A 47,784-nucleotide genomic window follows, 5' to 3' on the forward strand; every position below is an offset into this window, starting at 1 on the left:
TACTGCTTTATGGGCACCTCTTCGCATTTGTTGCACTTAGATTGTCAATTCAAGCGATAAAAAACAGGCTGCTGTTTGGACGCAGGAAGGTGGCGTTTGGATAAAGTTCCTTAAGTGAAAACGGCTGCTGCGGTGTACAATACGCCTTTTCTTTTTATTGCGCCGGCAGGCCGGGTTTTAGCAAACGAGGATTTTATGAACGACAATTTAAAACAGCGGCCTATCGGCGTATTTGATTCCGGGGTGGGTGGTTTAACCGTAGTGCGTGCGCTGATGGAACGATTGCCGATGGAAAACATCGTTTATTTCGGCGACACCGCCCGCGTACCTTACGGGGTGAAATCGCGCCCGACCATCGAAACCTTCACCGCCCAGATTGTCGAGTTTCTGCTGCAAAACGAAGTGAAGGCATTGGTGATTGCTTGCAATACGATTGCGGCGGTGGCCGGTCAGCGGGTACGCCAGCTGGCCGGCAATATGCCGGTAATGGATGTGATCAGCGCCGGTGCGGCGGCGGCTTTGTCGGCCACGCGCAATAACCATATCGGCGTGATCGCTACCAATACCACGGTTAACAGCAATGCTTATGCCCGCGCCATTCACTTGCAAAACCCGGAAACCCGCGTACAGTCACAGGCCTGCCCGCTGTTTGTGCCTTTGGTGGAAGAGGGTTGGCTCGATCACGAAGTTACCCGCCTCACCGCGCGCGAATACCTCAAACCGCTGTTGGCCGAAGATGTGGATACGCTGGTGTTGGGTTGTACCCATTACCCGCTGTTGAAACCTTTGCTGCAACGCGAAGCGCCGGGTTTGCTGCTGGTCGATTCGGCGATTACCACTGCGGAGGCCGCTGCGAAAGCGTTATCGGAACAAGGCTTGTTGAACAACAGCGGCGCGGCGGCGGATTACCGCTTTTATGTGAGCGATATTCCTTTGCGTTTCCAGACCATAGGCGAACGTTTTCTCGGCCGCAGTTTGGAGCAATTGGAGATGGTGGTATTGGGTTGAATCGCTGATATAGCGGATTAACTTAACTTTTGCTACGGCGTTGCTGCGCCTTACCGTACTATTTGTACTGTCTGCGGCTTGTTGCCTTGTATCGAAAATGTGTGAATCCGCTATAACAAGGTTTTCAGACAGGCATGTGATGATTCTTTAAGATACTGTTAAAAATTCAAATGAAATAAAAAATGGGAACTTTTTAAAAAAAAGGGCTTCTTACTTCCCAAGCAGCATGAAAAAGATTGTGTTGTTTACTTTCTATATTCTATTTGAATCAAACAGAGAAAAAGGATTTTTAAGCATGAAAAAATTTGTAGCTATCGCCGCCGCCGCTTTGGTATCTGCCGTTGTAGTAGCCGCTCCGTCTACTAAAGTTGAAACTTCTGCCGCTACCGCTTCTGCTCCGGCTACTGCCAGCAGCGTGTTGGCTCCTGCTACTGCTAGCGCAGCTTCTAACTAATCATCGGATTAGTTTCAATAAAACCGCCTGTTTTCAGGCGGTTTTATTTTGGTATTTAATCGTCCGCCCAATCTTCTTCGGCGGTTGCCGATGCCGCTTCATCATAAGCAGCCTCTTGGGCATGGATTTCGATTTCGGCATAGTTTTCCGGCTGCACAATCCGTACCAAGCCCTCTTTGGCCAATTCCAGCAGCGCAATAAAATTCACCACCACGTAAGCCACACCTTGTTCGGGGTGAAACAGCGAAGAAAAACGGCAGCTGCCTTCTTGCAAGCGGCGCAGAATACTGCTCATTTGCGCGCGCACGGAAATCGCTTCGCGCATCACTTCGTGGCTTTTATTGTGTTTGGCGCGCGATAGAATGGCGAGCCAGGCTTGGGTGAGGTCGCTGATTTGTACTTCCGGTAACTTGGCTTCGGCGGCGATTTCCAGAGGCAGATAAGCCCAGGCGAAATCGCGTCCGGCGCGCGGCAGCGCATCGAGGCCGGCGGCGGCGAGTTTCATTTGTTCGTAGGCCAGCAGGCGGCGGACCAGTTCGGCGCGCGGGTCGGCGGCTTCCTCTTCTTCCACCGGTGCAGGTTGCGGCAGCAGCAGGCGCGATTTGATTTCGATCAGCACCGCCGCCATCAGTAAATATTCCGCCGCCAAATCAAACTGATGGGCTTCCATCTGCGCGATGTAGTGCAGGTATTGCTCGGTGATTTTAATCATCGGAATATCCAGCACATCGATGTTTTGTTTGCGGATCAGATACAGCAGCAAATCCAGCGGGCCTTGGAAACTGTGCAACACCACTTTCAGGGCATCCGGCGGGATAAACAAATCCTGCGGCATGTCGGTAACCGGCTGGCCGAATACCCAGGCAACCGTAGGGTCGGAAGGGTGGGCGGCGTCGGTTTGGCTGGCAAGCATGGGTTGGGTTTCCTATTCGGTAGGCCGGCGGGCGTTTGATCGGGCCGGATATTTTTCAGACAGGCTTTTTCGCCAGATAATCAATCGCTGCTTGTGCGCAATAAAGGCCGAACGATGCGGTAACCAGCATGCTGGCGCCGTAGCCCGCGCAAGATAATCCTTGCGGCGCCGCATCGGTTTCGCAGGCTTCGCCTGTTTGCGGCAGGGTGATGTTTTCGGTGGAAAATACGCAGGGTACGTTCATTTTTTGCCGGGTATCGCGTGAAAAACCATAGCGCTTGCGCAAGGTGTAGCGCAGGTTGGCCAGCAGCGGGTCGTGGGTTACCCGGCTTAAGTCTGCGGTTTGGATAAGCGCGGGATTTTTCTGGCCGCCGGCGCCTCCACTGAGGATAAAGGGTTGGCCGCGGGAAACGAAATAGGCGGCCATCGCGGCTTTTACACGGATTTGGTCGATGGCGTCGATTACGAAATCATAGGATTGGCCGAACAGTTCGGCCAAGTTGTCTTCGGTAACAAAGTCTTCGATTTCGCGAACCCGGCAGGCCGGATTGATTTGCAGGATGCGCTCGTGCAATGAGGTCACTTTGGCTTTGCCGAATTCGGAAGTGAGCGCGGGCAGTTGGCGGTTGACATTCGATTCGGCGACATTGTCCAAATCAATCAGGGTTAAACGGCCGATGCCGGTGCGTGAGAGCGCTTCCACCGCCCACGATCCGACGCCGCCTACGCCGACCACGCAAATGTGTGCTTGCGAAAAACGCTGTAAAGCGGCTGTGCCGTAAAGGCGGGCGATGCCGCCGAAGCGGCGGTCAGAGGGGGAATCCGGGGGAGAAGAAACTGGGTTCATTTTGTAGTAAGTCAAAAACAATTGGAAAAAATGCCGACAAACGGCATGGCCTGCATTATACTGCAAGCAGGGAAGCGGTGCGTGCCGGTTGAGCATTCATACCGTATTCGCCGGTTATTCTGCCGCAGAGTCGGACCGTGTTATCGGGATGATTCCATTTTTGGTTGGAACAAGGAGAACAAAGATGTACAAACATTTGGTAGTCGCCGTAGACGGCAGTGCAACTTCTTTGAATGCTTTGCAGCACGCTTGCAGCCTCGCGGAGATGAGCAACGCGAAAATAACTTTGGTTCATGTGGCCAACCCTTCGGAATATATGGCCATGGCGCCCGAGTTTATGCATCACGCAAGTTATGAAGAGGCTGCGGTAGCGCAAGGTAACGAGGTTTTGGATTTTGCCGAAAAAGCGGTGCAAGAAGCCGGTTTGAGCGATGTGGTCAAACACCTTTTGGTGGCCAATAAGGGTGCGCGCGATATGGCGCAGGAATTGGTAGATTATGCCGATGCACAGGGTGCGGAATTGTTGGTGTTGGGTACGCACGGTCGTAGCGGTTTGATGCATCTCTTAATGGGCAGCTTCGCGGAAACCGTGATGCGGCAAAGCCATCTGCCTTTATTGGTTATCCGCAGCCAGAAGGATGAAGACGAGTAAACAGCGGATGTGTAACTTAAATAAATGCCTGTCTGAAAAATGTTTTCAGACAGGCATATCTTATCGGTTTTGAGATTTTGACGAGTGGTGAGAAAACGATATGTTGAATTTGTATTATCTGCCGGGCGCCTGTTCTTTGGTACCGCATGTGGCGCTGGAATGGACGGGGGCGGATTATCAGGCGGTAGAGGTGCCGCGCGACAGTTTGAAATCGCCGGAATTTCTGGCATTGAACCCGCAAGGCTCGGTGCCAGTGTTGCAGGACGGTGATTGGGCGTTAACCCAGAACGCGGCGATATTGGGTTACCTTGACGAATGTTATCCCGAAGCAAATCTGTTTGGCAGCGGCGATGCCCGTTCGCGCGCCGGTGCCCGCCAGTGGTTGGCTTATGTCAACAGCGATTTGCATAAAGCGTTCGCGCCGCTGTTTGCCCCGCAGCGTTTTATCGATGACGAGAGCGAGCAGGCCAAGCTGCGTGCGGTGGCGGCGGGGAGGGTAACGGCTTTGTACGAATGGCCGGCCAAGGTGTTGGCACAACAGCCGTTTTTAAACGGCCATGAACTGACGATTGCCGATGTTTATTTATACGTAACCCTGCGTTGGGCGTTTGCGCTCGGCTTGGACTTGTCGTTTTATCCGATGCTGGACGGTTTTATGAATCGGGTGGAGGAAAACGAGGGTGTACAGGCGGCGCTGCGGCAACAAGGTTTGCTGTAAAACGATCGCTGATCCTAACTTTCGCTAGACGTTGCTGCGCCTTCGCTCAGAACGGTTTTGTAAGCCGCTGAAGCGGCAACAGAATCGGTTCCGTATGTGTATACTGTCTTCGGCTCACCGCCTTGTATAATGCAGATTTAATTAATTTTCGATACAAGGCAGCAAGCCGCAGACAGTACAAGTAGTACGGCAAGGCGCAGCAACGCCGTAGCGAAAGTTAAGTTAATCTGCTATAGAGGTAATTTCATTCGTTCCGTCATGCTCAGGCCAAGCACGAGCATGACGCAGATGGTTAAGTGATGAAATGACTCGTATAAGGCTTCATTATAGAGAATAGAAAAAAATGCCTGTCTGAAAACATTTTCAGACAGGCATTTTTATCAATAAACCGTTAAACAAACAAACCGCGTAAAGCTTCCAAACCGTTAAAGCGTATGGCCACATCGGCGTGCTGTTCGGTTTTCGGTTTGGCGTGATAAGCCACGCCGATGCCTGCTTCCTGCAACATCGGAATATCATTGGCGCCGTCGCCCACTGCCAGCACCTGATTGGCGCTCAAGCCGAGTTCTTCGCGGTGTCGGCGCAACAAATCGGCCTTGGCCTGTGCATCGATCATGCGGCCTTTGAGTTTGCCGGTGAGCTTGCCATCGGCCGTTTCCAATACATTGGCGTAGGCGTAATCGAGGCCGAGCTGTTGTTGCAGGCGCTCGGTGAAAAAGGTAAATCCGCCGGAAACCAGCAGAAACTTCACGCCGTGGCGTTTGCATTCGGCAATCAGATATTCCGCACCGGGAGAAAGTTTGAGTACATTGTCGTATACGGATTGCAATACGTTTTCGTCCAAGCCTTCCAAGAGCGCCACACGCTCGGTTAAAGATTGTGCAAAATCCATTTCGCCACGCATCGAGCGCTCGGTAATTTCCGCCACTTTTTCTTTCAGGCCGACGCCGGCGGCGATTTCGTCGATACATTCGATGGTGATCAGGGTGGAATCCATATCGCTGACAATCAAGCCTAATCCGCCAAACGGTTTATCTGGTAAGACGGCATAGTCAATCTGTTGCACCGCCAGCGCCGCCGCCGTTTGTTCAGAGAGGGTAAAACCCTCGTCTACCGGAATACGTGCCACCGTGGCCGACGGGAAATGGGCGGCGGGCAGGCCGGAGAGGTCGCAGTTGGCAATATCGGGGTGCTGGAGAACCAGAACGGTGGCGGTCATAACGGGATTCCTGAAGGCTGAAGGGTAGAAAGTTGCAGAAGGCTGAGGACGAAACGGCAAAAGAAATCAAAAATAAAGCCGGGTAGAACCGGCGGATAAATGGAGGGTGGCACGCCCACGGGGATTCGAACCCCGGTTGCCGCCGTGAAAGGGCAGTGTCCTAGGCCTCTAGACGATGGGCGCGTAACCGAATTGCGAACTATACCGAGCGTTGTTTGTGCTGTCAAATCTGCGTTTCAGACAGGCATAGCGGCTTGTGATATGATGCGCGCTGTTGCTTAAAGACTTTGCGAGCGAGTGGTTTATGAGCCCTTTGAAAAACGATACTTTTTTACGTGCTTTGTTAAAACAGCCGGTGGATTACACGCCGGTGTGGATGATGCGCCAGGCCGGCCGTTATTTGCCGGAGTACCGCGCTACCCGTGCTAAAGCCGGCAGTTTTCTCGATTTATGTAAAAACACTGAATTGGCCACCGAAGTAACGATCCAGCCTTTGGAGCGTTTCGATTTGGATGCGGCGATTTTGTTCTCCGATATTTTAACGGTGCCCGATGCGATGGGCTTGGGCTTGTATTTTGCCGAGGGCGAAGGGCCGAAATTCGAACGCCCTTTGCAACATGAAGATGATATACGCCGCTTGCAGCTGCCCGATATGGCTGCGCTTAGTTATGTGTTTGATGCGGTTTCTTCGATTCGGCGCGCGCTTGACGGCAGAGTGCCTTTAATCGGCTTTTCCGGCAGCCCGTTTACCTTGGCCTGCTATATGGTGGAAGGCGGTGGCAGTAAGGAATTCCGTATCATTAAATCGATGATGTATTCCCGCCCCGAATTGTTGCACCGGATTTTGGAAACCAACGCGCAGGCGGTAACGGCTTATTTGAACGAGCAAATTAAAGCAGGCGCGCAGGCCGTACAGATTTTCGATACCTGGGGCGGCGTATTGAGCGGCGAGGCGTTCGAAACCTTCAGTCTTCATTATATGCGTCAAATCGTCGCCGGCTTGATCCGCGAATACGAAGGCCGCACCATTCCGGTGATTCTGTTTACCAAAGGCGGCGGCCAGTGGCTGGAAAAAATGGCGGCAAGCGGCGCCGATGCGTTGGGTTTGGATTGGACTTGCGATATCGGCCAGGCGCGCAGCAGGGTGGGCAGCCAAGTGGCATTGCAGGGGAATTTCGATCCTTTTGCGCTGTTCGGTACGCCCGAGCGCATCGAAGAAGAAGTGGCGCGCATTCTGGCCGGTTTCGGTACCGGCAGCGGCCATGTATTCAACCTCGGCCACGGCATTAATCAGCATACGCCGCCGGAACACGCCAAGGTGTTGGTGGATGCGGTACATCGTTTGTCGCGCCAATATCATCATGGTTGATAGGGCTTGAGTTTTCAGACAGGCATTGCGAAGAAAACATACCCACATACAGCGCACCGGCAGTTTGGTGCGCTGTATTTTTTATGGTGCCGATAAGCGTTACATATTCGGTCTGATGCATATGACGGATTGATTTTTAGCAGGGATTTGAAACGGTTCATGCTTTTTTTGTTGCAGGAGGCGGCAACTAAGGTTAATAATGGTGAAGTATTGTATAAACGATTTGTCTTGCTAGGCTTTGTAAAATTGTAGATAATTCGTCGTCGCTCAGATGAATTTGAAGACAGCCGGTATAAATTTCTACAAGCGGAAATAGCTGATGGCAGAATCTAAATTGTTTTGAGTCAATGCGTTATATAGATGTTTCGGTGAGAGCCGCTGTTTCCTAAGCTGAACATACGGATGTGGAAAAACGTTGGTTGCCTGCCGACCCAATCACGAGTTTAAATAATATAGGAGTAACTGAATATGAATCTGAATACTTTGAAACCATTAGGTTTTGCCTGCTTGATGGCCTTGGGTTTGGCCGCTTGCGGCGGAGGAGATAAAGGCGCATCAGGCCAAGCCGGCGGCGCGGCCAGCGGTGCGGCTCCGGCGACTAAAACCGGAAATACACTGGATAAAATAAAATCTTCCGGCACCATTGTATTGGGCTATCGCGATGCTTCTATTCCGTTCTCTTATATTGCCGACAACCCCAACCAGCCTATCGGTTATGCGCACGATTTGCAGCTGAAAGTGGTTGAAGCGGTGAAAAAACAGCTGAACATGCCGGAATTGAAAGTGCGCTATAACCTGGTAACTTCGCAAAACCGCATTCCGTTGGTGGTAAACGGCACCGTAGATTTCGAATGCGGATCCACCACCAACAATGTTGAACGCCAGAAACAGGTTCAGTTCTCCAACAACTTCTTCGTTGTCGGTACCCGTCTGTTGGTGGATAAAGCCTCGGGTATCAAGGATTTTGCCGATTTGAAAGGCAAACCTGTGGTGACCACTTCCGGTACCACTTCAGAGCGTTTGCTGAAAGAGTACAACGACAAAAATAAAGCCGGCATGAACATCATTTCGGCCAAAGATCATGGCGAAGCCTTCCTGATGCTGCAAAACGGCCGTGCGCAAGCATTTATGATGGACGATGTGTTGTTGGCCGGTGCCCGCGCCAAATCAGCCGACCCTGCCAAATGGGAAATCGTCGGTACACCGATGTCTTATGAGAACTACGGCTGCATGATGCGCAAAGATGATCCGGAATTCCAAAAAGTGGTCAACGATGCCATGAACGCGGTATTCAAGTCAGACGAAATCAACACCATGTATGCACAATGGTTTGAAAAACCGATTCCGCCGAAAAACGTGAACATGGAATTCCCGATGTCCGACAAGATGAAGGAAATCATTGCCAATCCGAACGATAAAGCGGCCGATCAGTAATCGGAGTCTGTCTATACGGCGGTTCCCATGATGTTGGAACCGTCGCTGCATTAATCCGGCTGCCTGAGCCGTAGGGAAGCCATGATGGAAAAGCTGCTTTTTGCTACGTCTCTACCGTTTGCCGGTAAGGATGCAAAAAGCAAGGAGTAAAGAGGCGATTCTATCGGGCTTTTCCGGCAGGCAGTTTTTATTTTCCGGCTGCTGTTTTAGGAAATACATATGAATTATGTTTGGAACTGGGGCGTGTTGTGGGACAAAACAGGCATCGGTAACGAAATTTATTTAAACTGGATTGTCACCGGCTTGGGCTGGTTGTTCGCAATCGGCGGCATTGCTTGGTTGATTGCGATGGTTTTGGGTACCGTGCTGGGTATTATGCGCACGCTGCCGAGCAACACCGCCAACCGCATTGCTTCTGCTTATGTTACGTTGTTCCGTAACGTCCCTTTATTGGTACAGCTGTTTGTGTGGTATTACGTTGTGCCCGATTTCATGCCCGAGGGGCTGAGAAACTGGTGGTTTAACGATTTGGCACCGAATACCTCCGCCATGATTTCCGCCAGTATCGGTTTGGGGTTGTTTACCGCCGCCCGTATCTGCGAACAAGTGCGTACCGGTATTCAGGCCTTGCCCAAAGGGCAGGCGAATGCAGCTTATGCGCTGGGTTTTAATACCCGGCAAGTATATCGTGAAGTATTGTTGCCGCAGGCTTTCCGTATGATTCTGCCGCCTTTGGGCTCGGAATTGACCAATTGCTTTAAAAATGCTTCCGTAGCCTCATTGGTTGGTGTGATCGAATTGATTTCCCAAGTGAAAACCATTGCCGAATATACTCAGAGCAATTTGGAAATTTATACCTATGCCACTTTGATTTATATGGCGATTAATATCAGCCTGTTGATGTTTATGGGCGTTTTGGAGCGCCGCTTCCGGATACCCGGTTTGATGTCGGAGGGTAAATCATGAACGGATTCAATTGGGCGGAACTCTCCACTGCTATGCCCGGCTTGGTACAGGGTTTGGGTGTAACTTTGCGTCTCTTGGCGTTAGGTGTCGCCGGCGGTATTATCATCGGCACCCTCCTTGCTTTGGCACGCTTGTCGTCAATCAAAATTTTATCGACGGCGGCTAAATTATATGTGAACTATTTCCGTTCGGTGCCGCTGCTGTTGGTGCTGATATGGTTCTATTACGCCGTGCCGATGATGTTTACACTGATTACCGGTGATTATCTGACCATCGATGTGGCTTTCACTTCCTGCGCGGTTGCTTTTATGCTGTTTGAAGCGGCTTACTTCTCGGAAGTGGTGCGTGCCGGTATCCAGTCGATTTCCAAAGGACAATTTAATGCTGCCTATGCTTTGGGAATGACTTATCCGCAGGCGATGCGTTTGGTGATTCTGCCGCAGGCCTTCCGCAAAATGCTGCCGCTGATTTTGCAGCAGAGTATTATTTTGTTTCAAGATACCACGCTGGTGGCGGCCATCGGTTTGGTGGATTTTTTCCGTGCAAGCTATGTGCGCGGTGACTTGATGAATTTGCTGACGCCTTACATTATCTTTGCAGGTGCCATGTATTTCGTGGTGAGCTCGTTGGCGATGTATGGTGTGAAACAGTTGCAAAAAAGGTTAAGAGTATGAGCGATAAACCGATGATTGAAATCAAAGCGGTCAATAAATGGTACGGCCAATTCCAAGTGCTGACCGATTGTTCCACCAGTATCAACAAAGGTGATGTGGTGGTAGTGTGCGGGCCTTCAGGTTCGGGCAAATCAACCCTGATTAAATGTGTAAATGGTTTGGAGCCATTTCAAAAAGGCGATATCGTGGTCGACAACGTGTCGCTGGCTGACCCGAAAACCGATATGCCGAAACTACGCAGTCGTGTCGGTATGGTGTTTCAACATTTTGAATTGTTTCCGCATTTGTCGATTAAAGAAAATCTCACGATTGCGCAAATGAAGGTGTTGGGGCGCAGTAAAGCGGATGCTGAGAAAAAAGGTTTGGCTTATCTCGACCGTGTCGGCCTGAGCGCGCATGCGCATAAATATCCTGCCGAATTATCCGGCGGACAGCAGCAACGGGTGGCGATTGCCCGTGCGTTGTCTATGGATCCGGTGGTGATGCTGTTTGACGAGCCGACTTCCGCGCTTGACCCGGAAATGGTACAGGAAGTGCTCGACGTGATGGTGGGCTTGGCCAAAGAAGGCATGACCATGATGTGTGTGACCCACGAAATGGGTTTTGCCCGCCAAGTGGCCAGCCGGGTGATTTTTATGGATCAGGGCAAAATCGAAGAGGATACGACTTCGGAAGAGTTCTTCACCACGCCGCGCGGCGAACGTGCCCAGTTGTTCTTGTCCAAGATTCTGAATCACTGATGATGGGCAAAACCGGAAGGAAACAGAGGCTGCGGCCTCTGTTTTGTTTTTCTGTTATGATTCGGCCGGTATGGTTGCTGTGTATAATCAGATGAATAATGGGCATATCGCAATGCCTGTCTGAAAGGATAAAAAATGAAAGTCGCGATAGTCGATTACGGCATGGGAAATCTGCATTCGGTATTGAAGTCGGTGCAGGCGGCGCGGCAGCTGGCGGATGTGCCGGCTGATATTGTGTTGACCGACCGACCCGAAGAAGTCATGGCGGCCGATAAAATCGTGTTTCCAGGGCAAGGTGCCATGCCGGACTGCATGGCGGCACTGCAACGGAGCGGATTGGGCGAGGCCGTGGCCGACGGTTTGAAAAACAAACCGTTTTTCGGTATCTGTGTAGGCGCACAATTGCTGTTTGACCACAGCGAAGAAGGCAATACCGCAGGTTTGGGTTGGTTTGCCGGAAACGTAAAACGTTTTGCATCCAACCGGCATGATGCGGCGGGTAATAAACTGAAGGTTCCCCACATGGGGTGGAATACCGTGCGCCAAGTGAAGCCTCATCCTTTGTTTCAAGATTTGGCCGACAACACCCGTTTTTATTTCGTCCACAGCTATTATTTTGATCCGCAAGACCAAGATATCGTGTTGGGCAGTAGTGACTATCCTGACGATTTTGCCTGTATCGTTGGTCGCGACAATGTGTTTGCCACCCAGTTTCACACCGAAAAAAGTCACGACGGCGGTTTGTTGTTGTTGCGTAATTTCTTGAATTGGCAGGTCTGAGGCGCTTTATTACATTTTTCCGCTTGTTTTGTCGAAGCATTTGAAAGCAAATGGGATAGGTAAAAAATAACTATGGTGAATATGCGAGAAAACAAAAAATTATGTTAGAATGTGTGAAAATCAGATTCGGCGGCAAGAGGTTTTTGTCCGGTAGCGGAATCGGTATTTAATTTTCTTTCAGACAGGCATATGCCTGTCTGAAACTCAGATAAGGCGAGCGGATAATCATGTTACTGATACCTGCAATTGATTTGAAAAACGGTCAATGCGTACGTTTGAAGCAAGGATTAATGGATGAGGCAACCGTATTTTCCGACCGCCCGGCCGAAATGGCGCAACATTGGTTTAAACAAGGTGCAAGACGTTTGCATCTGGTGGACTTGGACGGCGCTTTTGCCGGCGAACCGAAAAATTTTCCTGCAATAGAGGAAATTCTGGCGGCGGTGTCGGCGCATATTCCGGTGCAATTGGGCGGCGGTATCCGCGATTTGGCAACCGTGGAAAAATATCTGGCATTGGGATTGAACGATGTGATCATCGGCACGGCGGCAGTGAAGAATCCGGCATTTGTACGCGAAGCCTGCCGTGAGTTTCCCGGCCACATTATCGTCGGCCTTGATGCTAAAGACGGTATGGTGGCCATCGACGGCTGGGCAACGGTTACCGAACATCATGTGGTAGACCTCAGCAAGCAGTTCGAAGATGACGGGGTCAACAGTATTATTTATACCGATATCGGCCGTGATGGGATGATGAGCGGTGTCAATATCGAAGCCACTCAGAAACTGGCGGAGGCCATATCGATTCCGGTCATTGCTTCGGGCGGTCTTACTAATCTGGACGATATCCGTGCTTTGTGTGCTGTTGCAGACAGCGGTATCGCCGGTGCGATTACCGGTCGCGCCATTTATGAAGGTAGCATCGATTTTGCCGAGGCGCAGCGCTTGGCAGATGAATTGTTGGCGTAACAGATATACGCTTGATTAAATAACAAGAACAAACATTACATTAAGGGAATTCAAATATGCTTGAGGCATTTGTTTTGGCATTCTGGATGATCTGGTCATCCGAGCGGGACATGAGTATTTTGACGGAAAGTCTGGTGTTCATGTTTCTGGTGATGGTCATGCGCGGCTTAATCAGCTTTCAGGCACCGGAAATCAACAGCTTATGGTTTGCATCCATGAGTTTGCAATGGGCCTACGTCGGCTTGGTATTTTGGCTGGTTAACCGCTTTTCTACCAACTTTTCCACTACCTTGTTGTATGCGGCGGCAGGTGCCGGCGGCTATTATTGGTTGGCGATGAATGCCACCAAATGGGTACAACCTTATGTTTCATAAAATACCGCCGGTTTGAGGCGGTATGTGGTCAGATTTGACAGGCCGGCCGGTTTCTCGGTCGGCCTTGCTTGATTGGAGGATGGTATGGCATTGGCAAAACGCATTATTCCCTGTTTGGATGTAGATAACGGCCGGGTGGTTAAAGGCGTGAATTTTGTCGGTCTGCGCGACGCGGGCAATCCGGTGGATGTGGCCAAGCGCTACAACGATGAAGGGGCTGATGAATTAACTTTTCTCGACATTACTGCCAGCAGCGACAACCGCGATACCATTTTGCATGTGATTGAAGAAGTGGCTTCGCAGGTGTTTATTCCGCTTACCGTCGGCGGCGGAGTGCGTAGCGTGGCCGATGTGCGCCGTCTGCTCAATGCAGGAGCCGATAAGGCCAGTATCAACACCGCCGCCGTTACCAATCCCGATTTGGTGAACGAAGCAGCCGGTTTTTTTGGTTCGCAGGCGATTGTGGTGGCGATAGATGCTAAAGCCGTCAACCCCGAAAACACCCGTTGGGAAGTGTTTACCCACGGCGGCCGCAAGCCTACCGGTATCGATGCGGTGGAATGGGCGAGAAATATGCAGGCGCGCGGTGCGGGTGAAATTTTGCTTACCAGTATGGATAGGGACGGCACCAAAGCCGGTTTTAACCTGCCGCTCACCCGGGCCGTAAGTGAAGCCGTGGATATTCCGGTGATTGCTTCCGGCGGCGTGGGCAATGTACAGCATCTGATTGAAGGCGTGAAAGAGGGCAAAGCCGATGCGGTGCTGGCAGCCAGTATTTTCCACTTCGGTGAGGTCAGCATAGGCGAAGCCAAAGCGGCGATGAAGGCGGCGGGAATTGAAGTGCGCTGAATGGTGGATTAGTCTTAATAGATCCAAGGGTTAAGAGTGATTTGTCAGTAAATATTTGTAGAAATGGTACTCTTGAAGAGAAAAGACGAATATATGCCTGTCTGAAAGCTTTGAACGTCTTTCAGACAGGCATGTGTGTTCTTAGAGCTGAATCTATAGCGGATTCAATTTTCGGTACCATACTTTAAGTGCTTTAGTTTGAAAATGGCACGCCACAAATTTCATATATTTTCACTACGACAAGTATGATGGCTGATCTTAATCTCTGGCATTATTTGGCTATTGCTGCACTTGGCATTGTTGCCAGTATTGTCAATATTCTAGCGGGCGGCGGCTCGAACCTGATTTTGCCTTTGCTGATGATATTCGGTGTGCCGCCGGACATTGCAAACGGCAGCAACCGCGTCGGCATTTTTTTTCAATCGATAGCCGGTATCCGTGGCTTTAAGCAGGCCGACAAGCTGCCGACTGCTGATTTGCGCGGCATTCTGGTGCCGATGATGCTGGGCGGTTTGGTAGGTTCTCTGCTGGCTTCGATATTGCCCAACAGCGTGCTCAAGCCGGCTTTGTTGCTGACCATGTTGGGCGTGGCGGCGATCACCTTCTTTAAACCCGGCTTGTTGTTGACGCCTGAAAATGCCGAAGTTCGCAAGGTGGCGGATACTCCTTGGGCTTGGCCTTTGTTGTTTGCAGCGGGAATTTACGGTGGGTTTGTGCAGGCCGGCGCGGGTTTTTTGATGCTGCCTTTGTTTGCCGGGCTGTTGTGCTATGATTTGGTACGCGCCAATGCGCTGAAACTGGTGTGTACGTTGGCGTTTACCGCCGTTTCGCTGGCCGTGTTCATATGGTATGGCAAAATCTGGTGGCTGGTGGGCGGCGTGTTGGCAGTGGGCAATATCATCGGCGCGGTAATCGGAGTGCGGCTGGCCTTGAAATTGTCGCCCAATACCATGCGCTGGATATTGTTTGTGATGACTTTGGTGGCGGTGGCCGGCGCGTTGTGGAAGTAGATAGAGAGATTGTACCAAGCGGTTTCGGGTATGCATCATGCTGAGCAAAAAGGAGAAGCTATGAGCCAAGCATTATTGGAAGGCGTAAAATTCGATGAAAAAGGGTTGGTATGCGCCATTGCCCAAGACGCCAAAACATTGCGAGTATTGATGGTGGCGTGGATGAATGCCGAAGCTTTACGGAAAACCGCCGAAACCGGGTTTGCCCATTATTACAGCCGTTCACGTCAAAAACAGTGGATGAAAGGCGAAGAATCGGGGCATACACAAAAAGTTCACGAACTTCGGTTAGACTGCGACGGTGATGCGGTAGTGATGTTAATCGAACAGGCCGGCGGAATCGCTTGCCATACCGGTCGCGAAAGTTGTTTCTATCGAGTATGGCGCGAGGGGGCTTGGCAGGTTGTCGATGCAGTATTGAAAGATGAAACGGCGATATACGGGAAAACTCAGGCTTAATGCCTGTCTGAAAACATACAGCGTCCCGCTTTTTATCATCCCCTTGGTTGACGGAATGGCTAAACCGTAGGCTTGCCGTTCTACAAAATACGGAAAAAGTTGAAACATGAATGACCAGGTATTGATTGCAATCCAAAATGTGATTGATTCGCGCAAAGGCCAGGATCCGGAAGCTTCTTATGTGGCGCAGCTTTTGCACAAAGGTGAAGACAAGATTCTGAAAAAAGTAATCGAAGAGGCGGGAGAAGTACTGATGGCCTCGAAAGACGGCGGCGGCGAGCACTTGGTATATGAAGTGGCCGATTTATGGTTCCATACCCAAGTCTTGCTCGCTTATCACGGTTTGCGGGTGGAGGATGTGGTTAACGAGTTGGCGCGCCGCCAAGGTTTGTCCGGCTTGGCGGAGAAAGCGGCTCGGCAGGGAAGTTGATTTTGTATTACAATCCTCTGCTGGGGTAGTCGGTGCCAATTATCGGAAGGAACGAAATGAAGCTGGCCGAAATGGTTTATTATCCGGTTAAGTCGATGCGCGGTATTGCATTGGAGACGGCATATGCCGGGCCGATGGGGTTGCCGCACGATAGGGTGTGGCTGTTGACCGATCAGGCCGGCAAATTCATTACTGCGCGCCGTTATCCGCAGTTGTTGCTGTGGCAGGCCCGGCCGGTGGACGCAGGCGTGCTGTTGACCGCTCCCGACGGCGATAGTTATATAGTAGAGGCCGGCCGTATGCGGCAAAGCACCGAAGTAACGGTTTGGGGCGATACTTTTCCGGCGGATTCGGGCTGCGCAGCGGCTAACCGTTGGCTGAGCGAAAAGCTGGGGCTGCCCGTAACCATTCATTATTTGGGCGATAACAGCCGCAGAACGCTTGCTTATTCGCAAACTCCTTTGTCGTTTGCCGACGGTGCACCGTATTTGCTGACCGGCATGGCTTCGCTGGAAGCGTTGAACCGGACGCTGGCGCAGGCAGTGGACATGCGCTGTTTCCGGCCGAATCTGGTGTTTGGCGGCGGAACGGCCTATGCGGAAGAAGACTGGAAGCGTATCCGCATCGGCGAAGTGGTATTCGAGTTGTTTAAGCCCTGTACCCGCTGCGTGATGACGACGGTGGACTTGGCTACTGGAGAAAAATCGCCGGTGCAGGAACCGTTGAAAACTTTGGCGAAAACACGCAAAGCGGTTTTCGGTATGAACATGATTGCGCTCAACAGCGGTATGCTGCGCGTTGGCGATGCGGTAACGGTGTTGGCATAAGGCCAATCTTGCAGGTAAGAGACCGGTTGTTGTTCGCAATGCTTGCCGCAACAGGCCTGTCTGAAAACGTGCATACGTTTTTTATTTCGAGTAGGAGCATCTGAATGACAGATTGTATTTTTTGCAAAATCGCATCCAAACAAATTCCTGCCGGCGTGGTCTATGAAGATGATGAAATGCTATGTTTCAAAGACATCAATCCGGCCGCGCCTGTTCACCTTTTGCTGATTCCGAAAGTGCATTTCGATTCGTTGGCGCATGCCGGGCCAGAGCATGAGGCGCTGTTGGGCAAAATGATGATGAAGGTACCGCAAATTGCGGCGCAAGCAGGGTTGGACAACGGCTTTAAAACCCAAATCAATACCGGAAAAGGCGGCGGGCAGGAAGTGTTCCATCTGCACATTCATATTATGGGCCGCCCGGTGTAAACCGCATGATGCGGGTAGGTTTGAGGCCTGTCTGAAAATAGCGGCAGGTTTGCCTGTTGAAAGAAAAAAGATTAAGCAAGTTTGAAAATTAAGGAAGTAAATTATGGGTAGTTTTTCTATTTGGCACTGGCTGGTGGTGCTGGTGATTGTGGTGTTGGTGTTCGGTACCAAAAAATTGCGCAATGTCGGCAAAGATTTGGGCGGTGCGGTACACGATTTCAAGCAGGGTTTGAACGAAGGTTCTGAGGCTGAAAATGCCAAAAAGAAAGATGATGTTATCGAGCATCAGTCTGATAAAGACAAACAGGCCTAAGTAAATGTTTGAATTCGGCTTCAGCGAATTATTGCTGATAGGCGCCGTAGCCTTAGTGGTTTTGGGGCCGGAACGTTTGCCGCAAGTAGCGCGTGCGGCAGGTTTTTGGCTGGGTAAAATCCGCTCTTATGTCGATTCGGTAAAAAGCGAATTGAACCGCCAGGTGGAGGCAGCCGAATTGCGCGAAGTGAAAGAAAGTGTAGAATCGGCGGCCCAATCACTGCGGGAAAGCGTGCAGGATATAAACCGTTCGGCTACCAGCGAAGTGAATGCGCTTGCGGATGGTTTGGATGTGCGCCCGGCGTGGGAGCGTTTGCCTGCGCAGAAGACACCGGCCGATTTCGGTGTGGATGAACAGGGTAGGCCGCTGGAGAATGGTGAAAATGGCGGGCAGGACACAGATTCTCACGAAGGCGAAGATTTATATGCCTTTGACTTTCCCGATTTTTCCGATCCCGAACCCACGATCCGGCATATGGTATCGTTGCGCCGTCAGGCAATGATGAGGCAGCGGGATATGCGGCCGAAATATCGGGCGAGGCCTAAACTGAGGGTGCGCAGCGGGCGCTGATTTTCTGAGAAATGCCTGTCTGAAAACGAATCTTAATGGTTTCAGACAGGCATTTTGGAGAGAGCGGTATCCGAATATACGGTATTGACTGCTGCCGATTTTCCTGATGGATATAAAGAAGTGTCTGAACAAACTCTGGTCGAACATTTGATTGAACTGCGCCGCCGGCTGGTCTGGACGGTAGCAGTGCTGCTGTTGAGCTTTCTGGCCTTGATGCCGTTTTCGCAACAGCTGTATACCTTTGTGGCGCAGCCCTTGATGGCAAGCTTGCCGCAGAGCACCAGCATGATCGCCACCGATGTGATTGCGCCGTTTTTTGTGCCGGTAAAGGTAACTTTGATGACGGCATTTTTATTGTCGTTGCCGCATACGCTTTACCAAATTTGGGCTTTTGTCGCTCCCGGGCTGTACCGGCATGAGAAGCGGTTGATTTTCCCGCTGGTGTTTTCCAGTATTTTTTTGTTTGCCTGCGGTATGGCGTTTGCTTACTTTCTGGTGTTTCCGGTGATTTTTCAGTTTCTGGCCAAGGTAACGCCGGTGGGGGTGAGTATGGCTACCGATATCGATAAGTATTTGTCGTTTGTTTTGGGTATGTTTGTGGCATTCGGCGCAACTTTTGAGGTACCCATCGTGGTGATTTTGTTGCACCGCATGGGTGTGGCTTCATTGGAACAGCTGAAGAAAGCGCGGCCTTATGTGATTGTCGGGGCGTTTGTGGTGGCGGCCGTTATTACGCCGCCGGATGTGCTGTCGCAAACCCTGATGGCGATACCGCTGATTGTGTTGTATGAGGCGGGTTTATTGTTTGCGCCTTTGTTTAAACCTGTGCAAATGCCGGAACAGAGTGAATAAAATATCATCTGAATAATCAGGAGGCTGGCAAAAGCTTCCTGATTATTTGTTTTTGTGATGGATATTTGCAAAAGCCTTGGCCTGTCTGAAAAGAGAATAATGCTTAAACGGACTCTAAAGTAGATTGCTTCTATAGCGGATTAACTTAACTTTCGCTACGGCGTTGCTACGCCTTGCCGTACTACTTGTACTGTCTGCGGCTTGCTGCCTTGTATCGGAAATGTGTGAATCCGCTATATATAACGGATTTAATTAATTTTCCCCACAGGCTTGCTATTCAATCCGCTATAAGTGAAACGGCCCATAATGGGGCAGGGAGACGAAGCCAAAAGTGATATCGATAGCATAAACCGATTTGGTTGCTTGGGTGGCCGGCAATGTTCTTTCATGGTTTAAGCAGACAACAAGGCATGACTTTATGGTGCTTTACGATAAAAGTTGTGCGGATTGAGCGGGTAAACCCGAATGGTTTTTTATTTTGGTATAAAATAACGGATTTTTAAAGCGCAAGGCGTTGGCAAACATATGGCTGTTTTTGAAAAACATTGGTCGCATCCGGTGGCGGTAATCAGTTTGTGCAGCTTGATTGCGCTGAGCCTTGCTTGGGAATTATGGCTCTCGCCGCTGCGGCCGGGTGGCTCTTGGTTGGCTTTGAAAGCTTTGCCGCTGTGTTTGCCGTTGGCCGGTATTTTGAAAGGTAAGCTTTATACTTTTCAATGGTCGAGCTTATTGATTTTGTTTTATGTTGCCGAAGCAGTCATGCGCTTGTTTGATGCGGCTTGGGCCAGCCGGCTGTGTGCGCTGGCTGCTTTGTGTTTGAGTACGGTATTTTTTATTTCGTGTTTGGCCTTTGCCAAACAACACAAGAAAGGTGCTGCGTGAGCAGAATAACAACCTACGACCGCAATTCCGACGTTTCTTTGTTAACCTTCGGCTTTGCGCTGATTTGTATTACCCCGTTTATGTCGATTTGGCGGCAGGGGCCTTTATCGAGTTTTTACTTGGAAAGCGGCTCATTGCTGTTTGCACTGATCTTGGTGTTGACAAGTGCGTTGGCCGGAAAAATGAATGTGCGCTTACCGGCCAATAGTGTGTATTTTTTGTTGTTGGCAGCCTTCTGGTGGGCGCAGGCACGGATAATGGCGCTACCGTTTCCAGGTGTAAGCGATATGGCTGTGTGGTCGTTTGCGGTGATTGCGCTGCTGGCTTGGGCTTGCCGTGGTTGGGTAGTTTCGGTCGGGCAAGATAAGGTCGGCGCCGTATTGGCTTGGGCTTTGGTTGTCGGATCGCTGTTGCAGTCAGTGGTGTGTATTTTGCAATTTGGCGGTTGGTCGGATCATTTTAGCGGATATATTTTAACCAGCAGCGCCAATAATGTGATGGGACAGTTGGCACAACGCAACCACCTCGGCCATTATCTGATGTGGGGAGTGATTTCGGCTGCTTATCTGTGGGCGCAGAAGCGTGTGCCGGACTGGCTCGGTGCGGTGCTGGTCGTGTATTTGGCGGCTACGCTCGGTATGGTCAATTCGCGCACCCTGTTTATTTATATTTTCATGCTGGCTCTGCTGGTATTGTTTTGGCGCTGGCGTGCGGGTAAAGAAGCGGCGCGTATGATGTGGGTGATGTTGTTTGCGCTGGCAATAGTGGTGTTGGTACAACTTTCCTTTGATAAATTGATGGCGCTGTTGCAGATTGATTACGTCAGCGCAATTGATAGGGTGGCCAATAAGGAGATTGTTGCTTCACCGAGAGCGGTAGAACGCAGCCGGGCGTGGACGGTATTTTTGACTGCCCCATTGTGGGGCCATGGTTGGCAGTCTTATTCCGAGCAGGGTTTTTTGGTGAATGCGTTTGCTACCGGTTGGCGCTATGATTCGGCCAGTGTGCTGTTTACTCATAGCCATAATATCGTTTTGCAATTACTTACCGAAATGGGGGCCATCGGTACATTGTTGGTATTCGGTGGGTTGGCTTGGGTGTTGTCGGGGTATTTTAAACGGCCGTTGTCGCAAACATCATTGCTGCCGCTTGCTTTACTAACGGTGACGCTTTGTCATTCGATGCTGGAGTATCCGCTGTGGTATGTGTATTTTTTGGTGCCGTTCGGCATTATGCTGAGCCTTCAGCCGGTTGGTGAAGAAAAAGCGGTTGCGAACCGAATTATAGATGGGCGCCCGGCAATGGTCGTGCGCTGGGGAACCGCTTTGGTGTCGGTGTTCTTGATTACCGGGATAGTGAGGTTGGCTTTTGTATACAGTGAATTGGTGAAATTTGATACGGTGTTGAAAACCGATACGCCGCAGCAGGTAGCTGAGAAAATCGATGGATTGTTGCGCATCGAGCGTAGCGAGCCGATGCTGCGCTACTATGCTCAATTATCGCTTAACCGCCGTGCTTCACCGGCTGATCCTGTCATCCAACCGTGGGCAGTAAGGGCGGCAGAGCAGGCCATGGTGTTCAGGCCGTATGCAAACGCCCATACGGTGGGACTTTATCTTTACCGTAATGGCGATAAGGAGGCAGGCAGCCGCTGGATGAGGCGTATGTATGAGTATTATCCGAGCCAGATGCCTTATTATGCATCGGTAATCGATGCCAATCAGAATTTTAAAGGTTTGCGTCCGCAGTTGGATGAGGCGTGTGCACAATATGCCAAGGTCAATCCCGAGCAGAAATGTCCGGCGCCGGCTGCTAACAGCCAAATAAAATAAAACAGTAATGAGAATAAGCGTGATGCCTGTCTGAAAGGAAAAATGGCCGCGTTATAGGGAAAATGTCATGGATTTATTAGACTCTTCAAACAAACCATTGTTATCCGGATGGAAAGCACTACCGTTGTGGTTGATGTTTTCAGTATTGGCGGTGATCAGCTTTTCCTTCCCTTGGGGGGAGGATCATCTTTACTACTTTTATGTACAGCAGTTGCCGCTGGTAGCTTCATTGCTGTTGTTTGTCGGTACGGCCTTCAGCGGCGGCCTGAAAATCAAAGTGCCCTTGGGTTTTTATTATTTTGCCGTGGCCGCCGTATTTGTCTGGTGGCAGGCGAGGGTGCTGCATCTTCCCTTAACAGGGCCGAATGACTCCGCCGCTGCCGCGTTGCTGATCTGCGGGTTTCTCTATTGGGCGGTAAAAGGCTTATCGGCTAAATACGGCCAGCAGCAGGTTTTGACTATAATCGCTTGGTTGCTGTTAATCGGTTCTTTACTGCAAAGCATGGTGGCGATTTTGCAGTTAACCGAATGGATGGCGCCTTGGGGCGGCTATATTTTCTATTCCGGCGGCGAGTCTTCAGGCCAGATAGGCCAACGTAACCATTTGGGCCATTACATGATGTGGGGCATTTTGTCGACTGCTTATTTGTGGTCGGCTAGGAAAATGTCATCTGTTTTGGCGGTTATTTGCTTGCTGGCATTGGCATTGGTGTTGGGCTTCGTCCGCTCGCGCACGATTTTTGTTTACTTGATGGCGATTTTGCCGTTGGTGCCGCTATTGTGGTTTAAGGTTTCGCGTAAAGCAGCGGGGATTTTGCTGTTTGCTTTGGCCTTGGTAGGCCTGATGCAAGTGGTGTCGCCCATGCTGGTTACCTCTTTTGTGCGCAGTGATTTTGAATCGGCGTTGCAACGTGCCGGTGGTTCCGGTTTTGCGCATTCCGGCCGTTATTACGAATGGCTGAAAGCTTGGGAGGCGTTTAAAAGCGCACCGTGGCTCGGACACGGTTGGGATGGCTTTGCTTATCAAAGCTTTTTGATTAACAATTCACCCGAAGGTTACCGCCCGTATGATACTTCGGTATTGTTTACTCACTGTCATAATCTGATCCTGCAATTGCTGGCCACCGTTGGGGGCGTCGGTACCTTGATTCTGGCAGGTGGTTTTGTAGTGGTAGCCGTGATCAGCTTGAAAAAGGGATTCACACAAGCAAGCGGCTTTGTGTTGGCCATGTTATTGGTAAGCCTTTGCCACAGTATGCTGGAATATCCGTTGTGGTACCTTTATTTTCTGGTGATGTTTACTATTTTGTTTGCTTTGTTGGGCGAGGATGCACAAGTGGTGTCGTCTGTTGCAGAGGATGCAAGCAAGCAAATGATTACCAAAGCAGGTTTCGCCGGTTTTGTTGCGGTGATGGTGGTTTTGGTTGGCATGTTCCGCTTGGAATATACCTATTACCGCATGGCCATTCAGCCGGAAGCAGCGAATCTGAGCCGTGAAGATGCATGGGCGAAAGAAACCGGTAAGATGATGTATCTTTACAATAACGAATCGTTATTGAAACTGAATACTCTGATGCGCCTGGCAATGAAAACAGGTGATCTGGCCTACATGAAAGAGGTGCCGGATTGGGCAATACGGGTGCACAGCGAATTAGCCGTTCAGCGACCGTACAGCCTGGCTTTTTATCATGGGCTTTATCTCGAACGGCAGGGCAAACATCAGGAGGCTTTGGCATGGCTGGACAAAGTTTACCGCTATTATCCCGAGCTGATGAGCAAATATGCTAATGCATTGCAGCAAGATGCGCGGTTTGCCCAGCTTTATCCTCAGGCCAAGCAGGCATGCGCGGATATAGCGAGGATATTGCCGGATATGCAGCGTTGCGAATGGCAACAAGCTGCTTCCGATAAATGATACTTGGATTGTAAAGGCGGTTGCCTTCATTGAAAAAAAGCGCAAAAGCCTTGGGAAATATGCTACCTAACCCAATGTAAGCCATGTTAAGATTAAGCGCGTTCCGACTTAAGGGAGGCCTGCCTGAAAGGGCTTATAGCCGGCAGGTACGACTTTGGAACAATATTGAATAAAGAACAAAAAAGGATAGCACAATGAGCCGTGTTTTATTGGTAGATGATGACGCGTTATTGACCGAATTGCTGACAGAATATTTAACCGCAGAAGGCTTGAATGTACACAGCGTGCCCGACGGCGAGGCAGGCGTACAGGAAATTTTGTCCGGCCAATACGATGTGGTCGTGTTGGATTCCATGATGCCGAAGATGAATGGCTTGGACGTGCTGAAAAATGTCCGCAGCCAGAGCACCATTCCAATTATCATGTTGACCGCTAAGGGCGACGATATCGATCGCATCATCGGCTTGGAAATGGGTGCCGACGATTATGTGCCTAAGCCGTGTACTCCCCGTGAATTGTTGGCACGAATCAACGCTATTTTGCGCCGTGCGCAAAATTCCGCCAATGATCAAGGCGGTGCACCCAATAGTATTTCGGTAAGCGATGTGACACTCTATCCTGCCAAGCGCCAGGCTACCATTAAAGAAGCGCCACTGGAATTGACCAGTACCGAATTTAATTTGTTGGAAGTGCTGATGCGTCATGCCGGCCAAGTAGTCAGCAAAGAGACTTTGTCTATTGAAGCTTTGGATCGCAAGCTGGCTAAGTTCGACCGTAGTATTGATGTACATATTTCCAGTATCCGTCATAAACTCGGTGATGCCTCTTTGATTCAAACAGTTCGCGGTTTGGGTTATTTATTTGTTAAAAACTGATTGAGAACAGCCATTTAAATGAAACTGTTTCAACGCATATTCGCCACGTTTTGCGCTGTGATTATCTGCGCGATATTCGTGGCGAGTTTTTCTTTTTGGGTGGTACAGAACACCTTTGCCGAAAACCATTATCGGCAGCAACGCATCATTGAAACCACGCTGCTCAATAGTATGGTGTCGGCGTTTAAGGCGCGCGGTGAGCAGGGTGCCAAAGATATTTTGCAGGAATGGCGGGATCATCCGATTTCCCGCAATGTCTTTATGATTGCCGGTGATGATGATCGCGATATTCTTGGTCGTCGATTGGATCCACGCCTGATTGAGGTGGCGCGCCAGAATGCACTCAACAATCCCAGCTCGGATATGATGCATATAGAATATGATCGTTTGGGGCAGGAATATTTGTTTTTCATTAAAGGAACGGATGATCAGAGCGATAAGCCGGTCAGCCCGTTGTTTATTCCGGGTTTGCCATTGGCCCCGGTTTGGCATGAAATTATTATCCTAAGTTTTATTTTCCTGGTCGGTTTACTACTTGCCTATATTCTCGCCAACAACATTACCAAGCCCATCCGCATTTTGGGACGGGGCATGAACCGATTGGCAGCCGGTGAATTGGAAACCCGTATTGCGCAGCAGATAGACGATAGGGACGATGAGTTATCGCAACTTGCCGGCCAGTTCGATAAAATGGCACAGCAATTGCAAAAGTTGGTAGAGAAAGAGCGTCATTTACTGCATCACGTTTCTCATGAGATGCGTTCTCCTTTGGCGCGAATGCAGGCCATTGTCGGTTTGATTCAGGCGCAACCGCAAAAGCAGGAGCAGTATCTTCAGCGCTTGGAGAACGAACTGGTAAGAATGGATACATTGGTAGGCGAATTGCTGACGCTTTCACGTTTGGAAACCGCCAATATTCCGATGGAAAAAGAAAATCTGAAATTGGTACCGTTTATCCGCCAACTGGTGGAAGATAGTCAGGCCGTAGCATTGAAAAACCGGCAAGAAGTCGTATTGAAGCTGGAAAAAGTACCTGAGGATGCTACTTTGCAGGCTAACGAGAGTTATCTTTACCGTGCTTTGGATAATGTTATCCGTAATGCGATGGCCTATAGCCCTGAGGGCAGTGTCATTAATGTGAAACTTCATCAGGATACACGTAATTGGATGATTGAGGTAATTGATAACGGCCATGGGGTGGCGGAAAACCAATTGCCGCATATTTTTACTGCCTTTTATCGTGCGGATAGTAGTGCCAATAAGCCCGGTACCGGTTTGGGGTTGGCTCTGACCAAGCATATCGTCGGTCAGCACGGTGGTAAGATTTTTGCCGAGAATATAAAACCGAACGGCTTGAAAATGTGTTTTATTTTGCCGAAAAAGGTAAAAGAGTCGAAGGTGTAAATGCCTGTCTGAAAAAAACACCGTTACTGTTTAGGTTACGGTGTTTTTTTTCAGACAGGCATTGCCTTTATGGTAAGTATAGCGGATTTAATTACTTCGATATAAGACAGCAAGCCGCAGACAGTAAAAGTAGTACGGAACTGATTCTGTACGGCTTACAAAATCGTTCTCCTCGAGCTAAGGTGCAGCAAAGCCTTCAAGAAAGTTAAGTTAATCGGCTATAGTGATCAATATATTAAATCCTTTTTCAGATAGGCATATGCCTGTCTGAAAAAGGATTTTGATAGTATGAAAAAATTTATGGGTCGAATTAAAAGAAATCCACTATGTTAACCGTCACAAAGTGATAAAAAATTGTGTATCGCTAGGGTCTGTCGACAATTAACCGGCGAAGCGGTTTTTTGAGGCAAAAACCGCGTATGCCAGGCAAAAAGCACAGCAAGGTTGAACACCTTGCGAGCATTTTAGCTTCGCAAGTCCGCTACGCTACCTAACGCCGCAGACGGGGATTTTTGACCAAAAACACCGCCGTTGCGTTAATTGTCGGCAGACCCTAGTGGTTTTTTCAATCTCGCTTATGTGGCCTTAGCAGTAGTTATTTATCCAGTTTGCCGTTCACATCACGTAGTGCGGTGCGAAGACCTTCTTCGATTACCGGGTGATAGAAGGGCATATCCAGCATTTGCGGTACAGTCATACCGGCTTGATGAGACCAAGCCAAGAGGTGGGCAAGATGTTCGGCGGCGGGGCCGACGATTTCGGCGCCGAGCAGGCGGCCGCTTTTTTTGTCGGCGTAAACACGTAATTTGCCTTTGTTAACCAGCATCACACGGCTGCGGCCTTGATTGCGGAACGATACTTCGCCTATGGCGACTTTCTTTTCGAACTCATCACCATATTGCTTGCTTAAATCGCCATAGCGATTACCGATGGCTGCGATTTGCGGGTCGCTGAATATAACGCTAATCAAACTGCGGCGCAGGCCTGGGGCAATTTCCGGATAACGGCCGGCATTGTCGCCGGCGATTTTTCCTTGGTCGCTGGCTTCGTGCAGTAACGGAATTTGGTTGGAAGCGTCACCGGCAATGAAAATATGCGGAATACTGGTTTGCATGGTCAGCGGATCGGCAACCGGAACGCCGCGGTCATCCAGCTTAATATCGAGATTTTCCAAGCCGATGTTGTCTACATTCGGTCGGCGACTGACAGCGGCCAACAGGTAGTCGGCGGTAAAAGTACCGCTTTGTTCTTTGGTTATCCAGTTGACTTCCACCTTGCCGTCATCATTCAATTTGACTTCGGTTTTATCGCGGTCGATATCTAAGTATAAGTTTATTTCTTCACTGAAAATCGCTTTGGCTTCGGCCAATACTTCAGGGTCGGAAATACCGCCGAAAGTACTGCCGCCGAAAATCTCGACTTTTACGCCCAGACGGTGCAATGCCTGGCCAAGCTCCAAGCCAATGACGCCCAAGCCGAATACCGCCACGCTTTCGGGAAGGGTATCCCATGCAAAAACATCGTCGTTGATGACCAGTTTGTCGCCCAAGGATTTCCATTTCGGCGGAACAACGGGGCTGGAACCGGTGGCAATCACAATACGCTCGGCTTCAATTTGGGTATGGTCGTCGATTTGGAGGGTGTGCTCGTTAATGAATTTGGCTCGGCCTAAAATGCGGCGTTCTGCGGGCCAAGCTTCTACGTCTTCTAAGACGAAACCTACAAAGCGGTCGCGCTCGGATTTGATCCGGTTCATCACTTCTTCGCCGTTTACCTGCACGCTGTTTTTGTCCAAATGAATGCCGAACGGATCGGTATGCAGGGCATGATGGCGTGCATCGGCCGCGGCAATCATCAGTTTGGAGGGCATACAGCCGACACGCGCGCAGGTGGTGCCGAAGTTGTGATCTTCAATGAGATAGACATTGTCGGTGTGTTGGCGGGCGTTGCGAAAAGCTCCCATGCCGGCGGTTCCGCCGCCGATTACGGCAACATCAGCTTTGATTTTTTTCATGTTTTTCCTTTCGGCACTATACGGTTGTGCAATGCCTGTCTGAAAAGTATTTTCGGTAACAGATAGTGTGAAGATTGTTAATATGGCCGCCCCGCACTTTTTGAGAAAAATACAAAAATGCGGTTTAAATACATTTGGCTCGGGCTAATGCGATTAGTCGAAACCTTTGCAAAATTTCCATTTGCGGTACATTTCTGTGTGGTGCGCTATTACGCTTTGAACGGCATACCGTATCTGGAGATTTTGCGAAGGTGCCGGGCCGCCGGTAAATTTCCATGTGACCTGTTCATTTTAAAGAAGGGCTGCCGAGAAGCAAGCCCTTGTCTTTAAATACTACTGATTTGAGGTCGGTTATTTAGCGAAGTGAGCTTCCAGCTCTTCGCTGCCACCGATATATTGGCCGCCGATGAATACTTGCGGTACGGAGGTTTTGCCGGTGATGGCGCGTACAGAAGTAGTGGTGGCATCTTTGCCCAATACGATTTCTTCGTAAGCCAAGCCGCGGTCTTGCAGCAATTGTTTGGCTTTGGCGCAGAACGGGCAACCCGGTTTGCTGAATACGGTGATGGACTGTTGGGCCTTCCAAGAAGGATCGATGTATTTCAACATGGTATCGGCATCGGAAACTTCAAACGGATCACCGTCTTTTACCGGTTCGATAAACATTTTCTCGATTTTGCCGTCTTTTACCAGCATGGAGTAACGCCAAGAGCGGTCGCCGAAACCCAGTTGGTCTTTAGAAACCAACATGCCCATGCCACGGGTGAATTCGCCGTTGCCGTCCGGTACCACAATGATGTTTTCTGCTTCTTGGTCGGCCAACCAAGCGTTCATCACGAAAGTATCGTTTACGGATACGCACAGGATGCTGTCTACGCCGTGGGCATAGAACTCTTTGGCCAATTCGTTGTAACGCGGCAGGTGGGTGGAGGAGCAAGTGGGGGTGAAGGCACCGGGCAGTGAGAATACGGCTACGGTTTTGCCTTTGAACAAATCGTCGGTGGAAACGTCGACCCAAGCATCGCCTTTGCGGGTGTGAAATACCACGTTCGGTACGTTTTGGCCGATTAGCTCTTGTTCGGTTTTGATGATAACTGACATATTGAATTCCTGAAATAAAAAATGAGAAACAAATTAATAAAAATAGTGAATCATGGTTTGGCTGTAAAAGGTGTTGCCATTATATTAAAAGCGAATACATTCGTATAATTTATTGTAAAAATAAAATTAATAAGAAATATTTATTAAACAACAGGCCTGTCTGAAACGGTGTTTATTTCAGTATCGGCAGGATAAGGTAAAGGGCTGTCGGCATAGACTTTTTCGCAAATGGCCTGTTCGGCCAAGTCTTTTAATAAAAAGCGGTCGGCTTCGGGATGGTCTTGCGGGAAAATGCGTTGGCAACGGTCGACGCGTACGCGGATTTCCGGCATCGAAATGATGCGCCAAAATGATTGCAACAGGTTGACATCGTCGAAAGTGACGCAAGTGGTGCGCTGGCCGTTTGCATCGTAATAGCGTAACGCCACAGGCTGGATGGGGGCGTTGGCATTGATGGCAGACTGGAACAGCGCGGCTTTGAAAGGCAGTACGCCGTTGCCGTCGCTGGTGCGCGCTTCGGGGAAAAAGGCCACGTTTTGGCTCTTTTTCAGCGAAGCGGCAATAGCGGCGTTGATGGGATCGATGTCTTTGCGGTTTTTGCGGTTGATAAACACCGTGCCGGCGTTGCGTGCCACCGTGCCGATCAGCGGCCAGCGCTTGATTTCCTGCATGCCGATAAAACTGCAGGGGTAAAGGGTGGCCAAGACGAAAATATCCAGCCAAGAAACATGGTTGGCCACAATCAGCATACCACGGCCGTTATCCGGCTTGGCAGGGGCGCCGGCGGCCGTTTCGTTGTGATCGAATTCAAGTTTGACATTTAGAATCTGTAAGCCTAGGGCACCGATGGCGTTGATGACACGGCCGCGTTGCACCGGGTTGTCGGGATCGATATTATGCAGGCGCCACAGCGCGGTAAACAGAAAACGCACGATGCGCAGGCTGCGCAGCAGGCGGGTGCCGAGGGAGGTTTTGGCGGAAGACATAATCACTCGTGTTGTGTTTGGGGTTATTGTTGGCAGTGCGGGCAGTAGAAAGTGCCGCGCTGGCCGATGATGCTTTTTTCAATCGGGGTGCCGCATTGCAGGCAGGGTTGCCGGTGGCGGCCATATACGCGGTATTCCTGTTGGAAGTAGCCGCTTTTACCTTCGCTGTCGACAAAGTCGCGCAAGGTGCTGCCGCCTTTTTCGATGGCGCGTTGCAATACGCTGCGTATGGTTTCGGTTAACAAGGCGATTTCCGGGGCGGTGAGGCTTGAGGCAGGGCGGTTGGGGGCAATGCCGGCCAGAAACAAACTTTCGTTGGCATAAATATTGCCGACGCCGACCACAACGGCGTTATCCATCAGCGCCGATTTAATCGGACCTTTCCGTTTGTGTAGGGCAGCGGTCAGATAACCGGCGTTAAATTCCGTATCCAGCGGTTCGGGGCCGAGTTTGGTTAATAAGGGATGGGTTTCTACCGCTCCCGGATACCACAGAAAAGCACCGAAGCGGCGCGGGTCGTGATAGCGCAGCAGGGTGCCGTCGTCGAAAAGAAGGTCGATGTGATCGTGTTTTCCCGGCGGTGTGTGCTTATCTTGGCGGAAAATCCTCAGGCTGCCCGACATGCCGAGGTGTATTAACAATATGCCTGTCTGAAAACGGATAATCAGGTATTTGGCGCGGCGGCTACAGGATAACACGTTTTGCAGTTGCAAAATGCCGTTTAAATCTTCGGGAACCGGCCAGCGCAGTTTGGTTTGGCGCACGGTGGCCGACACCACGGTTTTCCCTTGGATGTGCGGTGATATGCCACGCAGGGTGGTTTCGACTTCGGGTAGCTCCGGCATAAGGATCGTCTCGTTTGCTTGGGATGAAGATGATGGGCTAGATGCAGGCCGAATAATGAAATTCAAGTCGGTTCTGCGTTTTCAGACAGGCATTAAATATTTGTGGTTTTAAATAATAGGATGCTCTTTGATAAAAAACTGATAGCGTTCTGCTGCCGAGAATAAAATCAAACCGGTCAATCCCCAGATATCGTAAGCGCCGTAGGGGAGAACGGGGGTGTGGCGCGCTTGGTTTTGGAACAAGGTGGTGCGCGTTTGGTAATTTTTGGGATTCAAGGCAACGGTGAGGGGAACATAAAATACTTCGGCCACTTCCTGCGGGTTAATGGAGAGCGCGGGTAAGGATTCGGCCAGTGCGGGTACGGCATGCACTGCGTAGCCCGAGGGCGTGTAGCGCGGCGGCATTTCGCCGAATGTTTGCCAGACTTCCGGCGGCGTGCCGATTTCTTCGTGAGCTTCGCGCAAGGCAGTGGCGGTGAAACTGCTGTCGTGCGGGTCGCGCCGTCCGCCCGCCAGTGCAATCTGGCCGGTGTGGTGGCGCAAAGTATCGGCACGGCGGGTGAGCAGTAGTTGCCACTCATGGCGATGCCAAACCACAGCCAGTAACACCGCTGCCTGCCGGTAATCGGCTAAGGCTCGGCCGAACAGGTTGGGATGCCTGTCTGAAACCGCTGCGTTGTCGCTGCCGAGGCTTTGTAGAAAACGGGTAAGGAGGGGCTGCTGCATGGGTTTGAAAGCAAAAAACCGAAAAATCGTGATTATAAAGGATAATGAAAACGTATTCAGACAGCTTTTCTTAATCTTGCAAGTAATGCGGGCAATGCCTGTCTGAATGGTTCCAGACAGGCATTGTGTTGCCTAATGTTGGCATACGGTGAGGCCGCGCTAATTTCTTGTAAAACTATCCCCGTTAAAAAAGCTTGTGATAAAGTAACGGCCTTATCTGGTGGATGATATTGTCCGTTTTGAATTTTATTCTTGCATTAATTCTGATGCAGCCGGCTGCCAGCCGCTGTTGCCGCTAAAGGAAATGTTATGTTTTTCTGGAAGACCCGTTTTCGCCCGGTCGTATCTGCCGTATTGCTGGCGTTTTCTCTGACCGCACCTGCCGTCGCAGCAAATGTTAAAGGAGCAGAAACCGCCGCTAAGCCGGAGATTAAGGCATCCGATTACCGGGAGGTGACTAAAGAAACAGGGCGGGAACAGGAGAGACAACGCCGCCAGGATATCGTGAAACGCACCAATGAAATTTTTGTGCTGATGGGTGGTGAAATGGCCTTGCAAAAAGGTGATGCAGGCACCGCGCTGGCCACTTATATGGTGATGTTTGATCGCAGCAAAGACCCGCAAGTGGCTGAACGGGCAATGGATATGGCGATTTCACTGCATGCGTACGAGCAGGCTGAAGCGATTTATCAGAAATGGCGCGAGGCCGAGCCGGTGCCGGGTAAAGCACAGAGGCGTATGGCTTGGGCACGTAGCGTAACCTTCGGTGATGTGGACAATATCCGCAGCGGTATGCGCGATGCCATGAGCAATGCGGATGACGATCAGCGCAGCCGCTTGTTCCTGTTGCTGGCGCAAGCCGGCGTACAGCGTCCGGGGCTGGCCAAACAAATCGATAAAGTTGTCCATGCCGAAGCGAAAAAATACCCAGATATGCCGGAAGCGGTGATTACGGATGCGATTTATAGTGCCTACGCCGGTGATGAAAACGAAGCGATACAGGCCTTGAAACGCCTATCTGAACTCGACGCTTCCATTTTGCCGGCCACCGAGCTGACCTTGCGCTTAATCGGCCAGCAGCAACCTGCTATCCTCAATCGTTTTTTTGCACAAACCGATACCGATAAACTTTCGCCAATGTGGCAGCAAATTAAGCTGGAAAGCATGATACATGCCGGGAAAAACCGCGAAGCTTATGCTTTATTGCAAAAGCTCTTGGCGGAAAAACCCGATAGCGATCTTTATCTGCAAGCCGCTTTTTTGTCGATGAACCAGAAAGACGATTTGCAAACCACCCTAGGTTATTTGAATCAAGCTTATAAATACGGCACTCAGGAGCAGCAAAGCCGTGCGGCGGTAGTCGCTGCCATGCGAAATGCAGAGGCCAAGCAGTTTGCGCAGGCGCTGGAATGGGCGGATAAAATCAAATCGCCCGATTTCGTATTCGATAAAGCAGTATTGCAGGCATCTGTTAACGCGGAAGCGGGTAATTGGCGCCAAGCCTTGGAAATTGCCCGTCGCGCCCGTTCTTTGCCCGAGCAGCAAGGCCGCTTCTTTAGCGATGATGATTTGCTGCGGGTACAACTGTTTGCGATTACAAAACAAAATAATCCGCAGCAGGCTTTGCAAGAACTCAACCAGCTTTACAGCCGTACGGCCAAACAGCCGGGAAACAGTGAAAAAATAGCCGATATCCTGTATCAGCGCGCTATGGTTTATGCAGATCAATTAAACGACCCACAAAAAGCGATTGCCGATTTGCGCCGTTATCAGGAGTTGAGGCCGAATACCGCCGGCGGCATGAACGCATTGGGTTATACCTTATTGTCTTTGCCCAATCCCAATCTGGATGAATCTTTCCAATTAATCCAGGCTGCCTATCAGCAGGAGCCGGAGTCGGCCGCTATCAACGACAGCATGGGGTGGGTGTATTTCCTCAGGGGCGAAACCGAAGCCGCCGTGCCTTATCTGGAATTTGCTTTCAAAGAATATCCTGATCCGGAGGTGGCGGCGCATCTGGGAGAAGTTTATTGGAAACTAGGCCGGCAAGAAGATGCGAAACGCGTGTTTAATCAAGGGTTGAAGCAAAAAGACGGTAAACGTGCGCTGTTGTTGCAAACCATACGCCGTTTGGGCGTACCGGTGCCGGCTGCTAAGTAAACCTTGGCATGCCTGTCTGAAAATCAATTTTCAGACAGGCATGATGAGTCTATGAGCACATGAAATCACAAAGGATGTTGATTGATGAACAGCAGCAAATATAAGTTTCTTACCGTCATGAGCGCTGCCTTGATCTTGGCTGCCTGTAGTACGGTTGCGCCGCGTATGGGTGACTGGCGCGAGCAGGGGCGCGTGGAAGATTTCAATGCCGATGGCCGCATGGCGGTAAAGATGAATGATAAAGGTTCATACGCCAATTTTGATTGGACTTATCAAAACGGCGTACAAACCATCGATGTGAATACGCCTTTGGGCAGTACGGTCGGACAATTATGCCAAGACAGCCGCGGCGTGCTGGCGGTAAACAGCAACGGGGAAGTATTTGAGGCCGGTAGTGCGCAAGAATTGAGCGAGCGCTTATTGGGTTATGCCTTGCCGGTGCAATATCTCAATGTTTGGAGCCAGGGCCAGTGGGTAAAAGGCGTACCGCATCAAATCGATCCGCAAGGCCGCTTGCAACAATTCGAGTGGACCATCAGCCGTAGCCTGAAACCGGACGGCTCGCCGCGCGAGTTATTACTGGAAAGTTCGCGCCTAACGCTACGCCTGATTTTTGATACCGTGCAAAAATTACCGGCCGATGCTGCTGCGCCGCAACAATGCGTCGCAAGGGGAGGAGCATGAGGCCTGCCAGATGGCCGCCGCATGTCGCTACTTTCCCCGCACCGGCCAAGTTGAATCTCGATCTGCGCATTACCGGCCGCCGCAGCGACGGTTACCACAATCTCGAAACCGTTTTTTGCCTGATCGATTTGTACGATACCGTCGGATTGGCCGTGCGACGCGACGGACAGATTCGGTTGCATACGCCTACGCAAGGCGTGCCGCCCGAACAAGATTTGGTTTGCCGCGCAGCCGCCGCTCTGAAGCAAGCAACGGGGGTAACGGTAGGTGTAGATATTTGGTTGCACAAAAATATTCCGATGGGCGGAGGATTGGGGGGAGGCAGTTCTGATGCCGCTACCGTATTAATGGCCTTAAACCGCTTATGGGGGTGCCATATTAATCGCGAACAATTGATGCAAATCGGCTTGAAACTGGGCGCCGACGTGCCGTTTTTCATATTCGGCCGCTCTGCTTTTGCAAAAGGAGTAGGCGAACAATTGTGCGATATGGAAATACCGGAACAGTGGTATGTGGTAGTCAAGCCGGATGTTCATGTGAATACGGCTGCAATTTTTTCGCACCAAGACTTGACACGTGATTCAAAGCCCAGCATAATGCCGACTTTCCTGTCGTTGCAGCCTTTTAGGAATGATATGCAGGCGGTGGTGCTGAAGGAATTTCCGCAAGTCGCTCAAGCATTTAAGGTCTTATCTCAATATGGGCAAGCAAGGATGACAGGCTCTGGTGCATGTGTGTTTTTGACTTTTCCGGAAAAAAGTAAAGCAGAAGCAATTTGTCACCAGATAGCTGAAATTTATCAAAGTTATTGTGTGGCGGGTTTATCACAACATCCGTTACTTAATATCTAAGCAGTTTAAAAGTTGGGGATTCGCCAAGTTGGTTAAGGCACCGGATTTTGATTCCGGCATTCGTAGGTTCGAATCCTACATCCCCAGCCAACACCTTTTTGGGGATTCGCCAAGTTGGTTAAGGCACCGGATTTTGATTCCGGCATTCGTAGGTTCGAATCCTACATCCCCAGCCAATAAACAATAAAAGCGTGTGAGTTTCTTACACGCTTTTATTGCGTTTGTCTTGGTAGTTAAGTGGTCGAAAATTTATCTGTACGGTAAGTTTTTTTTGAAGAACTTAGGGTTTTTGCGTATAATTGGAAGGGTAGAAAGAACACCCTCGTGAAAGGAAGCAGTATGTTTCCTGAAGGCAAGCAAACTCTATTATCAGGTGATAACGAAATGGCAGCTTACGACAGTCTGATGGTCTTTACTGGCAATGCGAATCCGCAATTGGCGCAAAATGTCGTCAAACATTTGGATATTTCTCTTGGCAATGCATCGGTAAATAAATTTTCCGACGGTGAAGTGGCTGTTGAGTTGTTGGAAAATGTGCGCGGTAGAGATGTGTTTATTTTACAGCCGACTTGTGCGCCGACCAATGATAATCTGATGGAAGTACTGACCATGGCGGATGCCTTGAAGCGGGCTTCTGCCGGTCGTATTACCGCAGCAATTCCGTATTTCGGTTATGCACGCCAAGACCGCCGCCCGCGTTCGGTAAGGGTACCGATTTCAGCCAAGCTGGTGGCCAATATGCTTTACTCGGCAGGTATTGACCGGGTGCTGACCGTTGATTTGCATGCCGACCAAATCCAGGGTTTTTTCGATATTCCGGTGGATAATATTTATGCCACCCCGATTTTGATTCATGATATTCAGCAGCAACGTATAGAAGATTTAACAGTCGTTAGCCCCGATATCGGCGGTGTAGTGCGTGCGCGTGCCGTTGCTAAAATGCTGAATACCGATTTGGCAATTATTGATAAGCGTCGTCCTAAAGCCAATGTGGCTGAAGTAATGAATATCATCGGCGATATACAAGACCGTACCTGTTTGATTGTGGATGATATGATTGATACGGCCAATACCTTGTGCAAAGCTGCGTCTGCATTAAAAGCGCGCGGTGCCAAACGTGTATTGGCCTATGCTACTCACCCCGTCTTTTCAGGAGAAGCAGTCAATCGTATTTCAGGGTCGGATATAGACCAAGTGGTGGTAACCGATACCATACCCCTGTCTGAAGCCGGTAAAGCCTGTCCGAAAATACGACAGGTCACTATTGCGGGGTTATTGGCTGAGACTGTACGCCGCATCAGTAATGAAGAATCAGTTTCTTATCTCTTTAATGAAGAGATAGTTGCGCCGGGAGCTTTGTTCCTCCCGTAATTTGTTGCCACCCCAAGCTGGTCGCGGTGTAAGGTGGTTATTTAATCTTTTGGAGTAATGTAATTATGTCATACGAAATTCAAGCAACCGTCCGCGAAGCTCAGGGCACTGGTGCGAGCCGCCGCCTGCGTCGCGAAGGTCAAACCCCGGCAGTATTGTACGGTGATGACCAAAAAGGCACTGCTATCGCCGTTGATCACAAAACCGTATATTACGCGCTGGCCAAGGAAGACTTTCACACTGCTTTAATCAATTTGTCTGTTGGTGGAAAAGAGCACAAAGTAATAGTGCGTGATTTCCAATTCCATCCGGTTCGTCAGGAAGTTCAGCATATTGACTTTCAAATTGTTGATGAAAGCAAACCGTTGAAGCTGCGTGTACCGCTGCACATCGTTAACGCGGAAAAATCACAAGCGGTTAAACTGCAAAGTGGTCGTGTATCTTTGTTGAGCACGACGGTCGAAGTTATTGTGGATCCGAAAAATATTCCGGCTGCTCTGGAATTGAATTGTGAAAAAGTAGTTGCTGGCGATATTTTGCATCTGTCTGATGTTAGTTATCCGGAAGGTGTGTCCAGCGTTGCATTGAAGCGTAACTCTAATCTGGCTGTTGCTACTGTAACCGGTAAAAAACGCTAACTCATATCAGTGCATCAGTGCACATGAAAAACCCACTATTTGATAGTGGGTTTTTCATTACAAGATTCAGACAGGCATATTACTGCGAGAACGTATAGATGGTGTTGTGTTGTGTTTGAGGTTTGCAACAGTTCGAAGCTTCAAACTTAATCATTTCCAGTGATTTAATGCCATACAGAGTAAAATGTAACGGAATATCATCTCGGTAATACTGTTGGTTGTATGACACTTTTATCAGGTGGCTTATACCATTTGTCAGCCTATTCGTGAACAAATTCTTATAAAGTGTTATTCTGAACTGGTTTGAAAAGTTGGTGTCTAAACCCATTACTTTAATAATGAAAGGCGAGGATGCCGCTTTGGTAGACTTCATGATTCATTTATTCAATTGCGAAAATATGCAAAAGCGTTCATTTAAAAAGGCTCGTTTGTTGAAACGGAATTATTTGTTGTTAATAATTTCGTTTATGGCCATTCAGCCGGCTATGGCACGGGAATTGCAATCGATATTGCAAAAATCTTTGGTAGCCGACCCATCTTTGTTGGAAGCAAAAGCCAATATTGCTGCTGCACACAGTACTACAAAAGCCAGTAAGGCCGGCCACTATCCGGTGGTTAGCATGGTTGGTACTCAGGTTTTGATGCAGGATAACAAATATTCCAGTGATGATTTAGAAGACTCTATCGGCTTAAAGGGGTCGGTTAATCTTTATTCATGGGGCGGCATCAGTGCATCGGTAAACCGCGACAAGCAAAAAGAAGCGTATTACACCTACAAATACTACGAAACCCAAGAACAATTGGGTAGCGAAATAGGTAAACTTTATTTGGCGGCCTTGCGTGCGAAAGAGTCAATTGATGTGAATATGCGCAGCCTAGAGCGCCACAATAAGCTGGTTAAGGATTTGAGTATTGTAGCCAAATACGATACGGGTCGCCGTTCGGAGTTGATAGAAGCACAGACGCGTCAACTGCAGGTACAAACTACTATTTCGCAACTTACCCGAACCATGGAGTTATCGCTTAGCCGTTTGGCGAAATATACAGTTGAGCCTTTACGTGCTAAAGATTTGAAAGATCCTTTTAGATCCGAAACGACACGTTCGTTGGTGAATCGCTACAAAAATGAAGACAATGCCGGCAATCCCAGTTATCAGGCACAAATGGCTGAGCGGGAAAGCACTAAATATGAATTGAAAGTATCCAAAGCTGCCCGTTTGCCGGCTATTAATCTCGAAGGCTTGGCGACGACTACTTCCAAACAGCTTTATTTAAATATGAGTTGGAATCTTTTTGACCAAGCCGCACGCAATACGGTAGATAAAAATGCCCATACGGTTGAAGCAGCCAATGCCCGTCTGGATCAAATTCTGCGTGAGGTAGCAGAAAAAGCGCAAACCGCAGAAGTTGATATGGCACAAAGTGAACAGAGAACCGGTATTACTGATCAACATATTGTTTCGCAAAAAGAAGTTGTTAAAGCTTACGAGTTGCAATTCAAGGTGTCCAGAAGAACCTTAACGGATGTTTTGGGAGCTTACAATGAATTAGCAAATATCGAACAGGAAAATGTAACGGCACGCAATGATTTTCGTGATGCCGCTCTGGAATATCTGACTGCACAGGCACAGGTGGCAAATTGGGCGGGTGTGCCGCAAGAATAAATCTGAGACAGATTTGAATTATAACTATTAATGAACAGTTGCTATGAAATCCATTATTGAACATATTGCTTTGGCCACACAGATTCTCGGTGCACCGGTTTCGGAAGCCGCTTTGTCGGCTGAGGTGGTAAGAGACAAAAAGCTGAACGTTAACTTCCATTCTTTGCGGGAAGTTCTGAGAAGTCACGGTTTTGAAAATACGCTTTCCAAGCGCGGTTTGGAAGATATCCCTTCATTGGCGGTACCGGTGGTGGTTATTCTTCGTAACGAAGAAGCGGCAGTGATTACCCAGATTGAAGGCAGCGGAAGAAAGCGGACTTACCATATCCGTCAGGTAGACGGCTTGTCTCAGGAGTTGGATCATGACCAGCTCAATGACCTTTATCTTGGATATGCTTGGTTCATCAAGCCGAAAATGGTATCCGACGTACGTTCGGAATTACCGGAATACGATTTGCCTAAATCCTGGTTCTGGAAAGTTATCTGGCGTTTCAGAGGTTATTATTATCAGGTAATTTTGGCGACTTTCATCATCAACTTTTTGGCTTTAGTGAGTTCGCTGTATGTGATGAACGTTTATGACCGTGTAATTCCTAATCAAGCTTATGAAACCCTGTGGGTGCTGAGTATCGGTGTAGTGTTGGCCAACTTGTTTGAATTTGCTGCCAAAATGATACGGGGTCACTTAACTGATATTGCAGGTAAAAAAGCAGATTTGATTATTAGTTCAGCTTTGTTCCGTCGAGTGATGGCGCTACGTTTGGCAGATCGTCCTGCTTCTGCAGGTTCTTATGCTAATAACCTGCGTGAATTCGAGTCTGTGCGTGAGTTTATGACAAGTGCTAGTTTGCTGACTTTGGTAGATTTGCCTTTCTTGTTGTTGTTCATTACTGTTATTTGGATTGTAGGCGGTCAATTGGCATTAATTCCTTTGGTTATTATACCAATTGTAGTTATTGTCGGCTTCTTGGTTCAACGTCCGCTGTCACGCTATATTAACGAATCAATGAAAGAATCTTCGCAGCGCCAAGGTTTGGCAGTGGAGGCTTTGGAAGGTATTGAAACTCTGAAAACCAATAATGCAACCACTTGGGCGCAGCAGCGTTGGGATGAATATACAGCTAAAACTTCTGCGTCTGCCATTAAAGTGAAAGACACCAGTAACTTTATGGTGAATTTTGCAGTGGTAATGCAGCAGCTGAACACTGTAGGGTTGGTAATTCTAGGAACTTATCTGATTCATGCAGAAAATCCGGATAACCGTATTACCATGGGTGCCTTGATTGCTTCAGTAATTTTATCCGGTCGTGCCCTAGCTCCACTGGCTCAGGTGGCGGGATTAGCAACCCGTTTGCAACAGGCTAAGTTAGCGTTGGCTGGTGTGAATAATATTGTTGAGCGTCCTATTGAGCGTAATCCCGAGCGTAAATACATTACGCTGGATAACGTACAGGGCAATATTGGCTTTGAGAATGTGAGCTTCCAATATCAGGAAGAGGGAGCGCCTGCAGTATCTGGTTTGAACATCACCATCCGACCGGGTGAAAAAGTAGGGGTATTAGGTAGAATCGGCAGCGGTAAAAGTACCATGCTGAAATTGGCCAGTGGTTTATACGATGGATCTTCTGGTAATGTAACTTTAGATGGCGTAGACATGCGTCAGATTGATCCGAACTTCCTGCGTAATAAAGTGGTGCTGCTCAGCCAGTCTCCCCGCCTATTTTTGGGTACTTTACGCGAGAATATGGATTTAGCGCGCAGCGATGGTTTTTCAACTGATCAGGAATTATTGGCTGCATTGAAACGCTTCGGTCTGGATCGCATTATCCGCAATCATCCGCGCGGATTGGATATGCCTTTGGGTGAAGATGGTTTAGGTCTTTCCGGCGGACAGAAACAGATTATCGCCTTGGCACGCATGACCTTGCGTCAGCCACGTGTAGTGCTGTTAGACGAACCGACCACTGGGCTTGATCAGGCTACCGAACGGATGTCGCTTAATGCGTTGGCACAATGGGCGAAAGATAAAACCATGGTGGTGGTTACCCATCGTCCGCAAGTTTTGCAGATCGTAAACCGTATTATTGTGATGGATAACGGTAAGGTAGTGATGGACGGCCCGCGTGATTTGGTATTACAGAAATTGATGCAAAATGAGGAGCGTACGGGGGGAGGGGCCGTGGCTAGCCAAATTGCCGCAGAAGCTGGTGTACAAGCCTAAACGTAACCGTCGCACCATCAGGTCGATATTTAAGAATAAAACCGATTAATCTCAGGTATATATGATGAGTAGTGGAAATGATAAGCAAGAAGGCGTCAAATCAAGCGACTTGCAATTGGTCAATGATTTGAATGCTGCGTTGCAGAAAGAAAAGCATCACGGCCAGTTTTGGGTGATTGTGCTGTTTGCCGTATTTTTGGTGGTGTTTGTTATTTGGGCGTATAACAGCCCGCTGGAAGAAGTTAGCCGCGGCCAAGGTAATGTGATTCCGAGTAGCCGTGAACAGGTGATTCAAAGTTTGGATCCCGGTATCATCACGGAAATGAAGGTAAAAGAAGGTGATGTAGTCGAAAAAGGCCAAGTGTTGCTGAAACTCGACGATACCCGCAGTTCGGCAGTATTGCGAGAGAGTGAAGCCAAAGTAGCTAACTTGGAAGCAATGGTAGCGCGCTTGCGTGCCGAAGCTTACGGTACGCAGCTAACCTTCCCAAAAGGAATTAGCGAAGAGTTGGTAAAACGCGAACAGGCTGCATATGCGGCTCGCCGCCGCTCGGTAATCGAAGCGGTACGCGATTTGGCCAACAGCAAAGCATCGCTTGATCGTGAAATCAGCATTACCGCACCCATGGTGAAACAGGGTGTGGTATCAGAAGTAGAGCTGTTGCGTATGCAGCGCCAGTCTCATGACTTGGCATTGCAAATGGCCGAACGCCGTAACAAATATGCCGAAGAGGCAAATAACCAACTGGTTCAGTCCGAATCGGAACTGGCACAGGCCAAAGAAAATATGGCGATGCGAGCGGATCCGGTAGACCGTTCTTTGGTACGTGCACCGATGCGCGGTATTGTGAAAGACATCAAAATCAATACAGTCGGCGGTGTGGTGAATGCCGGTCAGGATATTATGACCATCGTACCGCTGGACGACAAACTGTTGGTAGAAGCCTATATCAACCCGCGTGATGTGGCCTTTATCCATCCTGGTCTGCCGGCGGTGGTGAAAATCAGCGCTTACGATTATGCGATATATGGCGGCCTCGATGGTAAGGTAACCTTGATTAGCCCGGATACCATGAGTAATCAAGCGCGTACCGACCAACTCAAATTGGATCCTAATCAGGTTTATTACCGTATTTTGGTACAAACCGATGGTAATAGCTTAAAAGATAAAAACGGTAAGGCGATGCCGATTATCCCGGGTATGATTGCTACGGTGGATGTAAAAACCGGAGAGAAAACCGTTTTCCAATACTTGATCAAGCCGATTACACGTATGAAACAAGCGTTACAAGAACGTTAAGTGTTTGAAATAGCTGAAGCCCCGGAGTGTTTTCCGGGGCTTTGTTTTGGGCATGATGCCTGTCTGAAATTTTAGATGTAGAAAAGGTGTGCTGTTTGTTTTCAGACAGGCATTGGCGGAAACTTACATATCTACCAATAGCTGCTGTATTTTCCGAATGGCAGAGTGGGTGTGAAGACTGCGGAAGTCGGGCGAATGCTGGTGACCGTCGTTTTGGCCGATAACGCCGCAGAGATGGGCGAAATTCATTCCCAATTCTTTAGCTAAAATAGCTTCGGGCATACCGGTCATGCCGATGATGTCGACTCCATCGTTGCGGTAGCGGCGCAGTTCGGCGCGAGTGGGCAGGCGCGGCCCTTGCAGACAGCCGTAGACGCTGTGCGCCAGAATGGGAGTATTCCGGCTGGCGGCATGATTCAGCAAAGCTTGGCGCAGAGCGTTGCTGTAAGGAGGGTCGAATTCCGTATAAACCACTTCTTTGTCTTGTCCTTCAAAGAAAGTGGAATCACGACCGTAGGTGTAATCGATCAAATCATCGGGTAGCACGAGCGCGCCTAATTCGATATCAGGGCTGATGGCGGATACGGCGGATATGGCAATAACTTCTTTTACGCCCAAGGAATGTAACGCCCAGATATTGGCACGGTAGTTGATTTCATGCGGTGCCATGGCATGGTTGAGGCCGTGGCGGGCAAGGAACACGATAAATTGGTTGCCAAGTTTGCCGGAAATAACGGGCGAGCTGGGCAAGCCGTAGGGTGTACGAACAATCTGGCGGTGGGTGATATTGAGCTCGGGCAGATGGGTGAGGCCGCTGCCGCCGATGATGGCTATCATGGGATTTCTCACTTTAGGGGATGTTGAAAGTTAAACACCGGTTAGGTTTTCCGGCTCCCAGCCGGCCAAGTTGCGGCGGCTTAAGTCGGTCAGTGCGCTTATCCAGGCGGGATGGTCGTTCAGACAGGGAATGTAGTGGAACTGTTCGCCACCGGCGGCGTGGAAATCTTCGCGTCCGGCCAAAGCGATTTCTTCCATGGTTTCCAAGCAGTCGCAGATAAAACCGGGGCAAATCACATCTAATTTACGCACGTTTTCTTTGCGGGGAAGACGTTGCAGCATATCTTGGGTAGAGGGCTCCAGCCATTTGGCGCGCCCGAATCGGCTTTGGAAAGAGACCAAATATTGTTGTTCATTCAAGCCCAGCGCGGCGGCCAGCAGGCGCGCTGTTTCGCGGCATTCCATCGGATAAGGGTCGCCTTGGTCGTGGCCGGCTTGCGGAATACCGTGGAAACTCATAAGCAATTTATCGCCTTTGCCATGTTGCGCCCAATATTGTTCGACTTGGCATTTGAGGGCGTTGATGTAGCCGGGGTCATTATAAAAACGGGTAACCGTACGCAGGCTCATCATGTTGCGCTGCTGTAGCAGTTGTTGCAATATTTTATCCAGTGCGGCGGCGGTGCTGGAAGCGGCGTATTGCGGGTAGAGCGGGATAACCAGTAGGTTGCCGACGCCTTCGGCTTTTAATGCGGCCAGCGTTTCGGCGACGGAGGGCGAGCCATAAGTCATGGCATGGCGCACGACGATGCCGGGCAGTTGTTCGGCCAGTGCGGCAGCTTGGCGCTGGGTGTATACCGCCAGCGGAGAGCCTTGTTCAAACCAAATCTTTTGGTAACCGTGGGCACTTTTTTTCGGCCGGGTAGTCAGTACCAGGCCGTGCAGTATCGGCTGCCATAAGGCTTTGGGCAGTTCGACTACCCTTGGATCGGATAAAAAATCGCGTAGGTAAGGACGTACTGCTTCGGCGGTGGCGGCGGCGGGCGTGCCGAGGTTCAGCAGCAGAACAGCGGTTTTTTGCTGTGCTGCATGGGCAAGAAGAGCGGGTTCCGGCTGATAATGCGGCATTTTTGATCCTGATTAACAAAGGGTATTGGAACGCCATTATAGTCTGTTGGAGAGTGTTATGGAATCAAACGGGTGATCGGGCAATATAGCGGATTAACTTAACTTTCGTTACGGCGTTGCTGCCTTGTATCGAAGTCATTCAATCCGCTATAGCAATGCCTGTCTGAAAAGTTTCAGACAGGCATTTTTATCATCCGGTAAACAATCAAGATGTTTAATTGCTGGCGGCGCTGGCCGGTACGGCAGGGTTGGCTACCGGGGAAACCAATTTGAAGGTGATGCTTTTGCCTTCCTGCTCTAAATCGGCGCTCTCGCCGTTGTTAACCCAGGTCTGTTTGCCATTGCTAAAGGCGGCGCCATTGGCCCAAGCGTCGGTTTGCTTGAGTACGATGGTTTTTTGGTTTTCGGTTAAACGCACCACCGGCACGCCGTCGGCATGTTCGTAAACGGCATGTACGGTTTTGCCGTTGCCTTGGTAGGTGGCTTCGTATTGGCCTTGGTGGTTATCGGCATGGATTTCGCCGGAAGCACCACCATCATCGGGCAGGATGTCGGGCGGAGGGGTGTCGGAAGCACTGGAATAGGCGGCATAGTCGCTGGCGGCTTGTACGACATCGGATGCGGCATCGGTTTGCTCTTGCGTTTTGCCGCCGCAGGCCACAAGCAGGACTACGATTGGCAGCAGCAGGATTTTGGTATTCATCAATATTCTCTCCGGAATTAAGAAGCCTCGGTTTTGATTGATTCAGCGTTTGTTATGGGCTTTATACCGTATTGCGGGAGTACAAAGCCGGATGCCTGTCTGAAAGGCGCTATTTTAATCGACCGCTAAAGCGGTCAAGAGTTCTTTATTTCGGTTTATAAATTATCTTTTTGAGCCAGAATTTTGCGGCTGCCGCTTACATCGGCTGGTGAAACCACGCCGGCTTCTTCCAGCGCCTGCATCAGATTGGCGGCGCGGTTATAGCCGATGCGCAGCTGGCGTTGCAGCGACGAAATCGAGGTTTTGCGGGTTTCCAGCACAAAGGCGACGGCTTGGTCAAAGAGTTCATCGGAGTTAGCGTTGGGATTGACCACTTGATTGGTTTCCAGCACCGCTTCGCCGGTGAGCAGGCCGTCGATGTAATTGGCAGGCGCTTGGCGTTTGATGTGGGAGACCACTTCGTGCACTTCCTGGTCGGAAACAAACGCGCCCTGCATACGGGTAGGTTCGGCACTGCCCGGTTGCAGAAACAGTAAGTCGCCGTATTTCAGCAAGTCTTCGGCGCCCATCTGGTCGAGGATGGTGCGGCTGTCGATTTTACTTTGTACGGTAAACGCCATACGGGTGGGGATATTGGCTTTAATCAGGCCGGTAATCACGTCCACGCTCGGACGCTGGGTAGCGATAATCAGGTGGATGCCGGCGGCGCGCGCTTTTTGTGCCAAACGGGCAATCTGCTGTTCAACTGATTTGCGCTCGGTCATCATCAGGTCGGCCAATTCGTCAATCACCACCACGATTAAGGGCAGCTTTTCTAAGGGTTCGGGATCGTCGGGGTTGAGGCTGAACGGATTGAGCAGCGGTTTGCCTTCGGCTTTCAATTCGTCCACTTTTTTATTGAAGCCGTCGATATTGCGCACACCGGCGTGCGACAGCAAACGGTAGCGTTTTTCCATTTCGGCCACACACCAGTTGAGCGCCTGGCCGGCTTCGCGCATATCGGTAACCACCGGACAGAGCAGGTGAGGGATACCGTCGTAAACGCTCAGCTCCAGCATTTTCGGATCGATCATGATGAAGCGCACTTCATCGGGTGCGGCTTTGAATAGAATCGACATAATCATGCCGTTTACGCCTACCGACTTGCCCGATCCGGTCATACCGGCCACCAACAAGTGCGGCATTTTCGCCAGATCGCCAACAACCGGTACACCGGAAATGTCTTTGCCCAATGCTACGGTGAGCTTGGATTTGGCATCGGTGAACACCGGCGCAGTGAGGATTTCGCGCAGCACCACCTCTTGGCGTTTTTCGTTCGGCAACTCGATGCCCATGGTATTTTTGCCGGGAATGGTTTCCACCACCCGCACCGCCTGCATCGAAAGCGAACGTGCCAAGTCTTTGGAAAGATTGACAATCTGGCTGCCTTTCACACCTTGCGCCGGTTCGATTTCGAAACGGGTAATCACCGGGCCGGCAGTGGCGCTGACCACTTGTACTTCAATGCCGAATTCGGCAAGCTTGGCTTCGATGCGTTCGGCGGTTTGTTGTAGCGTTTCCGGGTTAACCGGGCGCACTTCGCCGGTAGGTAGGCTTAATAAGTTTGCCGCCGGTTTGGCATATTCGCCTGCGGGTACAGGTTCACTGACCTTACCTTTTTCGTCAAACAGACTGGTTTGCACTGGCGGCGCCACCGATACGGGAACCGCCTTGCGGTTGCTGATGCTGTTTTCCAAGCTGGGGATCGGATCAGCGGTGATGGTTTTGGCTTCTTTGACCATGCGGCGGGTGGTTTTGGCATCCGGCATTTCCATCAGATAACCGTCTTTTCTCCGCCGTAGGCGCTGCCAGCTCCATTCCAATTTTTTACCGGTTTTTTCCAGCAGATCCAGCCAGGAAACTTGTGCCAGCAGAGAAACCGACAGCAGCAAAACCACCAATACAATCAACAGGCTGCCGGTGGTGCCCAGCAGCCAGCTGGTGCCGGCTGCCACAACGGAACCGATTTGGCCGCCGGCGCCGACAGGTAAAGAATCCGCCAATTCCTGTTTGAAGGCCAACACTTCCAACATCGGGCTGCAAATCAGCAGCACCGTTAAACCGGCGGCGGCAATGCCGAGGTTATAGGGTTTGTGTTCGGGCGTTTGCAGTGGGCGGAAGTGTTTGACCAGAAAAACCAGCGAGGCGATAACTACCCACCAAAACGATAAACCGAACAAGTAATAACCGATGTCCGCCAGATAAGCGCCGAACAGGCCGCCCATATTGTAGAGGGTATTTTGTTGCGGCACGCTGCGCGACCAGGCAGGGTCGTTCATTGAGAAGCTGGCGAGCGAAATCATCAGATAAATGGTGGCCACCAAGCCGAGCAGCCAAAGCGTATCGTTGATCAGATTGGCAATGTGCTCGGAACGTTTGTTTTTTTCTTTATTGCTGACCACGCCTTTGGGGCGTTTGGGCGGGGTGATGTCCACTTTTTTCGGCAACGGTTTTTCGGCGGCCGGGGTTTTGCCGGAAACGGTTTTTCGTGCGTGACGGTTTTTCGGAGTAGGTGTGTTGGCCATAAAATCTTTGCAACGTCGGGCGGCTGAGCAGTGTGCACCAAAAGTGCGCGACCGTTCGGCCTGTAATAGGAAAGGGAAGATTATACAGTATTTGCCGGTACGGCTGAACCGCTTGCCGGGTGTATGAAAACACTCGTGTAGCTTGGAACGGCGTTAGCCGATTGAGGGAAACCGTGCGGTGATAAAAAACGGTAAGTCAGCTTGATGAGCATGCCTGAGACTTTTATAGTGAGTTAAAATAAGAATTCCAAACTTTACTCCCCCCCTTACCAGCAGAAAAAAATGGCC

The 47,784-nt window shown here is 50.0% G+C and carries 46 protein-coding genes and 3 tRNA genes; 36 read left to right on the top strand and 13 right to left on the bottom strand.

All coding sequences use genetic code 11. The annotated features are described in order from the left end of the window. Positions 1–195 precede the first annotated feature (195 nt). On the top strand, positions 196–1,008 hold the full coding sequence (gene murI / locus Q4C79_RS05540; RefSeq protein WP_303090026.1) for a glutamate racemase: 813 nt from the start codon (positions 196–198) through the stop codon (positions 1,006–1,008). A 295-nt stretch (positions 1,009–1,303) separates the two neighbouring features. Continuing rightward, on the top strand, positions 1,304–1,462 hold the full coding sequence (locus Q4C79_RS05545; RefSeq protein ID WP_303090027.1) for a hypothetical protein: 159 nt from the start codon (positions 1,304–1,306) through the stop codon (positions 1,460–1,462). 55 nt (positions 1,463–1,517) lie between these two features. Here the strand turns inward: Q4C79_RS05545 and Q4C79_RS05550 are convergent, their stop codons facing one another. Together Q4C79_RS05550 and Q4C79_RS05555 are read right to left on the bottom strand one after the other, a co-directional pair. After that, positions 1,518–2,375, bottom strand: coding sequence for a ScpA family protein (locus tag Q4C79_RS05550; protein ID WP_303090028.1), 858 nt, complete (start codon positions 2,373–2,375; stop codon positions 1,518–1,520). Positions 2,376–2,430: 55 nt separating this feature from the next. Further along, positions 2,431–3,222, bottom strand: a complete 792-nt coding sequence (locus Q4C79_RS05555) for a tRNA threonylcarbamoyladenosine dehydratase (protein WP_303090029.1) — start codon at positions 3,220–3,222, stop codon at positions 2,431–2,433. Between the two features lie 184 nt (positions 3,223–3,406). Between Q4C79_RS05555 and Q4C79_RS05560 the strand changes: the two genes are divergently transcribed. Further along, complete coding sequence (locus Q4C79_RS05560) at positions 3,407–3,874, top strand: universal stress protein (protein WP_303090030.1); 468 nt, start codon at positions 3,407–3,409, stop codon at positions 3,872–3,874. A gap of 100 nt (positions 3,875–3,974) precedes the next feature. After that, positions 3,975–4,592: a glutathione S-transferase family protein gene (locus Q4C79_RS05565; protein WP_303090031.1), complete on the top strand. Its 618-nt coding sequence runs from the start codon at positions 3,975–3,977 to the stop codon at positions 4,590–4,592. A 391-nt stretch (positions 4,593–4,983) separates the two neighbouring features. On the opposite strand, the gene serB is transcribed toward Q4C79_RS05565, so the two are convergent. Both serB and Q4C79_RS05575 read right to left on the bottom strand, forming a co-directional pair. After that, positions 4,984–5,811 (bottom strand): phosphoserine phosphatase SerB, encoded by an 828-nt coding sequence (gene serB, locus Q4C79_RS05570; RefSeq protein ID WP_303090032.1) that lies wholly within the window; start codon positions 5,809–5,811, stop codon positions 4,984–4,986. Positions 5,812–5,918: 107 nt separating this feature from the next. Beyond that, positions 5,919–5,994: transfer RNA gene (locus Q4C79_RS05575), tRNA-Glu, on the bottom strand. A 121-nt stretch (positions 5,995–6,115) separates the two neighbouring features. On the opposite strand from Q4C79_RS05575, the gene hemE reads away from it, so the two are divergent. The 22 genes from hemE to Q4C79_RS05685 all read left to right on the top strand — a co-directional run bounded on the left by hemE (position 6,116) and on the right by Q4C79_RS05685 (position 25,763). Next, entirely contained in the window at positions 6,116–7,180 is a 1,065-nt protein-coding gene (gene hemE / locus Q4C79_RS05580) for a uroporphyrinogen decarboxylase (protein ID WP_303090033.1), read from the top strand. A 468-nt stretch (positions 7,181–7,648) separates the two neighbouring features. Further along, positions 7,649–8,614 carry a glutamate/aspartate ABC transporter substrate-binding protein gene (locus Q4C79_RS05585; protein ID WP_303090034.1) on the top strand — a complete coding sequence of 322 codons (966 nt, stop codon included), beginning with the start codon at positions 7,649–7,651 and terminating at the stop codon, positions 8,612–8,614. A gap of 219 nt (positions 8,615–8,833) precedes the next feature. Next, on the top strand, positions 8,834–9,580 hold the full coding sequence (locus Q4C79_RS05590) for an amino acid ABC transporter permease (RefSeq protein ID WP_303090035.1): 747 nt from the start codon (positions 8,834–8,836) through the stop codon (positions 9,578–9,580). Continuing rightward, on the top strand, positions 9,577–10,254 hold the full coding sequence (locus Q4C79_RS05595) for an amino acid ABC transporter permease (RefSeq protein WP_303090036.1): 678 nt from the start codon (positions 9,577–9,579) through the stop codon (positions 10,252–10,254). Before Q4C79_RS05590 ends, Q4C79_RS05595 begins: the two co-directional genes overlap by 4 nt. 11 nt (positions 10,255–10,265) lie before the next feature. Continuing rightward, positions 10,266–10,994: an amino acid ABC transporter ATP-binding protein gene (locus Q4C79_RS05600; RefSeq protein ID WP_303090068.1), complete on the top strand. Its 729-nt coding sequence runs from the start codon at positions 10,266–10,268 to the stop codon at positions 10,992–10,994. 135 nt (positions 10,995–11,129) lie between these two features. Then, entirely contained in the window at positions 11,130–11,774 is a 645-nt protein-coding gene (hisH, locus tag Q4C79_RS05605) for an imidazole glycerol phosphate synthase subunit HisH (protein WP_303090037.1), read from the top strand. 227 nt (positions 11,775–12,001) lie between these two features. Continuing rightward, positions 12,002–12,742, top strand: a complete 741-nt coding sequence (hisA, locus tag Q4C79_RS05610) for a 1-(5-phosphoribosyl)-5-[(5-phosphoribosylamino)methylideneamino]imidazole-4-carboxamide isomerase (RefSeq protein WP_303090038.1) — start codon at positions 12,002–12,004, stop codon at positions 12,740–12,742. Between the two features lie 56 nt (positions 12,743–12,798). Beyond that, positions 12,799–13,116, top strand: coding sequence for a diguanylate cyclase (locus tag Q4C79_RS05615; protein ID WP_303090039.1), 318 nt, complete (start codon positions 12,799–12,801; stop codon positions 13,114–13,116). 84 nt (positions 13,117–13,200) lie between these two features. After that, a complete protein-coding gene (gene hisF, locus Q4C79_RS05620) occupies positions 13,201–13,965 on the top strand; it encodes an imidazole glycerol phosphate synthase subunit HisF (protein WP_303090040.1) in 765 nt (254 codons plus the stop codon). Positions 13,966–14,210: 245 nt separating this feature from the next. Next, positions 14,211–14,975, top strand: a complete 765-nt coding sequence (locus tag Q4C79_RS05625) for a sulfite exporter TauE/SafE family protein (protein WP_303090041.1) — start codon at positions 14,211–14,213, stop codon at positions 14,973–14,975. Between the two features lie 60 nt (positions 14,976–15,035). After that, complete coding sequence (gene hisI, locus Q4C79_RS05630) at positions 15,036–15,434, top strand: phosphoribosyl-AMP cyclohydrolase (protein WP_303090042.1); 399 nt, start codon at positions 15,036–15,038, stop codon at positions 15,432–15,434. A gap of 106 nt (positions 15,435–15,540) precedes the next feature. Then, positions 15,541–15,864 carry a phosphoribosyl-ATP diphosphatase gene (locus tag Q4C79_RS05635; RefSeq protein WP_303090043.1) on the top strand — a complete coding sequence of 108 codons (324 nt, stop codon included), beginning with the start codon at positions 15,541–15,543 and terminating at the stop codon, positions 15,862–15,864. 56 nt (positions 15,865–15,920) lie between these two features. Then, positions 15,921–16,691, top strand: a complete 771-nt coding sequence (locus Q4C79_RS05640) for an MOSC domain-containing protein (RefSeq protein WP_303090044.1) — start codon at positions 15,921–15,923, stop codon at positions 16,689–16,691. 104 nt (positions 16,692–16,795) lie between these two features. After that, positions 16,796–17,119, top strand: coding sequence for a histidine triad nucleotide-binding protein (locus tag Q4C79_RS05645; protein ID WP_303090045.1), 324 nt, complete (start codon positions 16,796–16,798; stop codon positions 17,117–17,119). Positions 17,120–17,222: 103 nt separating this feature from the next. After that, positions 17,223–17,432 (top strand): Sec-independent protein translocase subunit TatA, encoded by a 210-nt coding sequence (gene tatA, locus Q4C79_RS05650; protein WP_303090046.1) that lies wholly within the window; start codon positions 17,223–17,225, stop codon positions 17,430–17,432. Positions 17,433–17,436: 4 nt separating this feature from the next. After that, positions 17,437–18,003, top strand: coding sequence for a Sec-independent protein translocase protein TatB (gene tatB, locus Q4C79_RS05655; RefSeq protein ID WP_303090047.1), 567 nt, complete (start codon positions 17,437–17,439; stop codon positions 18,001–18,003). Between the two features lie 120 nt (positions 18,004–18,123). After that, complete coding sequence (gene tatC, locus Q4C79_RS05660; RefSeq protein WP_303090048.1) at positions 18,124–18,855, top strand: twin-arginine translocase subunit TatC; 732 nt, start codon at positions 18,124–18,126, stop codon at positions 18,853–18,855. 525 nt (positions 18,856–19,380) lie between these two features. Further along, entirely contained in the window at positions 19,381–19,737 is a 357-nt protein-coding gene (locus Q4C79_RS05665; protein WP_303090049.1) for a DUF2069 domain-containing protein, read from the top strand. Continuing rightward, entirely contained in the window at positions 19,734–21,569 is a 1,836-nt protein-coding gene (locus Q4C79_RS05670) for a PglL family O-oligosaccharyltransferase (RefSeq protein ID WP_303090050.1), read from the top strand. Before Q4C79_RS05665 ends, Q4C79_RS05670 begins: the two co-directional genes overlap by 4 nt. A gap of 67 nt (positions 21,570–21,636) precedes the next feature. Further along, complete coding sequence (locus Q4C79_RS05675) at positions 21,637–23,484, top strand: PglL family O-oligosaccharyltransferase (RefSeq protein ID WP_303090051.1); 1,848 nt, start codon at positions 21,637–21,639, stop codon at positions 23,482–23,484. Between the two features lie 194 nt (positions 23,485–23,678). Further along, entirely contained in the window at positions 23,679–24,359 is a 681-nt protein-coding gene (locus Q4C79_RS05680; protein WP_303090052.1) for a response regulator transcription factor, read from the top strand. An 18-nt stretch (positions 24,360–24,377) separates the two neighbouring features. Continuing rightward, entirely contained in the window at positions 24,378–25,763 is a 1,386-nt protein-coding gene (locus Q4C79_RS05685) for a HAMP domain-containing sensor histidine kinase (RefSeq protein WP_303090053.1), read from the top strand. Positions 25,764–26,358: 595 nt separating this feature from the next. Here the strand turns inward: Q4C79_RS05685 and Q4C79_RS05690 are convergent. The 5 genes from Q4C79_RS05690 to Q4C79_RS05710 form a co-directional block, all read right to left on the bottom strand. Continuing rightward, positions 26,359–27,777 carry a dihydrolipoyl dehydrogenase gene (locus Q4C79_RS05690; protein WP_303090054.1) on the bottom strand — a complete coding sequence of 473 codons (1,419 nt, stop codon included), beginning with the start codon at positions 27,775–27,777 and terminating at the stop codon, positions 26,359–26,361. 351 nt (positions 27,778–28,128) lie between these two features. Beyond that, the gene (locus Q4C79_RS05695; RefSeq protein ID WP_303090055.1) at positions 28,129–28,878 is read right to left on the bottom strand and encodes a glutathione peroxidase; all 750 of its coding nucleotides are present in this window, start codon (positions 28,876–28,878) and stop codon (positions 28,129–28,131) included. Between the two features lie 143 nt (positions 28,879–29,021). Then, positions 29,022–29,864, bottom strand: a complete 843-nt coding sequence (locus tag Q4C79_RS05700) for a 1-acylglycerol-3-phosphate O-acyltransferase (protein WP_303090056.1) — start codon at positions 29,862–29,864, stop codon at positions 29,022–29,024. Between the two features lie 23 nt (positions 29,865–29,887). Next, positions 29,888–30,709 (bottom strand): bifunctional DNA-formamidopyrimidine glycosylase/DNA-(apurinic or apyrimidinic site) lyase, encoded by an 822-nt coding sequence (gene mutM / locus Q4C79_RS05705; protein WP_303090057.1) that lies wholly within the window; start codon positions 30,707–30,709, stop codon positions 29,888–29,890. Positions 30,710–30,817: 108 nt separating this feature from the next. Beyond that, positions 30,818–31,435, bottom strand: coding sequence for a CoA pyrophosphatase (locus Q4C79_RS05710; RefSeq protein ID WP_303090058.1), 618 nt, complete (start codon positions 31,433–31,435; stop codon positions 30,818–30,820). 309 nt (positions 31,436–31,744) lie between these two features. Here Q4C79_RS05710 and Q4C79_RS05715 point away from each other — a divergent pair, with 309 nt between their 5' ends. From Q4C79_RS05715 to Q4C79_RS05760, 10 genes are all read left to right on the top strand, one after another. After that, entirely contained in the window at positions 31,745–33,595 is a 1,851-nt protein-coding gene (locus Q4C79_RS05715) for a heme biosynthesis protein HemY (protein ID WP_303090059.1), read from the top strand. Between the two features lie 84 nt (positions 33,596–33,679). Then, the gene (locus Q4C79_RS05720) at positions 33,680–34,279 is read left to right on the top strand and encodes an outer membrane lipoprotein LolB (RefSeq protein ID WP_303090060.1); all 600 of its coding nucleotides are present in this window, start codon (positions 33,680–33,682) and stop codon (positions 34,277–34,279) included. Next, entirely contained in the window at positions 34,276–35,130 is an 855-nt protein-coding gene (ispE, locus tag Q4C79_RS05725; protein ID WP_303090061.1) for a 4-(cytidine 5'-diphospho)-2-C-methyl-D-erythritol kinase, read from the top strand. Before Q4C79_RS05720 ends, ispE begins: the two co-directional genes overlap by 4 nt. A 13-nt stretch (positions 35,131–35,143) precedes the next feature. Then, positions 35,144–35,220: transfer RNA gene (locus Q4C79_RS05730), tRNA-Gln, on the top strand. Between the two features lie 9 nt (positions 35,221–35,229). Next, a tRNA-Gln gene (locus tag Q4C79_RS05735) sits at positions 35,230–35,306 on the top strand. 208 nt (positions 35,307–35,514) lie between these two features. Next, positions 35,515–36,501, top strand: coding sequence for a ribose-phosphate pyrophosphokinase (locus Q4C79_RS05740; RefSeq protein WP_303090069.1), 987 nt, complete (start codon positions 35,515–35,517; stop codon positions 36,499–36,501). A gap of 65 nt (positions 36,502–36,566) precedes the next feature. Continuing rightward, positions 36,567–37,139 (top strand): 50S ribosomal protein L25/general stress protein Ctc, encoded by a 573-nt coding sequence (locus Q4C79_RS05745; RefSeq protein WP_303090062.1) that lies wholly within the window; start codon positions 36,567–36,569, stop codon positions 37,137–37,139. A 467-nt stretch (positions 37,140–37,606) separates the two neighbouring features. Beyond that, entirely contained in the window at positions 37,607–38,803 is a 1,197-nt protein-coding gene (locus Q4C79_RS05750; protein ID WP_303090070.1) for a TolC family protein, read from the top strand. A 43-nt stretch (positions 38,804–38,846) separates the two neighbouring features. Continuing rightward, positions 38,847–41,024 (top strand): type I secretion system permease/ATPase, encoded by a 2,178-nt coding sequence (locus Q4C79_RS05755; protein ID WP_303090063.1) that lies wholly within the window; start codon positions 38,847–38,849, stop codon positions 41,022–41,024. 64 nt (positions 41,025–41,088) lie between these two features. Continuing rightward, complete coding sequence (locus Q4C79_RS05760; protein WP_303090071.1) at positions 41,089–42,324, top strand: HlyD family type I secretion periplasmic adaptor subunit; 1,236 nt, start codon at positions 41,089–41,091, stop codon at positions 42,322–42,324. Positions 42,325–42,447: 123 nt separating this feature from the next. Here the strand turns inward: Q4C79_RS05760 and Q4C79_RS05765 are convergent, their stop codons facing one another. From Q4C79_RS05765 to Q4C79_RS05780, 4 genes are all read right to left on the bottom strand, one after another. Beyond that, complete coding sequence (locus Q4C79_RS05765; protein ID WP_303090064.1) at positions 42,448–43,161, bottom strand: S-methyl-5'-thioinosine phosphorylase; 714 nt, start codon at positions 43,159–43,161, stop codon at positions 42,448–42,450. A 30-nt stretch (positions 43,162–43,191) separates the two neighbouring features. Beyond that, a complete protein-coding gene (gene hemH / locus Q4C79_RS05770) occupies positions 43,192–44,229 on the bottom strand; it encodes a ferrochelatase (RefSeq protein ID WP_303090065.1) in 1,038 nt (345 codons plus the stop codon). A gap of 214 nt (positions 44,230–44,443) precedes the next feature. Then, entirely contained in the window at positions 44,444–44,932 is a 489-nt protein-coding gene (locus Q4C79_RS05775; protein WP_303090066.1) for a hypothetical protein, read from the bottom strand. 155 nt (positions 44,933–45,087) lie between these two features. Next, positions 45,088–47,496, bottom strand: a complete 2,409-nt coding sequence (locus Q4C79_RS05780; protein WP_303090067.1) for a DNA translocase FtsK — start codon at positions 47,494–47,496, stop codon at positions 45,088–45,090. Positions 47,497–47,784 lie beyond the last annotated feature (288 nt).

Source organism: Neisseria sp., from assembly GCF_030523955.1.
Classification (GTDB): Bacteria; Pseudomonadota; Gammaproteobacteria; order Burkholderiales; family Neisseriaceae; genus Neisseria.

Excerpts from the sequence above, each read along its gene's own strand:
- Q4C79_RS05740 (WP_303090069.1), top strand. The coding sequence starts at position 35,515 with ATGGCAGCTTACGACAGTCTGATGGTCTTTACTGGCAATGCGAATCCG.
- Q4C79_RS05560 (WP_303090030.1), top strand. The coding sequence starts at position 3,407 with ATGTACAAACATTTGGTAGTCGCCGTAGACGGCAGTGCAACTTCTTTG.
- Q4C79_RS05615 (WP_303090039.1), top strand. The coding sequence starts at position 12,799 with ATGCTTGAGGCATTTGTTTTGGCATTCTGGATGATCTGGTCATCCGAG.
- Q4C79_RS05600 (WP_303090068.1), top strand. The coding sequence starts at position 10,266 with ATGATTGAAATCAAAGCGGTCAATAAATGGTACGGCCAATTCCAAGTG.
- Q4C79_RS05755 (WP_303090063.1), top strand. The coding sequence starts at position 38,847 with ATGAAATCCATTATTGAACATATTGCTTTGGCCACACAGATTCTCGGT.
- Q4C79_RS05680 (WP_303090052.1), top strand. The coding sequence starts at position 23,679 with ATGAGCCGTGTTTTATTGGTAGATGATGACGCGTTATTGACCGAATTG.
- Q4C79_RS05780 (WP_303090067.1), bottom strand. The coding sequence starts at position 47,496 with ATGGCCAACACACCTACTCCGAAAAACCGTCACGCACGAAAAACCGTT.
- Q4C79_RS05555 (WP_303090029.1), bottom strand. The coding sequence starts at position 3,222 with ATGAACCCAGTTTCTTCTCCCCCGGATTCCCCCTCTGACCGCCGCTTC.
- Q4C79_RS05700 (WP_303090056.1), bottom strand. The coding sequence starts at position 29,864 with ATGTCTTCCGCCAAAACCTCCCTCGGCACCCGCCTGCTGCGCAGCCTG.
- Q4C79_RS05545 (WP_303090027.1), top strand. The coding sequence starts at position 1,304 with ATGAAAAAATTTGTAGCTATCGCCGCCGCCGCTTTGGTATCTGCCGTT.
- Q4C79_RS05595 (WP_303090036.1), top strand. The coding sequence starts at position 9,577 with ATGAACGGATTCAATTGGGCGGAACTCTCCACTGCTATGCCCGGCTTG.
- Q4C79_RS05685 (WP_303090053.1), top strand. The coding sequence starts at position 24,378 with ATGAAACTGTTTCAACGCATATTCGCCACGTTTTGCGCTGTGATTATC.
- hisF (WP_303090040.1), top strand. The coding sequence starts at position 13,201 with ATGGCATTGGCAAAACGCATTATTCCCTGTTTGGATGTAGATAACGGC.
- Q4C79_RS05750 (WP_303090070.1), top strand. The coding sequence starts at position 37,607 with ATGGCCATTCAGCCGGCTATGGCACGGGAATTGCAATCGATATTGCAA.
- hisI (WP_303090042.1), top strand. The coding sequence starts at position 15,036 with ATGAGCCAAGCATTATTGGAAGGCGTAAAATTCGATGAAAAAGGGTTG.
- Q4C79_RS05645 (WP_303090045.1), top strand. The coding sequence starts at position 16,796 with ATGACAGATTGTATTTTTTGCAAAATCGCATCCAAACAAATTCCTGCC.
- tatB (WP_303090047.1), top strand. The coding sequence starts at position 17,437 with ATGTTTGAATTCGGCTTCAGCGAATTATTGCTGATAGGCGCCGTAGCC.
- Q4C79_RS05625 (WP_303090041.1), top strand. The coding sequence starts at position 14,211 with ATGATGGCTGATCTTAATCTCTGGCATTATTTGGCTATTGCTGCACTT.
- Q4C79_RS05710 (WP_303090058.1), bottom strand. The coding sequence starts at position 31,435 with ATGCAGCAGCCCCTCCTTACCCGTTTTCTACAAAGCCTCGGCAGCGAC.
- hisH (WP_303090037.1), top strand. The coding sequence starts at position 11,130 with ATGAAAGTCGCGATAGTCGATTACGGCATGGGAAATCTGCATTCGGTA.
- Q4C79_RS05760 (WP_303090071.1), top strand. The coding sequence starts at position 41,089 with ATGAGTAGTGGAAATGATAAGCAAGAAGGCGTCAAATCAAGCGACTTG.
- Q4C79_RS05775 (WP_303090066.1), bottom strand. The coding sequence starts at position 44,932 with ATGAATACCAAAATCCTGCTGCTGCCAATCGTAGTCCTGCTTGTGGCC.
- hemH (WP_303090065.1), bottom strand. The coding sequence starts at position 44,229 with ATGCCGCATTATCAGCCGGAACCCGCTCTTCTTGCCCATGCAGCACAG.
- serB (WP_303090032.1), bottom strand. The coding sequence starts at position 5,811 with ATGACCGCCACCGTTCTGGTTCTCCAGCACCCCGATATTGCCAACTGC.
- Q4C79_RS05635 (WP_303090043.1), top strand. The coding sequence starts at position 15,541 with ATGAATGACCAGGTATTGATTGCAATCCAAAATGTGATTGATTCGCGC.
- hemE (WP_303090033.1), top strand. The coding sequence starts at position 6,116 with ATGAGCCCTTTGAAAAACGATACTTTTTTACGTGCTTTGTTAAAACAG.
- Q4C79_RS05690 (WP_303090054.1), bottom strand. The coding sequence starts at position 27,777 with ATGAAAAAAATCAAAGCTGATGTTGCCGTAATCGGCGGCGGAACCGCC.
- Q4C79_RS05665 (WP_303090049.1), top strand. The coding sequence starts at position 19,381 with ATGGCTGTTTTTGAAAAACATTGGTCGCATCCGGTGGCGGTAATCAGT.
- Q4C79_RS05765 (WP_303090064.1), bottom strand. The coding sequence starts at position 43,161 with ATGATAGCCATCATCGGCGGCAGCGGCCTCACCCATCTGCCCGAGCTC.
- Q4C79_RS05715 (WP_303090059.1), top strand. The coding sequence starts at position 31,745 with ATGTTTTTCTGGAAGACCCGTTTTCGCCCGGTCGTATCTGCCGTATTG.
- Q4C79_RS05590 (WP_303090035.1), top strand. The coding sequence starts at position 8,834 with ATGAATTATGTTTGGAACTGGGGCGTGTTGTGGGACAAAACAGGCATC.
- Q4C79_RS05720 (WP_303090060.1), top strand. The coding sequence starts at position 33,680 with ATGAACAGCAGCAAATATAAGTTTCTTACCGTCATGAGCGCTGCCTTG.
- Q4C79_RS05695 (WP_303090055.1), bottom strand. The coding sequence starts at position 28,878 with ATGTCAGTTATCATCAAAACCGAACAAGAGCTAATCGGCCAAAACGTA.
- Q4C79_RS05585 (WP_303090034.1), top strand. The coding sequence starts at position 7,649 with ATGAATCTGAATACTTTGAAACCATTAGGTTTTGCCTGCTTGATGGCC.
- Q4C79_RS05640 (WP_303090044.1), top strand. The coding sequence starts at position 15,921 with ATGAAGCTGGCCGAAATGGTTTATTATCCGGTTAAGTCGATGCGCGGT.
- ispE (WP_303090061.1), top strand. The coding sequence starts at position 34,276 with ATGAGGCCTGCCAGATGGCCGCCGCATGTCGCTACTTTCCCCGCACCG.
- Q4C79_RS05675 (WP_303090051.1), top strand. The coding sequence starts at position 21,637 with ATGGATTTATTAGACTCTTCAAACAAACCATTGTTATCCGGATGGAAA.
- hisA (WP_303090038.1), top strand. The coding sequence starts at position 12,002 with ATGTTACTGATACCTGCAATTGATTTGAAAAACGGTCAATGCGTACGT.
- Q4C79_RS05550 (WP_303090028.1), bottom strand. The coding sequence starts at position 2,375 with ATGCTTGCCAGCCAAACCGACGCCGCCCACCCTTCCGACCCTACGGTT.
- mutM (WP_303090057.1), bottom strand. The coding sequence starts at position 30,709 with ATGCCGGAGCTACCCGAAGTCGAAACCACCCTGCGTGGCATATCACCG.
- tatA (WP_303090046.1), top strand. The coding sequence starts at position 17,223 with ATGGGTAGTTTTTCTATTTGGCACTGGCTGGTGGTGCTGGTGATTGTG.
- Q4C79_RS05745 (WP_303090062.1), top strand. The coding sequence starts at position 36,567 with ATGTCATACGAAATTCAAGCAACCGTCCGCGAAGCTCAGGGCACTGGT.
- Q4C79_RS05565 (WP_303090031.1), top strand. The coding sequence starts at position 3,975 with ATGTTGAATTTGTATTATCTGCCGGGCGCCTGTTCTTTGGTACCGCAT.
- murI (WP_303090026.1), top strand. The coding sequence starts at position 196 with ATGAACGACAATTTAAAACAGCGGCCTATCGGCGTATTTGATTCCGGG.